The sequence below is a fragment of the Marivita sp. genome, assembly GCF_051859345.1.
Lineage (GTDB): Bacteria > Pseudomonadota > Alphaproteobacteria > Rhodobacterales > Rhodobacteraceae > Marivita.
On the sequence record NZ_JBHYFV010000018.1, the window covers coordinates 1 to 57,034 of the forward strand.

52 protein-coding genes (1 of these 52 cut by a window edge) are annotated in these 57,034 nt (G+C 60.8%); 31 read left to right on the forward strand and 21 right to left on the reverse strand.

Translation table 11 applies throughout. The features are described 5' to 3' along the window. Positions 1-1,768 (forward strand): GcvT family protein (locus ACTIEN_RS12720; protein WP_439523517.1); only part of this gene is annotated, 1,768 nt, incomplete at its 5' end. 99 nt (positions 1,769-1,867) lie between these two features. On the opposite strand, the gene ACTIEN_RS12725 is transcribed toward ACTIEN_RS12720, so the two are convergent. From ACTIEN_RS12725 to ACTIEN_RS12740, 4 genes are all read right to left on the reverse strand, one after another. Then, positions 1,868-3,184: an HlyC/CorC family transporter gene (locus ACTIEN_RS12725; RefSeq protein ID WP_439523518.1), complete on the reverse strand. Its 1,317-nt coding sequence runs from the start codon at positions 3,182-3,184 to the stop codon at positions 1,868-1,870. Between the two features lie 68 nt (positions 3,185-3,252). After that, on the reverse strand, positions 3,253-4,179 hold the full coding sequence (locus ACTIEN_RS12730; protein ID WP_439523519.1) for a site-specific tyrosine recombinase XerD: 927 nt from the start codon (positions 4,177-4,179) through the stop codon (positions 3,253-3,255). After that, positions 4,176-5,729: a hypothetical protein gene (locus ACTIEN_RS12735; protein WP_439523520.1), complete on the reverse strand. Its 1,554-nt coding sequence runs from the start codon at positions 5,727-5,729 to the stop codon at positions 4,176-4,178. Before ACTIEN_RS12735 ends, ACTIEN_RS12730 begins: the two co-directional genes overlap by 4 nt. Next, on the reverse strand, positions 5,719-5,868 hold the full coding sequence (locus ACTIEN_RS12740) for a hypothetical protein (RefSeq protein ID WP_439523521.1): 150 nt from the start codon (positions 5,866-5,868) through the stop codon (positions 5,719-5,721). The genes ACTIEN_RS12735 and ACTIEN_RS12740 overlap by 11 nt, the downstream gene beginning before the upstream one ends. A gap of 131 nt (positions 5,869-5,999) precedes the next feature. Here ACTIEN_RS12740 and ACTIEN_RS12745 point away from each other — a divergent pair, with 131 nt between their 5' ends. Further along, positions 6,000-6,548, forward strand: coding sequence for a shikimate kinase (locus tag ACTIEN_RS12745; RefSeq protein ID WP_439523522.1), 549 nt, complete (start codon positions 6,000-6,002; stop codon positions 6,546-6,548). Continuing rightward, positions 6,545-7,657 carry a 3-dehydroquinate synthase gene (aroB, locus tag ACTIEN_RS12750; RefSeq protein WP_439523523.1) on the forward strand — a complete coding sequence of 371 codons (1,113 nt, stop codon included), beginning with the start codon at positions 6,545-6,547 and terminating at the stop codon, positions 7,655-7,657. The genes ACTIEN_RS12745 and aroB overlap by 4 nt, the downstream gene beginning before the upstream one ends. Positions 7,658-7,695: 38 nt before the next feature. Here the strand turns inward: aroB and ssb are convergent, their stop codons facing one another. After that, complete coding sequence (ssb, locus tag ACTIEN_RS12755) at positions 7,696-8,202, reverse strand: single-stranded DNA-binding protein (protein WP_439523524.1); 507 nt, start codon at positions 8,200-8,202, stop codon at positions 7,696-7,698. 261 nt (positions 8,203-8,463) lie between these two features. On the opposite strand from ssb, the gene ACTIEN_RS12760 reads away from it, so the two are divergent. After that, positions 8,464-9,030 (forward strand): lytic transglycosylase domain-containing protein, encoded by a 567-nt coding sequence (locus tag ACTIEN_RS12760; protein WP_439523584.1) that lies wholly within the window; start codon positions 8,464-8,466, stop codon positions 9,028-9,030. Between the two features lie 204 nt (positions 9,031-9,234). Beyond that, the gene (locus ACTIEN_RS12765) at positions 9,235-9,477 is read left to right on the forward strand and encodes a hypothetical protein (protein WP_439523525.1); all 243 of its coding nucleotides are present in this window, start codon (positions 9,235-9,237) and stop codon (positions 9,475-9,477) included. Positions 9,478-9,618: 141 nt separating this feature from the next. Here the strand turns inward: ACTIEN_RS12765 and ACTIEN_RS12770 are convergent, their stop codons facing one another. The 5 genes from ACTIEN_RS12770 to miaA form a co-directional block, all read right to left on the reverse strand. Then, on the reverse strand, positions 9,619-11,703 hold the full coding sequence (locus ACTIEN_RS12770; RefSeq protein WP_439523526.1) for a dipeptide ABC transporter ATP-binding protein: 2,085 nt from the start codon (positions 11,701-11,703) through the stop codon (positions 9,619-9,621). A gap of 100 nt (positions 11,704-11,803) precedes the next feature. Next, entirely contained in the window at positions 11,804-12,997 is a 1,194-nt protein-coding gene (locus tag ACTIEN_RS12775) for an ABC transporter permease (RefSeq protein ID WP_439523527.1), read from the reverse strand. A 17-nt stretch (positions 12,998-13,014) separates the two neighbouring features. After that, a complete protein-coding gene (locus tag ACTIEN_RS12780; protein ID WP_439523528.1) occupies positions 13,015-14,070 on the reverse strand; it encodes an ABC transporter permease in 1,056 nt (351 codons plus the stop codon). A 107-nt stretch (positions 14,071-14,177) separates the two neighbouring features. Beyond that, a complete protein-coding gene (locus tag ACTIEN_RS12785; protein WP_439523529.1) occupies positions 14,178-15,845 on the reverse strand; it encodes an ABC transporter substrate-binding protein in 1,668 nt (555 codons plus the stop codon). A 214-nt stretch (positions 15,846-16,059) separates the two neighbouring features. Continuing rightward, positions 16,060-16,956: a tRNA (adenosine(37)-N6)-dimethylallyltransferase MiaA gene (gene miaA / locus ACTIEN_RS12790; protein WP_439523530.1), complete on the reverse strand. Its 897-nt coding sequence runs from the start codon at positions 16,954-16,956 to the stop codon at positions 16,060-16,062. A 130-nt stretch (positions 16,957-17,086) separates the two neighbouring features. Between miaA and pyrH the strand changes: the two genes are divergently transcribed. The 13 genes from pyrH to lpxB all read left to right on the forward strand — a co-directional run bounded on the left by pyrH (position 17,087) and on the right by lpxB (position 29,248). Beyond that, positions 17,087-17,854, forward strand: a complete 768-nt coding sequence (gene pyrH, locus ACTIEN_RS12795) for a UMP kinase (protein WP_439523531.1) — start codon at positions 17,087-17,089, stop codon at positions 17,852-17,854. 114 nt (positions 17,855-17,968) lie between these two features. Continuing rightward, positions 17,969-18,532, forward strand: coding sequence for a ribosome recycling factor (frr, locus tag ACTIEN_RS12800; RefSeq protein WP_439523532.1), 564 nt, complete (start codon positions 17,969-17,971; stop codon positions 18,530-18,532). Between the two features lie 27 nt (positions 18,533-18,559). Next, positions 18,560-19,291, forward strand: a complete 732-nt coding sequence (uppS, locus tag ACTIEN_RS12805) for a polyprenyl diphosphate synthase (protein WP_439523533.1) — start codon at positions 18,560-18,562, stop codon at positions 19,289-19,291. Beyond that, on the forward strand, positions 19,288-20,076 hold the full coding sequence (locus tag ACTIEN_RS12810) for a phosphatidate cytidylyltransferase (RefSeq protein WP_439523534.1): 789 nt from the start codon (positions 19,288-19,290) through the stop codon (positions 20,074-20,076). Before uppS ends, ACTIEN_RS12810 begins: the two co-directional genes overlap by 4 nt. Further along, a complete protein-coding gene (dxr, locus tag ACTIEN_RS12815; protein WP_439523535.1) occupies positions 20,073-21,245 on the forward strand; it encodes a 1-deoxy-D-xylulose-5-phosphate reductoisomerase in 1,173 nt (390 codons plus the stop codon). The genes ACTIEN_RS12810 and dxr overlap by 4 nt, the downstream gene beginning before the upstream one ends. Before the next feature lie 3 nt (positions 21,246-21,248). Continuing rightward, on the forward strand, positions 21,249-22,592 hold the full coding sequence (gene rseP, locus ACTIEN_RS12820) for an RIP metalloprotease RseP (protein WP_439523536.1): 1,344 nt from the start codon (positions 21,249-21,251) through the stop codon (positions 22,590-22,592). Positions 22,593-22,702: 110 nt separating this feature from the next. Beyond that, positions 22,703-22,861 (forward strand): hypothetical protein, encoded by a 159-nt coding sequence (locus ACTIEN_RS12825; protein WP_439523537.1) that lies wholly within the window; start codon positions 22,703-22,705, stop codon positions 22,859-22,861. Between the two features lie 84 nt (positions 22,862-22,945). Continuing rightward, positions 22,946-25,288: an outer membrane protein assembly factor BamA gene (gene bamA / locus ACTIEN_RS12830; RefSeq protein ID WP_439523538.1), complete on the forward strand. Its 2,343-nt coding sequence runs from the start codon at positions 22,946-22,948 to the stop codon at positions 25,286-25,288. Further along, positions 25,289-25,873 carry an OmpH family outer membrane protein gene (locus ACTIEN_RS12835; RefSeq protein ID WP_439523539.1) on the forward strand — a complete coding sequence of 195 codons (585 nt, stop codon included), beginning with the start codon at positions 25,289-25,291 and terminating at the stop codon, positions 25,871-25,873. Positions 25,874-25,935: 62 nt separating this feature from the next. Further along, positions 25,936-26,397, forward strand: a complete 462-nt coding sequence (gene fabZ / locus ACTIEN_RS12840) for a 3-hydroxyacyl-ACP dehydratase FabZ (RefSeq protein WP_439523540.1) — start codon at positions 25,936-25,938, stop codon at positions 26,395-26,397. Next, on the forward strand, positions 26,361-27,179 hold the full coding sequence (gene lpxA / locus ACTIEN_RS12845; protein WP_439523541.1) for an acyl-ACP--UDP-N-acetylglucosamine O-acyltransferase: 819 nt from the start codon (positions 26,361-26,363) through the stop codon (positions 27,177-27,179). Before fabZ ends, lpxA begins: the two co-directional genes overlap by 37 nt. Positions 27,180-27,182: 3 nt before the next feature. After that, positions 27,183-28,085, forward strand: coding sequence for an LpxI family protein (locus ACTIEN_RS12850; RefSeq protein WP_439523542.1), 903 nt, complete (start codon positions 27,183-27,185; stop codon positions 28,083-28,085). Continuing rightward, positions 28,085-29,248, forward strand: a complete 1,164-nt coding sequence (gene lpxB, locus ACTIEN_RS12855) for a lipid-A-disaccharide synthase (RefSeq protein WP_439523543.1) — start codon at positions 28,085-28,087, stop codon at positions 29,246-29,248. The genes ACTIEN_RS12850 and lpxB overlap by 1 nt, the downstream gene beginning before the upstream one ends. 35 nt (positions 29,249-29,283) lie before the next feature. On the opposite strand, the gene ACTIEN_RS12860 is transcribed toward lpxB, so the two are convergent. Beyond that, positions 29,284-29,916 (reverse strand): invasion associated locus B family protein, encoded by a 633-nt coding sequence (locus tag ACTIEN_RS12860; protein WP_439523544.1) that lies wholly within the window; start codon positions 29,914-29,916, stop codon positions 29,284-29,286. 462 nt (positions 29,917-30,378) lie between these two features. On the opposite strand from ACTIEN_RS12860, the gene ACTIEN_RS12865 reads away from it, so the two are divergent. Further along, positions 30,379-31,929, forward strand: coding sequence for a helicase HerA-like domain-containing protein (locus ACTIEN_RS12865; RefSeq protein WP_439523545.1), 1,551 nt, complete (start codon positions 30,379-30,381; stop codon positions 31,927-31,929). A 62-nt stretch (positions 31,930-31,991) separates the two neighbouring features. Continuing rightward, positions 31,992-33,806 (forward strand): ABCB family ABC transporter ATP-binding protein/permease, encoded by a 1,815-nt coding sequence (locus ACTIEN_RS12870; protein WP_439523546.1) that lies wholly within the window; start codon positions 31,992-31,994, stop codon positions 33,804-33,806. A gap of 78 nt (positions 33,807-33,884) precedes the next feature. Here the strand turns inward: ACTIEN_RS12870 and ACTIEN_RS12875 are convergent, their stop codons facing one another. Both ACTIEN_RS12875 and ACTIEN_RS12880 read right to left on the reverse strand, forming a co-directional pair. Then, entirely contained in the window at positions 33,885-37,718 is a 3,834-nt protein-coding gene (locus ACTIEN_RS12875; RefSeq protein ID WP_439523547.1) for an efflux RND transporter permease subunit, read from the reverse strand. After that, the gene (locus tag ACTIEN_RS12880; protein WP_439523548.1) at positions 37,715-39,019 is read right to left on the reverse strand and encodes an efflux RND transporter periplasmic adaptor subunit; all 1,305 of its coding nucleotides are present in this window, start codon (positions 39,017-39,019) and stop codon (positions 37,715-37,717) included. The genes ACTIEN_RS12875 and ACTIEN_RS12880 overlap by 4 nt, the downstream gene beginning before the upstream one ends. 346 nt (positions 39,020-39,365) lie before the next feature. On the opposite strand from ACTIEN_RS12880, the gene ACTIEN_RS12885 reads away from it, so the two are divergent. The 4 genes from ACTIEN_RS12885 to ACTIEN_RS12900 all read left to right on the forward strand — a co-directional run bounded on the left by ACTIEN_RS12885 (position 39,366) and on the right by ACTIEN_RS12900 (position 44,359). Next, positions 39,366-40,022: a hypothetical protein gene (locus ACTIEN_RS12885; RefSeq protein ID WP_439523549.1), complete on the forward strand. Its 657-nt coding sequence runs from the start codon at positions 39,366-39,368 to the stop codon at positions 40,020-40,022. Positions 40,023-40,089: 67 nt separating this feature from the next. Next, positions 40,090-41,400, forward strand: a complete 1,311-nt coding sequence (locus ACTIEN_RS12890) for an outer membrane protein assembly factor BamB family protein (protein WP_439523550.1) — start codon at positions 40,090-40,092, stop codon at positions 41,398-41,400. A 79-nt stretch (positions 41,401-41,479) separates the two neighbouring features. Then, complete coding sequence (der, locus tag ACTIEN_RS12895; protein ID WP_439523551.1) at positions 41,480-42,931, forward strand: ribosome biogenesis GTPase Der; 1,452 nt, start codon at positions 41,480-41,482, stop codon at positions 42,929-42,931. A 135-nt stretch (positions 42,932-43,066) separates the two neighbouring features. Beyond that, complete coding sequence (locus ACTIEN_RS12900; RefSeq protein ID WP_439523552.1) at positions 43,067-44,359, forward strand: MFS transporter; 1,293 nt, start codon at positions 43,067-43,069, stop codon at positions 44,357-44,359. 125 nt (positions 44,360-44,484) lie between these two features. Here the strand turns inward: ACTIEN_RS12900 and ACTIEN_RS12905 are convergent, their stop codons facing one another. Then, positions 44,485-46,254, reverse strand: coding sequence for a PQQ-dependent methanol/ethanol family dehydrogenase (locus tag ACTIEN_RS12905; RefSeq protein WP_439523553.1), 1,770 nt, complete (start codon positions 46,252-46,254; stop codon positions 44,485-44,487). Between the two features lie 374 nt (positions 46,255-46,628). On the opposite strand from ACTIEN_RS12905, the gene ACTIEN_RS12910 reads away from it, so the two are divergent. After that, on the forward strand, positions 46,629-46,883 hold the full coding sequence (locus tag ACTIEN_RS12910; RefSeq protein ID WP_439523554.1) for a hypothetical protein: 255 nt from the start codon (positions 46,629-46,631) through the stop codon (positions 46,881-46,883). 148 nt (positions 46,884-47,031) lie between these two features. Here ACTIEN_RS12910 and ACTIEN_RS12915 read toward each other — a convergent pair whose 3' ends face one another. Then, positions 47,032-47,442, reverse strand: a complete 411-nt coding sequence (locus ACTIEN_RS12915) for a c-type cytochrome (RefSeq protein WP_439523555.1) — start codon at positions 47,440-47,442, stop codon at positions 47,032-47,034. 155 nt (positions 47,443-47,597) lie between these two features. Here ACTIEN_RS12915 and ACTIEN_RS12920 point away from each other — a divergent pair, with 155 nt between their 5' ends. Together ACTIEN_RS12920 and ACTIEN_RS12925 are read left to right on the forward strand one after the other, a co-directional pair. Continuing rightward, positions 47,598-48,575, forward strand: coding sequence for an ABC transporter substrate-binding protein (locus tag ACTIEN_RS12920; protein ID WP_439523556.1), 978 nt, complete (start codon positions 47,598-47,600; stop codon positions 48,573-48,575). Positions 48,576-48,577: 2 nt separating this feature from the next. Continuing rightward, a complete protein-coding gene (locus ACTIEN_RS12925; protein WP_439523557.1) occupies positions 48,578-49,249 on the forward strand; it encodes an ABC transporter ATP-binding protein in 672 nt (223 codons plus the stop codon). On the opposite strand, the gene ACTIEN_RS12930 is transcribed toward ACTIEN_RS12925, so the two are convergent. From ACTIEN_RS12930 to ACTIEN_RS12955, 6 genes are all read right to left on the reverse strand, one after another. Then, the gene (locus ACTIEN_RS12930; RefSeq protein ID WP_439523558.1) at positions 49,246-49,800 is read right to left on the reverse strand and encodes a tetratricopeptide repeat protein; all 555 of its coding nucleotides are present in this window, start codon (positions 49,798-49,800) and stop codon (positions 49,246-49,248) included. The two genes, ACTIEN_RS12925 and ACTIEN_RS12930, sit on opposite strands and share 4 nt — an antisense overlap. 53 nt (positions 49,801-49,853) lie before the next feature. Next, complete coding sequence (locus tag ACTIEN_RS12935) at positions 49,854-50,645, reverse strand: ABC transporter permease (RefSeq protein WP_439523559.1); 792 nt, start codon at positions 50,643-50,645, stop codon at positions 49,854-49,856. Then, positions 50,642-51,358: an ABC transporter ATP-binding protein gene (locus ACTIEN_RS12940; protein WP_439523560.1), complete on the reverse strand. Its 717-nt coding sequence runs from the start codon at positions 51,356-51,358 to the stop codon at positions 50,642-50,644. The genes ACTIEN_RS12935 and ACTIEN_RS12940 overlap by 4 nt, the downstream gene beginning before the upstream one ends. Before the next feature lie 142 nt (positions 51,359-51,500). Continuing rightward, the gene (locus ACTIEN_RS12945; RefSeq protein WP_439523561.1) at positions 51,501-51,947 is read right to left on the reverse strand and encodes a hypothetical protein; all 447 of its coding nucleotides are present in this window, start codon (positions 51,945-51,947) and stop codon (positions 51,501-51,503) included. Positions 51,948-52,021: 74 nt separating this feature from the next. Beyond that, entirely contained in the window at positions 52,022-52,990 is a 969-nt protein-coding gene (locus ACTIEN_RS12950; RefSeq protein ID WP_439523562.1) for a YVTN family beta-propeller repeat protein, read from the reverse strand. A gap of 84 nt (positions 52,991-53,074) precedes the next feature. Next, on the reverse strand, positions 53,075-54,253 hold the full coding sequence (locus ACTIEN_RS12955) for an ABC transporter substrate-binding protein (protein ID WP_439523563.1): 1,179 nt from the start codon (positions 54,251-54,253) through the stop codon (positions 53,075-53,077). A gap of 175 nt (positions 54,254-54,428) precedes the next feature. On the opposite strand from ACTIEN_RS12955, the gene pedF reads away from it, so the two are divergent. The 4 genes from pedF to ACTIEN_RS12975 all read left to right on the forward strand — a co-directional run. Then, positions 54,429-55,127: a cytochrome c-550 PedF gene (pedF, locus tag ACTIEN_RS12960; protein ID WP_439523564.1), complete on the forward strand. Its 699-nt coding sequence runs from the start codon at positions 54,429-54,431 to the stop codon at positions 55,125-55,127. Positions 55,128-55,131: 4 nt separating this feature from the next. Beyond that, positions 55,132-56,028, forward strand: coding sequence for a transporter substrate-binding domain-containing protein (locus ACTIEN_RS12965; RefSeq protein ID WP_439523565.1), 897 nt, complete (start codon positions 55,132-55,134; stop codon positions 56,026-56,028). A gap of 84 nt (positions 56,029-56,112) precedes the next feature. Beyond that, a complete protein-coding gene (locus ACTIEN_RS12970; RefSeq protein WP_439523566.1) occupies positions 56,113-56,652 on the forward strand; it encodes a CoxG family protein in 540 nt (179 codons plus the stop codon). A 60-nt stretch (positions 56,653-56,712) separates the two neighbouring features. Next, positions 56,713-57,034, forward strand: partial view of a (2Fe-2S)-binding protein gene (locus ACTIEN_RS12975; RefSeq protein ID WP_439523567.1) — the 5' portion only. 164 nt of this gene lie beyond the right edge of the window; only the first 322 of its 486 coding nucleotides appear in the window; its start codon is at positions 56,713-56,715; its stop codon lies beyond the right edge, outside the window.

The following is a 57,034-nucleotide window of genomic DNA, read 5'->3' on the forward strand; positions in this document are numbered from 1 at the left end:
AAGGCTGCCGCTTCTGCCCACTGAACACCAGTATTTCGTGACCGAGACCATCGCCGAGATCGAGGCGATGGACCGGCGCCTGCCGTCGGTCGCCGACCGGGACGGCGAATATTACCTGCGCCAAGAGGGCAAGGGCCTGCTGGTCGGTGCCTATGAAAAAGACGTGCGCTTCTGGGCCGAGGACGGCACGCCGCAGGGCTTTGGTCACGAGTTGTTCGCGGATGATCTGGAACGGATCGAACCCAACATGATGCGCGCCATCGAACGGGTCCCAGCGGTGGGAACGGCGGGGATCAAACGCGTGATCAACGGCCCGATGATCTGGTCGCCGGACAGCAACGTGCTGCTTGGTCCGGTGCCCGAGAAACAGGGGTACTTCTGTTGCAACGGAATCATCCCCGGCTTCTCGCAGTCGGGCGGCATGGGCCTTATGGTGGCGCATTGGATCATCGACGGCGAGATGCAATACGACATGTTCGCCTGGGACGTGGCGCGGTTCGGCGATTGGGCGGATGCCACATTCACCAAGGCGCGGGTCGGCGACCAATACGCGCACCGCTTCAAAATCCACTTCCCCAATGAGGAACGCAATGCGGGCCGCCCGGTGCGCACGCGGCCTGCTTACGAGATGCAACAGGATACGGGCGCGGTGTTTGGCCTGAATTACGGCTGGGAACACCCGCTCTATTTCTCCAAGGACGTGCCCGACAGCGCAGGCTTCACCCGCCAACCGTGGTGGAACGTGGTGGGCCACGAGGCCCGCACGCTACGGGACAAAGCCGGGATCATCGACATCTCCAACTTCGCCAAGTACCGGGTCACCGGGCCAGGCGCCGAAAACTGGCTGAACGCGGTTTTCGCCAACCGCATGCCGCGCGCCGTGGGCCGGTCCCGCCTCACCCCGCTGATCGGCAAACGCGGCGGCATCGCGGGTGATGCAACGGTCACACGACTGGCCGAGGAAGAGTTCTGGATCATCAGTTCAGGCATGGCAGAACGCTACCAGAAACGGTTTTACGACGCCGTACCATTGCCCGAAGGAACCACCTTCGAGTCCCTGACCAACACCTGGTGCGGGTTCAACGTGGCCGGGCCTGAGTCCCGCGCGCTGCTGCAACGGCTGACCAACACGTCGCTTGCAACCGCCGACTGGCCCTTCATGCGGTCCGCCATGATCGAGATCGCAGGGGTGGAGGTGATGGCCCTGCGGGTGTCCTTCACCGGCGATCTGGGCTGGGAACTGCATTGCCGCGCTGCGGATCAGGCCACGCTCTACGCCGCGCTGCTGGAGGTCGGAAAAGAGGTGGGCGCGATCCCCGTGGGCAGCCGGGCGCTGATGAGCCTGCGCATGGAAAAGGGCTACGGATCGTGGGGTCGCGAATACAGCCCGGAATACTGGCCGCAGGAATGCGGGCTGGACCGGTTGTGCCGAACCGACAAACCCTACCTGAACCGCGACGCGGCGCTGGAAAACATGGCCAAACCCGCCCGCGAACACATGGTGCTTCTGGCGCTGAACGCAGAAGACACTGATGCGTCGCACGCCGACGCCACCGGAGGTGAGCCGATCTTCAAGGACGGCGTCGGCATTGGCCGGGTCAGTTCCGGCGCCTATGGCTACCATGTCGGCCTGTCGCTCGCCCTCGGCTTTGTCAAAAACGCGACACCCGGAGACGCGGTCGAAGTGATGGTGCTGGGACGCCCGCACCGGGCGGTGATCCTCGAGCAGCCACCCTTTGATCCCGATGGAACAAGACTCCGCGCCTGAGCTTCTTTGGGCTGAAAATACCTCGGGGTCCGGGGCAGCGCCCCGGCGTTTCCGTCAACGGAAACGACAAAATGCGTCGACGCATTTTGCCGCTTGTGGCTATTCCGGGGCCAGAGGCCGTATCTTGAGCGCCGTGATCCGGTTGTTGTCCCGCGCCACCACCTCGAACCGGAAACCGTGAAAGCTGAAGCATTGGCCGATGGTGGGGATCATCTGGGCCTCATGTATCACCAGCCCGGCCACCGTGTTGGCCTCGATATCCGGCAACGTCCAGTCCAGCTCTCGGTTCACGTCGCGGATCGTCATGGCACCGTCGATCCAGTAATTGCCATCCTCGTCCGCCTTGACCGGGTGGTCGCCATCCGGGTCGAATTCGTCGGTGATCTCGCCGACGATTTCCTCAAGGATGTCCTCAAGCGTGATCAACCCCTGCAAGGCACCGTATTCATCCACCACCAGTGCGAAATGGGTGCGGCGGCGCAGGAACTGGCGCATCTGATCGTCCAGCGACGTGCTGTCGGGGATGAAATAGGGCTTCATCGCCACGTCCGCGAATTTGAAGCTGCTCATCGCTTCGGCCGGTTTGTCGCTTTCCTGCATGAACTGGTACATCGCGCGGAAAAGATCCTTGGCGTGGACAACGCCGATGATGTTTTCCGGATCTCCGCGAAACACCGGCAGGCGGGTGTGGTTGGATTCAAGGCACTGGCGCAGGATGTCCTGCGGATCATTGTCGGCGTCGATCATCTCGATCCCCGACCGGTGGAGCATGATTTCCTCGACCGTGCGTTCGCTCAGGTCCAGAGCACCCAGGATGCGGTCGCGATCTTCCTTCTCGACCACACCTTCGCTGTGACCAAGCTGCAATGCCCCTGCGATTTCCTCGCGGACGGCAAGGATGTGGCTGTCTGGGTCGGTCTTGACGCCAAAAACCCGCAGCACGCCGCGCACCAGCATCCGCACCGCCCCCACAACCGGCGAGAACACGGTGATGACCAGTTGGATCACCGGCGATACCCGGCTGGCGGCGGTCTCGGGGTTGGTGATGGCGTATGTCTTGGGCAGCACTTCGGCAAAGACGAGAACCAGTATCGTCATCACCAGCGTGGCCAGCGCCACACCGGATTCACCGAACAAACGGGTGAACAGGGCCGTTGCCAGCGATGTGGCCAGAATGTTCACGAGGTTGTTGCCAAGCAGGACCGACCCGATCAGACGTTCGTTGTCTTCGGTGATGATCAACGCGCGGTCCGCGCCTTTGGACCCCTTGTCCGACATCGAGCGCAGCTTGCCTCGTGACGCCGCAGTCAGGGCGGTTTCCGATCCGCTGAAAAAGGCGGACAATACCAGAAGCCCGATGATCGAAGCAGAAGTGATCCAGAATGCGGCGTCTGCCGCGGTTGATGCGGAATCCATTGTGTCCAACGTTTTGAGAACTTTAGTGGGTTATGGGGTCACGGGACCACGCGTTCAAGAGGGTTGGGTCAGTCGCGCGCCATTGGGTGGTGATCCAGCACCAGCTCTTTCAGGCGTTCTTCAAGGACATGTGTGTAAATCTCGGTTGTTGAGACATCCGCGTGGCCCAGAAAGGTCTGGATCGCCCGCAGATCCGCCCCGTTGGCCAGCAGATGTGTTGCAAAGGCGTGGCGCAGGGTGTGCGGTGTTACCTTGGCAGGCGACACGCCGCCTTCGACGGCAAGCTCCTTGATCAGGACATAGAAGGCGTGTCGCGTCAGATGTCCGGATTTGCCGCGGGACGGGAACAGGAAGGCAGAGGCCGTCTTTCCCCCGGCGCGGGCGGCGTCTTCCATCGCTTCGCGGGTCTTCAACCAGTCGCGCAACGCGGCGCGGGCAGGCGGCGACAGTGGCACCATGCGTTCCTTGCCGCCTTTGCCCCGGATCAGAAGCATGCGGGGATCACCCTTGGCCGAGGACAGGGGCAGCGACACCAACTCGGTCACCCGCATGCCCGTGGCATAAAGCAGTTGCATCAGGCAGGTGTTGCGTTGCCTGTCGGCAGCGGTGCGACCATGTGCAAGCGCTGCATCAAGCAGGCGGTCCACCTCTTCGGTGGACAGGGTCTTGGGCAAGCGCTTGTCGCGGCCCGGTCCGTTGATCTGGACCGCCGGATTGTCCATGCGAAAGCCTTCCTCAAAGCAGAACCGGTAAAGCTGCTTGATGGCTGACAAACGACGGGCGCGGGTGGATTTGGCCAAACCCTGTGCGTCGCAATGAATAAGATAGTCTTCGACATCGGCCTTTTGCGCGTCCGTCAGGGACGATCCGCGCCCCGCAAGCCAATGGGTGAAGTCGGAAAGGTCGCGGGCATAGGCCAGTTGCGTGTTGGCGGCTGCCCCACGTTCTGCGGCCTGAGCATCAAGAAATGCAGCGATCCAGTGTCGGTCTGTCATCGCCGCGCGCCTTGCATGTCAAGGATCGCCAGTTGCAGCGCGGATCGACGCGCGATGTCTTCCAGCCCGAAGGCACGCAGGGCCACCAGCGCTTCGGTGACGTCCCCATCATTGCCGCTTGCGCCGGTCTCGAACCGGGTGATGGCGATCAGAAGGGCCTCGCCCAGCCGGTCTTGAGTCGGCAGTGGCGCCAGGTCATCAGGCGCCTGTGCAGGCACTGACCAAACCTGCGCAAGGGCGTCTGCATGCGGCACGTCGGACGGTCTGGTCTTCGGCGGCTGTCCCATCGCGATGGCGGACAGGAACGCCAGTTCGGGATCAGGCTTGTCAACAAGAACGCGTGCAACGTCTTCGTACCCGTCCGACAGCAACCCGGCGAGCCCTGCGAGCGTCTTGGGGCGTGCGCCAAGCGGCAAACCTTGAAGGCGCGCGGCAAAAAGGTTGGAGAAAGGCACCAGCAGACCGGCGCTGCGCATCTGCGGCCAGACAGTTTCAAGTGCGGACGAGATCGCATCCGGATCGCCTGTGTTCAGCGCGGTTTCGAATCGTTGCAGGGCTTCAACCCGGTCCCAGATGCCACCAGAGGCAGCGCGTGTCTGTTCGGTATAGATACCCAAGAGCTGATTGCCATCGATCGCCCCCGCACGCGCCAGCCGTTCCGCCGCCTGCAATTGCGCGCGCCAGCCGGAATCACCGGTGAGTTCGACCACGGCAAAGGGCAGGGGCAAAGGCGCGGTTGGCAGCGCTTCGCCAATCGCCTCGAACAGGCGGAATTGCAGCGGCGTCGGCCGCACGGGTGGGCGCAGCGGAGACGTGCTTTCGGTGTATTCCGGATCAAGAAAGCGCAACAGAAGTTCGGCGTCGAGATCGGACAGTTGACCCAGCGCCACGGCTGTCTGGTAGATGGTCATCGCGCGCGGGAAATCCCCGCTGCGGGTTGCGCACCAGATGCGGGTTGCAAGGTCGTTGCTCAGGCTTGGCGTGTCGTTCAGCACCTGGCACAGCGCCGCGTCCGAGCCGGTGAGCAGCGCAAGATCAAAAGCCTGTGTGAACAGGCCCGGTGTCAGAGTGCTGACCCGTTCCACCAATGCCTCGGCCGGGGCAACCAGGCCGTGATCCAGCAGAACGTCAAGACGGGCGCTCAGGAACGCCTCGCCCTTGCTGGCATTGGGCATGTTCGCTTCGGCCAGCAGCAGCGTATGCAGCAGCGAATCCAGCGCCGGGACCGATGGTCTGCCGCGTTCCAGCGCGTCGATGGTCGCGAGCAGGGTTGACTCGGTGCTGCCTTGCCAAAGGGAGGGCGGCAAGCCGGTGACCGAACTGGGCAACAGGCCGACACCACCCACCGAGGGGGAATCGAGCGGCTGAACATCCACATCGGGTACGGTTGCACTTTGGGCGACCGGAGTGTCCGGAACATTGGGCAGCACCGTCACAACCGGCGCGTTGCGTTGGACTGCCAGCCAGTCGATGGCCGAGAGCGGTTGCTCTTGCGCGGCTAGCGGCAGCGCGGTCAGAGCGGAAAGCAGAAGGGAGGTCTTAATTCGCATCCAAAGTCACAGGTTGTCTGACTTCCGTTTGTGGCGGTGAAAAATCAGCGCCGAAAAATGGCCCGACATACGCATACGCCACCAGCGCCAAAGCGCCGATGATCAACAGATAGATCAGCAATTTCAGTATGCGCCCCATGATGCCCTTGCCCTGCCTCGATGATTTTTTCCAAGTTATAACTGGCCTTTTGCACAAGATCACGTCATTCAGCGACCGATATCAAAAAAGTGGCGGCACTTGGCCGAGATACAAGGGCTTGATCAAGGGCAATGCAGGCAAGACTGAAAAAAACGGTGGTGCTGGTCGGGATGATGGGGGCCGGCAAAACCGCTGTTGGAAAGGCTCTTGCAGCCCGGTTGCATGCTCCGTTTATCGATTCGGATGCCGAGATCGAAAAAGCCGCAAACAGAACAATCCCCGAAATTTTCGAACGCGACGGAGAGCCGTTCTTTCGCCTGAAGGAACGTCAGGTCATCTCGCGCCTGCTTGAACACGAGCGTGGCGTGTTGTCGACCGGGGGCGGTGCCTACATGGCGGTCGAAAACCGCGAGATCATTTCGCAAAAGGGCGTTGCCGTGTGGCTCAACGCGGATCTTGACCTGTTGTGGAGCCGCGTCAAACACAAGGATTCGCGCCCGTTGCTGCGGGTGCCTGATCCGCTTACGGCACTGACACGGCTTTATGAAAACCGGGTGCCGGTCTACGCCAAGGCTGATCTGACGGTTCGCTCAGAGCCGGGATTGTCGATTGAAGACATGACCACGCGTGTGGTGGAGGCGTTGCGTACGCGACCCGATGTTTTGGAGGTTTTGGGATGATCGAGAGTGTTCACGTTCCGCTTGAGGGGCGCGCCTATGATGTGCGCATCGGTCCTGATCTTTTGTCGCGCGCGGGAGAAGAGATCGCGCCGTTTCTGGCCCGACCACGCGTGGCCATCGTCACGGATGCCCATGTCGAAAAGCTGCACTTGCGGGCATTGGAGTCGGCATTGTCGGCCCAAGGGATCGCATCCGTCAGCCTGACCTTGCCCGCCGGTGAATCCACCAAAGGCTGGCCGCAGTTCGAACGCACGGTCGAATGGCTGCTTGCGCAAAAGATCGAACGTCGCGACATCGTGGTGGCCCTTGGCGGTGGTGTGATCGGTGATCTGGTTGGATTTGCCGCCGCTGTCCTGCGTCGTGGCGTGCGGTTCGTGCAGATTCCGACCTCTTTGCTGGCGCAGGTCGACTCGTCCGTCGGCGGCAAGACCGGGATCAACGCACCGCAGGGCAAGAACCTTATCGGTGCGTTTCACCAGCCGGTGCTGGTTCTGGCGGATATTTCCGTGCTCACCTCGCTGCCGGAGCGTGATTTCCTTGCCGGGTACGGCGAGGTTGTCAAATACGGTCTGCTGGGCGATGCGGCGTTCTTTGACTGGCAAGAGACCAACGCGGCGCGCATTGCCGCACGCGATCCGGATGCGCTTGCCCATGCGGTCAAACGGTCGGTCGAAATGAAAGCCGAGATCGTTGTGCGCGACGAAACAGAGCAGGGCGATCGCGCCCTTCTGAACCTCGGCCACACGTTCTGTCACGCGCTGGAGGCGGCCACGGGGTATTCCGACCGGCTGTTGCATGGGGAGGGCGTAGCCATCGGCTGTGCGCTGGCCTTTGAACTTTCGTCCCGTCTGGGCCTCTGCGCGCAGGAAGACCCCAGCCGGGTGCGGCAGTTGTTGCACAACATGGGCATGAAAGTGACGCTGGCCGATATCACCGGCGATTTGCCGGATGCGAAGACCCTGCTTGACCTGATGGGTCAGGACAAAAAGGTGATCGACGGCCAGTTGCGCTTTATTCTGGCGCGGGCCATTGGAGAGTCCTTTGTCACGTCGGACGTTCCGTCCGATACGGTGCTGGCGCTGTTGCAGGACGCGCTGTCAGAGCGATAGGAAAAGGCGCCACATCGGGCGCCTTGACTGTTGATCCCCTAGAACGGGATTTCGTCATCAATGTCGCGCGCTGGGGCACGCGCCGGGCCACCGCCACCGCCGCTGGACCCACCGTAATCGCCGCCGCCGCCGCCATAATCCCGACTGTACTCGTTGCCGTCGCCTCCGCCGCCATAGCCCCCACCGCCATCACTGCGGCTGTCCAGCAGGGTCAGTTCCCCACGGTACGGGCGCAGCACAACTTCGGTCGAATAGCGGTCCTGACCGGACTGGTCCTGCCATTTGCGGGTTTCAAGCTGCCCCTCGATATAAACCTTTGAGCCTTTCTTCAGATACTGTTCTGCAATCCGTGCGAGCGGTTCGGAAAAGATGGCCACGCTGTGCCACTCGGTCCGTTCCTTGCGTTCACCTGTGTTGCGGTCTTTCCAGTTTTCCGACGTGGCAATCCGCAGGTTGCAGACCTTTCCGCCGTTCTGAAATGTCCGCACTTCCGGATCGCGACCAAGATTGCCGACGATGATGACCTTGTTGACTGAACCGGCCATAGTTCCCCCATTCAAATTCGAATCTCTGGCGCATTGCACCGTTCATGGAACCCTACACCAGCGTGTCCCTCATATGCCATCAGGTTGTGGCGCGATGGTCCGGGCAATATCACCAGCTTGTGGTTAACAATTCATGACCAACCAAGGCTGGTATGAATGCCAAATCCGGACTATACATCCGCAACATCTCAACGTGGGGCGTGAGCATTGATGCGAACAACAAGGCAGAGATTGATTGCGGTGTTGAGTGTTGCCGCAATGATGAGTGCAGGTGCCGTCAGTGCCGAGGTCTTGTCCTCGAAAAGCAGGGTGGCGTTGTTTTCCAGCAAAACCAAGGTCTTGGACTCGCGCGCGGCGCAACAATACAATAGCTCTGTCCGATTGCAGCCGCCCAAGGTTGTGACTCCCACCAAATGGGGTGAGGTCGGTGCCGACGGATCGGTGCCGCGCTATCGTGGTCGGTATGTCGGGGAATATGCCGGAATGGCGCGCGACGCCGCGCGGCGACATGGCGTTCCCGAAGACCTGTTCTTGCGCCTTGTGCAGCAGGAATCGAATTTCAATCCGAATGCCCGCTCCAACAAGGGGGCCATCGGACTGGCCCAGCTGATGCCCGGAACGGCTCAGTATCTTCGGGTCAACCCGAATGATCCGGCGCAAAATCTGGATGGCGGCGCACGCTATTTGAAAGAACAGTACAGCAAATTCGGCCAGTGGCCGCTTGCGCTTGCGGCTTATAATGCGGGTCCGGGGGCGGTGGAAAAACACAAGGGTATTCCGCCCTTTCGCGAGACCCGCACTTATGTGAAGAAAATCTGGGGACGCTAACCGATCACGTCTTCGCAGCGCGCGACACAGGGCCTTTTCGGGAACAATCCTTCGAATTCACCGGCACTGGTTCGCGATTTCCCCTTGGACACATTGGTTTTTTTTCAAGCGCTTCAAAACCGCTCCAATGCGGTCAAAGTGCTGCCCCATTCCGACATCATCATGATCGAAATGAAATAGTGTATCCCAGACGAGAGCGTTCCAATGATGTTCCCGAAATTTCCCACTGAGACCCGTACCCGGCCTTTGGGCCATCGCCTGTTCAAAGCCCTGAATACCATCCGGTTGGATGAAAAAGGCGCTGTCACCGTTGACTGGGTTGTTCTGACCGCAGCCATTGTTGGCCTGGCCTTCCTGTCATATATTCAAATCGAAGAGGCCAATGACACGGTGCTCACCGCAAGTGGTGAAACGGTTCTCACGGCGCGCGACTATCTGACGCCCTGATTTCAAACCTCGAACAAGCGCGAATCTGCATTCCGACTGTGCATTGTCGCCTATACGTTTCACCAACGTGTCGGGACGTGACGCGTGGGCTTGCCCGCGTTGCGCCCCACCGACCCTTGCGCACAATCGGCGACCGGTCGATCATTCCGCCGCGATCTGGATAACCGGCTCCATCTCTGCCAGTTTCGCATCCGACAGGTGGCATTTCACCTGGTGCCCATCCCCAAGCTGGCGGACCGGGGGGACCTCTATTTCGCACAATCCGTCAGGAACCTGTGATTTCCAACGACACCGCGTCTGGAACGGGCACCCCGATGGCGGGTTCATGGCAGACGGAATATCCCCCTCAAGCACGATGTGTTTCTTGTGAACCCGCGTGTCCGCGATGGGAACGGCCGACAAAAGCGCCTCGGTGTAAGGGTGATAGGGCGGCGAGAACACCTGATCCGTGGTTCCGAGTTCGACCACATGGCCCAGGTACATAACCATAACCCGATCAGCAAGATAGCGCACGATGCTCAGGTCGTGGCTGATAAACAGAAGTGTGGTCTTCTGCTCGCGCTGGATCTCCATCAGCAGATCCGTGACCGCCGCCTGAACAGAAACATCCAGCGCCGAGACCGGTTCATCCGCCACCACGATGCGCGCATTGCCGGCAAAGGCCCGCGCAATCCCGACCCGCTGTTTCTGCCCCCCGGATAGCTGACGCGGCATCCGGTCACCGAATTCGCGCGGCAGTTTCACCAGGTCCAGCAATTGCAACATCCGGTCGCGCCGTTCACCATCGTTCTTGCCGATCCCGAACACCTCGAGCGCGCGAATGATCTGCCGACCCACGGTCATCGACGGGTTGAGCGTGTCGAACGGGTTCTGGAACACCATCTGCACATCCGCGATGGTCTGGGTGTCGCGCTTCTCGATCGGGGTTGCCTCGATATTGCGGTTGTCGAGCAGGATTTGCCCGTCGGTCGCGGTTTCCAGCCCCATCAGCACTTTGGCAAAGGTGGATTTGCCACACCCGGATTCGCCGACAATGGCCAGTGTTTCGGATTCCCGCGCCTCGAAACTCAGGGTCTCGTTGGCCTTCACCACCTTGGTGTCACCACGCTTGCCGAACAGGGCGTTGGCCGCCACCTCGTAATATTTCTTGAGATCGTCCATCTTGAGCACAACCCGACCGGGTTCGGATTTCTGCGTGGTCGCGGCAAGGTCCATCGGGGCCTGCCAATCAATCTCCTGAAACTTCAGACAGCGCGTCGCATGACGGTCATTGCCGGGCACATCGACCATCTTGATGTCCTGCGCATCACAGCGTCCGGCCTCGAAATAGTCGCAGCGGGGCCCGAAATTGCAGCCCGACGGGCGTTCATGGGGCAGGGGAAAATTGCCCGGAATGGCCCGCAGCGGCCGGGCATTCTTGTCGGCACCGGGAAGCGGAATCGATCGGAACAGCGCCTGCGTATAAGGGTGCTGCATCTCGTCGAACACATCGGCAATCGACCCACGCTCGACCGCTTCGCCAGAATACATCACACAGATGCGATCACAGGTCTCCAGCACCAGCCCAAGGTTGTGGCTGATGAACAGCATCGAGGTACCGTATTTCTTGCCCAGCTCCTTGACCAGCTCGACCACCGCCGCCTCGACCGTGACATCCAGTGCCGTGGTCGGCTCATCCAGAATGAGCAGCGAAGGTTCTGCCATCAAGGCCATGGCGATCACGATGCGCTGCTGCTGCCCGCCAGACAACTGGTGCGGATAGGCGTCCAGAATGCGCTTGGGGTCGGGAAGTTTCACATCCGTGACCACCTGAAGCGCGCGCTCATACGCCTCTTTCTCAGACGATCCGCGATGGATCATTGGCACTTCCATCAACTGCCGTCCGATCTTCATCGCGGGGTTCAAGGACGCCATCGGCTCCTGGTAGATCATCGCGATCTCGGACCCGCGAATCTTGCGCAGCTCCTCTTGACTCATTGCCCCCAGATCGCGGCCCTTGAACTTGATCGACCCGCCAACGATGCGCCCGTTCTTGCCCAGATCCTGCATCACCCCAAGGGCCACCGTGGATTTGCCGCAGCCGGATTCGCCCACCAGCCCCACGGCCTCGCCCGGCATCACCTTGACCGAGAAATCCATCACCGCCGGGATTTCCCTCAACCGCGTGAAAAAGGATATCGAAAGCGTGTCGATCTCGAGGATCGGACCGTCGTATCTGTCTTTCATGTCGTATCTCCCTGTCGGAGGAGCCCATGCACCGGTCCCGGTTTCTTTGGGCCAAAAATACCTCGGGGGTTTGGGGGCAGAGCCCCCAATCCAAATGTCGTCAATCGCGCAAGGATTCTTCCCGCAGACCATCGGCCAGCAAGTTCAACCCCAGAACCATGCTCAAAAGCGCAAAGGCAGGCACCATCGCGGGGTGCAGGTAGATTTGCAGCAACCGCCGCCCGTCATTGATGGTGGTGCCCCAATCCGGGCTTTCCGGCGGCAGGCCAAGCCCGAAGAAGCCCAAGGTGCCCAGCAATATGGTTGTATAGCCAATCCGCAAGCAGAAATCGACGATCAGCGGTCCGCGTGCATTGGGCAGGATTTCCCACAGCATGATGTACCACGGACGTTCGCCGCGGGTCTGGGCTGCGGCGACGTAGTCGCGGGTCTTGATGTCCATGGCAAGACCGCGCACGATCCGGAACACGGTGGGCGAATTGACGAAGACGACCGACACAAACACCACGAGGATACCGCCTTGCAGGTTGAAGAGATCAACTGCATCGGGCAGCACCTTCAGCGCCGTTCCGGGTTGCGAGATCAGCGACAGATACAGCCAGCCCATGAACCCCAGCACCACGATCAGCATCGGCGTGCGCACCTTGGGCTGCGTGCGGTATCGGGAATTGAGCAGCACGCCGACAAAGATGATCGGGAAGATGAACAGCACCATCGCCATGTAATTTGGAATACCGGTGTCCACGATTTCCGGTGTGACCAGCAGGTAGAACAGCAGGATCACCGGGAAGGCGAGGATGAGGTTGGCAAGGAAGCTGAGGAACGTGTCCAGCCGTCCGCCATAATAGCCCGCAGGCAGGCCCAGAGTGATGCCCACCATGAAGGCAAACAGCGTCGCCAGCGGCGCGATCTGCACCACGACCCACGCGCCCTTGACCATGCGGCTGAACACGTCGCGTGCAAGGTTGTCGCCGACAAAGAGGTAATAGGGGTACTGGCCTTCCTCGGCACCAAGGATCGCCGTGCCGGGGGCCTTGTTCTTCATGCTGGCCACCTGCGAAAGTGGATCATGCGTCACGATCAAATCGAACGCTCCGAAGATGCCGGTGAAGACCCAGAACATGACCAATGCAAAGCCGATCATGCCAATGGTGCTGTCGAACAGCTTGCCATAAAGGCCCAGTCGCCGCTTGTAGACAATGGACAGGGTGAACAGGACAATCATCGAGACCCAGACCGGCATGAACTGGATCAGGACTCGGGTGATGATTTCAATCCAGGTGAGCGGTTCCATGTTGCTTTTCCTTCCGCTCAGGACACGCTGATGCGCGGGTTTAGGTAAACGTAACCGATGTCAGAGATCAGTTGTGTGACCAGCACGACGAAGACCGATACGACCGACACACCCAGCAGCAGTTCGATGTCATTGTTCCCCGCCGCCTGCACCAGCGTCCAGCCGAAGCCCTTGTAGTTGAACAGGGTCTCGACAATGACGACACCGTTCAAGAGCCACGGGAATTGCAGCATGATCACCGTGAACGGTGCAATCAGCGCATTGCGGAGCGCGTGTTTCAGGACGATGTTGGGAAAACTGACGCCCTTCAGCCGGGCGGTGCGGATATATTGCGCGGTCATCACCTCGGCCATCGAGGCGCGGGTCATGCGGGCGATATATCCCATGCCGTAAAGCGCGATGGTCATCACCGGCAGGGTGAAGTTCTCGAAAGTGGCGTCTTCCATCGCGCTGGTGGCCGATCCGTTGAACCATCGCAGGCCGAATGCGGTCGAGGCAAAGACGGCGATGAACACCACGCCCGACACATATTCGGGTGTCGCGGTGGTGATGATCGACACCGTGGACAGCGACCGGTCGGTGCGGCTGCCCTCGCGCATCCCGGCCAGAACGCCGATGATCAACGCGCCGGGCACCATCACCATCATCACCCAGAACATCAGCTTGCCGGTCAGGCCAAGCCGCGTGGCGATGATTGATCCGACCCCGTCCTGAAACACGGTGGAGTGTCCCCAGTCACCCTGGAGGATGCCGCAGAAGCTGCGGGCGTTGTCGGGCCGCACACCGTTTTCAAGCACACCATTGCAGCGCGTCCGTGTTGTCCCGTCGCGGCCTTGGATCACCCATCCGGGGGCGACGCCAAGCCATTGTGCATATTTCAGGGGCAGGGCCTGGGAATACCCACGGTCGCGCAGAAAACTGTCAACCTGTTCGTCCGTCATGCGGACATTGCCCTGATTCTTGGCAAGCTTTTCCAGGTTCGGGGACAGGTTGGTGAGCCAGAAAACGATAAACGTCAAACAAAGCGCTGTCAGAAGCATCGTGCCGATGCGTCTTAGAAGAAACAAAGCCATGTCGGGTGGGTCTCCCTCATCATGTCCGCGCAGAGGTGCGCAGAGCGTGGGGTCTCAGCAGCGACCCGCCCCCCTGGTGTGCAGGAGGGCGGAGCCAGAGTCTGGGATCAGGCTGCGAACCCGAACTTGTAGAGGTGGAACTCGTGCGACGGGTGCTTCTCTGCGTTCACCACGGTGCCGTTGTGGTGGTTGTAGAGAGACCGCCAGAACGGCTGGATCATCACGCCATCGTCGCGCAGCGTCTGTTCGACCTTGGCCATCACCTCGCGCCGGGTATCGCCATCTGCGATGGACAGGGCGTCTGCCATCAGAGCGTCGAACTCGGGGTTGGCATAGCCGCTTTCGTTCCAGGCTTCGCCGGTCCGATAGGCCAGCGACAGAACCTGCACTTCAAGCGGACGGTGGTTCCAGGTGGTCGCGCTGAACGGGAACTTGGTCCAGTCGTTCCAGAAGGTCGAACCGGGCAGGACCGTGTGCTTGATGTTCACACCCGCATCCGCGATCTGGGCGCGGACGGACGCGCCGGTGTTGCGCTCCCAATCGTCGTCCAGCGTGATCAACTCGTGTTCGTAATCGGCGAAATCGGTCCCGTCGAGCATCGCCTTGCCCGCTGCGGGGTCGAACGGTGCCGGACCGATATCCGCATAGGCAGGGTGGATCGGGCAGACATGGTGGTTCTCGGCAACCTGGCCGCGCCCGTTGTAGCCCAGCTCGAGGCAGACCGCGTTGTCGACCATCATCGCCAATGCCACCCGCACGTTGCGGTCGGCGTAAGGCACGACGCCATCGACTTCGGTCTGCTGGTTGAAGCGGTGCACCAAGGTGGCGGCAGTAACGGTTTCCGTCTTGGCCCAGCCAATGGCATCCAGAATGTCGATGAAATCGCCGACCGATTCATAAAGAAGATCGACTTCACCCGATTCAGCCGCCGCCAGCCACGACGCGGGGTCGGTGCCGTAGTCGATGAATTCGATCTGGTCGAGGTAAGGTCCGCCAAGAACCTCGGTACCCCACCAGGTGTGGTCGGGCGCGCGTTCGATCACCGCTTTTACACCCACTTCGATGGAAACCGGGCGGAACGGGCCGGTGCCGATACCGTGCTCGTAGACATCGCCGCCATCGTAGCTGGCATGGACAATTGCTGACGGGTAGTCCGACATGTTGGCGATGATCGCGATGTCCGGGGCCGACAGGTTCAGACGAACGGTCAGATCATCGACCACTTCGATGGCACCGTCGCGCGCCTGACTTGTGTCGGCGTCGATCAGGCCCCCCATGCGGGCGGACATGGAGTTGCCTTCCATCGCTGCATCGCACCAGCCGGCGATGTTGCGCGCCACGTCTTCTGCGGTAAAGGCGTCGCCATTGTTCCAGGTGACACCGGGACGCACGTTGAGCGTATAGGTCTTGGCGTCGTCGCTGACCTCCCAGCTTTCAAGCAGCATTCCACGGAACGTCCCGTCACGCTGATACTCCACGAGGTATTCCAGGAACCCGCGCGACTGGTTGCCGATTTCGGACCAGTCATAGGCACGGGGGTCTTTCATCGCCTTGACCAACGTCTGGATGCGGAGTGTTCCCCCATCCTGAATGTTGGCCGTCTGCGCCAATGCGGGCTGGGCCATGCCGATCATGCCGTAGGCTGCGGCTGCGGTCACACCCAATCCGGTGGCGCGCGTCAGGAATTCACGGCGGTCCATAAGACCTTCCTGGTATTCCTTGGCATAAAGCGCGGCCGCTGGATGCACTTCTTGGGTCTGAGTGGTGTGCGTCATCTGTTTCTCCCTGTGACACGATTGTTTTTGTCAACGTGTCTATTGTGGCCCCTCTTCGGGGTCCGACACGAGCATTGTAATGTCTTTGGCATTGCGCCTGATCGGGGACCAATCGTCAACGTTCAGTTTAGACCTTTTGAGGTCTGAATGCGACACATTCCTTGCCTCAAAGCGACATAGACCAACAATCGCACCAGGGTGGTCACCTCCGTCGCTAGAATTCCTGCGCGTTGAAGCTCTGCCAGGTCGACATTCGCGACCGGAACCAGGTGCGCTGTCGCTTGGCAAATTGCCGTGTGAGGACAGTGGAGCGGCCCCGCGCGTCTTCAAGTGTCAGGGTGCCGTCGATCACGGCCATCAACTCGGCCGCTCCGATGGCTTTTGACGATGGCAAGTTCGGCGACCACGTCGGACGGTTGGCCTTCGCTTCCTCGAATGCGCCGGTCTCGAGCATCCTGTCAAAGCGGGCTTCAATCCGCGGCGTCAACCAGTCCTTTTCCGCCTCAATCACAAGGGCGTTTGCCATTGGCACTGGCAGTCGGGGCGGGGCGGTGTCGTCCTGCCAACTGGCAAGGCCCCGGCCTGTGGTCGTCAAGACCTCCCAGGCGCGCTGAACCCGCATGGGGTTGGCAAGGTCAATCCGCGACCGGGTCTCTTCGTCCAGTTCGCCGATCATCCCCTCGTGCCCGTCTTCTGCGATCCGATACATGGCGTGCTTTCGGATGTCGTCCGGCGTGGCCGGGATTTGCGCCAGTCCTTCTGTCAGGGCGCTGAAGTAAAGACCCGTCCCGCCGACGATAATCGGGCGTGGCCCCGTCGCCAGATACGGCTCGAGATCCCGCAACCAGTCTCCGACGGAATACGGCACGTCGCCCGGTACATGACCATAAAGCGCATGCCGCGCGCGCGCTTCATCTTCGGGTGACGGGCGCGCAGTCAGCACACGCCAGTTGGAATAGACCTGAATGGCGTCGGCATTGACCACGATCCCGCCCTGTGACTCCGCGATCCGCAGCGCCAGTTCGGATTTGCCACTTGCCGTCGGGCCCGCGATCAGAACGGGTCTGGCGGGATCAAGCGCCGCAATCAGCTGTGAAATGCCCTGTGCCACGCCAAATGTTCCCCTGAACCTTGCTCTTATATCGATCTGTTTACGAAACAGGGGGACTTCGCCTTGCCCCGGTGCCGGTTTTCCGACACTTTGCGCGCAAGTTTAGACTCTCGATCAAACGGAGCGCAATATGGCGGTCAGCACCACCCCAAATCCGAAATACCAACGCGTCATGCTCAAGATATCGGGGGAAGCGCTTATGGGAGACCAGGGGTTCGGGCTGCATCCGCCGACCGTGCAACGCATCGCGCAGGAAGTCCGCTCGGTTCACGATCTGGGCGTCGAGATTTGCATGGTGATCGGGGGCGGCAACGTGTTCCGTGGTCTTCAGGGCAGCGCGCAAGGCATGGAGCGCACGACCGCCGACTACATGGGAATGTTGGCCACAGTGCTGAACGCGCTGGCCATGCAATCGGCTTTGGAAGAGCAGGGGGTCTTCACCCGCGTGATTTCCGCCATTCGCATGGACGAGGTTGCCGAGCCCTATATCCGACGCCGGGCTGTGCGCCACCTTGAGAAAAAGCGCGTCTGCGTCTTTGCAGGCGGCACTGGAAACCCGTATTTCACCACCGATACCGCCGCCGCCCTGCGCGCCAACGAGATGAACTGCGAGGCGATCCTGATGGGCAAGAACGGGGTCGATGGCATCTATGACAAGGATCCGAAAACCCATTCGGATGCAAAGCGTTACGACTCTGTGACCTATGACGAAGTCCTGCAAAAGAACCTGAAAGTCATGGATGCTTCGGCCATCGCGCTGGCGCGTGACAACAACCTGCCGATCATCGTGTTCCCCCTTGATGAACCGGGTGGCTTCCGTGGTATCCTTGCCGGTGAAGGCACCTATACCAAGGTGCATGGCGGACCCTACAAGCCCAATGCCGACTCCGCAGCCTGACCAATCCGTCACAGATCAATCACAGCAGGCAGTCAAGCGGCGCAAGGTGCTATACTTTTGACCACTCGTCGCATAGAACGCCAGTAAAGCACAAAAACCGCTCTTGAGGGCTCTATGGCAGACGACTTTCTACTCGACACTGATGATCTCACGCGCCGCATGGATGGCGCGATGGCCAACCTGCGGACGGAATTTGCATCGTTGCGCACGGGCCGTGCCAGCGCGTCCATGCTGGAACCGATTATGGTGGACGCTTATGGCAGCATGACTCCGATCAACCAGGTCGGCACCGTGAACGTGCCTGAATCGCGCATGGTGACCATCAACGTCTGGGACAAGGGTCTTGTCGGCAAGGTCGAGAAAGCCATCCGCGAAAGCGGTCTGGGCATCAATCCGCAGTTGAATGGCACGATCATCATGCTGCCGATCCCGGAACTCAACGAAGAACGCCGCCGCGAGCTGGGCAAGGTTGCCGGGCAATATGCCGAGCATGCCCGCGTGTCCATTCGCAACATCCGCCGCGATGGCATGGACCAGATCAAGAAAGCCAAGTCAGACGGCCTGTCCGAGGATGACCAGAAATTCTGGGAAACCGAAGTCCAGGATCTGACCGATGGTTATATCAAGAAAATCGACGCCGCTTTGGAGACAAAGCAGGAAGAGATCATGCAGGTCTGAGGCCTGAACAGGAAGGACCTCGGCACGATGGCGCAGCCACAGCCCAAAGCGATAGACGATGGACCACGTCATGTGGCCATTATCATGGACGGAAATGGCCGTTGGGCCACCCAGCGGGGACGGCCACGTCTTTTCGGGCATCAGGCAGGCGCGCGCCGCGTGCGTGAAATCGTCGAAGCGTGCCCGGACCTTGGGGTCGACTACCTTACTGTGTTCGCCTTCTCCACCGAGAACTGGAAGCGCACACAGTCCGAAGTCGCCGGTCTCATGAGCCTGTTCCGCCGCTACATCACGCGCGAAGCCAAGGCGCTCAAGGCCAACGACGTCTGTGTCCGGTTCATCGGGGACCGGGTCCGCCTGGACAGGAAACTGGTCGGGATGATGGACGAACTTGAAGCTCTGACCGCCAATTGCACATCCGTGAACCTGACCATTGCCATCAACTATGGTGGTCGCGACGAAGTGGCCCGCGCCACAAAACGTCTTGCATGGGATGTGGCGGCAGGCAAACTTGATCCTGCGGCAGTGGATGAAGAAACGCTGCCAAAGTACTTGGATACTTACTTTTTGCCAGATCCTGATCTTGTAATCCGCACAAGCGGAGAAGCGCGGATTTCAAACTTCCTTCTCTGGCAATCGGCCTATGCCGAATACGAATTCATCGACACGCTCTGGCCCGACTTTACGGCTGCAGAGTTCCGGTCGGTTGTGGATGGCTTTGGAACCCGCGACCGCAGGTTCGGAGCCGTTGTGGCATGACGCCCAGCAAGTGGGACGACCTTGCCCCGCGGCTGATCTCGGCCGTGGCTATGGTTGGCATTGGCGCGCTTGGCGTCTGGCTTGGCGGGTTGTGGTTCCACGGTCTGATCGCCATCGTGGTTGGTCTGATGGTATGGGAACTCGTGACCATGCTCGACACCGCGCGCAGCAAATCGCCGCTGATCCTTGGCGTTGTGGCCGCTTTGGTGTCGATGATCGCAGTTGAAATTCCGGCATCTTTTGCCCTGCCGTTGCTGTTGGCGCCGTCCATGCTTGGTCTTGGACGGATGGAGCGGGGCGGCGTGACATATGCCGTGTTCACCGCGTTCATTCTGTTGGCAGGCTACGGGTTGATGTCCCTGCGCGACGATTTCGGCCTGACCTGGATGGTCTGGCTCTTGCTGGTGGTTGTTGTCACCGACATCGCAGGCTATTTTGCCGGCCGTCTTATCGGCGGCCCCAAGCTTTGGCCGCGTGTCAGCCCCAAGAAAACATGGTCAGGCGCTGTGGCGGGGTGGGTCGGATCGGCCATTGTCGCGGTCCTGTTTGCCAGCACGACGCCCGCCGGAATTGGTCTGATCGGGGTCAGCATCGCGGTCAGCATGGCCAGCCAGATCGGCGATATCGCAGAAAGCGCCATCAAACGCCGAGTCGGCGTCAAGGACAGCTCGCGGCTCATTCCGGGGCATGGCGGGTTGCTGGATCGTTTTGACGGAATGCTGGGGGCGGCCCTGTTCATCGTCATTGCCGGTCAGATCATCGGATTCCCGCCGGGGGCGCAATGAGGCGCATCACGATATTCGGGGCCACAGGTTCAATCGGACAGAACACGCTTGATCTGATTGGTCGGGATCGGGACGCCTACAAGGTTGTTGCCTTGAGCGGCGACCAGAATATCAGACAACTTGCCGCGGATGCCATCCGCTTTGACGCCGAAATCGCGATCACCGCGGATCTGGATCGGTTGGACGATCTGCGCACCGCATTGTCCGGCACGGGAATCGAGGCCGCTGCCGGTCCTGCCGCGCTCGTCGAGGCGGCCAGCCGTCCGGCCGATTGGGTCATGTCTTCCATCGTTGGCTCTGCCGGTCTTGCGCCGGGGCTTCGCGCGCTTGAGCAGGGGGCAAGCCTTGCCTTGGCCAACAAGGAAAGCATGGTCTGTGCCGGGCCGCTGATGCTGTCCACTGCCAAACGGTTCGGTGCACGGATCCTGCCAGTGGACAGCGAACATTCCGCCGTGTTCCAAGCCCTGATCGGAGAAGATCTGAGCGCGGTGGAGCGGGTGATCATCACCGCGTCCGGCGGCGCCTTCCGCGATTGGCCGCTGGAAGACTTGGCCGGGGCGACACCCGAACAGGCTGCCCAGCATCCGAATTGGGACATGGGTCAACGCATCACCATCGACAGCGCAACGATGTTTAACAAGGCGCTGGAGCTTATTGAGACCAAAGAGTTTTTCCAGATTGATCCAACGCGTATCGAAGCCGTGGTGCATCCCGAATCCATGATTCACGCCCTGGTCGGGTTCAACGACGGCGCGCTGATGGCCCATGTCGGACCAGCGGATATGCGCCACGCCATCGGCTTTGCGCTACACTACCCGGATCGCAAGGCGCTGCCGGTGGAACGGCTTGACCTTGTGGCACTTGGACAGCTGACCTTCCGTCCCGCTGACGAAACCCGCTGGCCCGCGCTCAGACTGGCCCGAGAGGTGATGGCGGCAGGGGGATTGTCCGGCGCCGTCTTCAACGCCGCAAAGGAACGCGCGCTTGACGGGTTCATCGCGAAACGGATCGGATTTCAGCAGATCGCCGTAGTTGTGGAAGAGGTTTTGTCCAGAGTTTCGGCTCAACCTAGTCACATTGATGCCGACATTACCCTTGATAACGTGGTCGATGCAGACCATCTCGCTCGGGTAAGGGCAGACGAAATTATAAATGAACTAGAGGGTTGAACCTTGGATATAGCAGCGCTGCTGCCGCAGTTTGGTAGTGTGATTTGGACCCTCCTGGCATTTGTGATCGCGTTGTCGATCATTGTCGCAATTCATGAATATGGCCATTACATCGTCGGCCGCTGGTCCGGGATTGATGCCGATGTCTTTTCGCTTGGCTTTGGTCCGGTTCTCTACTCAAGGGTGGATAAACGCGGGACAAAATGGCAATTCGCCCTGTTGCCACTTGGCGGTTATGTAAAATTCAAGGGTGACGGTAATGCCTCCGGCGGCAAGGATGATGCGGCCATGACTGGGCTGTCCGAAACCGAACGCAGGCGCACGATGAACGGCGCGCCGCTTTGGGCCCGCGCTGCAACGGTTGCCGCAGGCCCGATCTTCAATTTTGCACTTTCCATCCTGATCTTTACCGGCGTCTTCATGCTGCGCGGCGAAGTGACGGAACCGGTTCAGGTGGGCGAGTTGCGCGCAGTTCCGGCCCAGAACGAATTGCAGGTCGGTGACCAACTGGTTTCCATCGAAGGTGTCGATCTTCCCCCATTCGGCGAATCCGGGGCGTTCCAGACATTCCTCGAAGACCTGCCCGAGCAGGAGCATCTGGATTACACCGTGCTGCGCAACGGCGAAGAACGGGTGGTGCAGGGGCCGTATGTCTATCCACCCGTCGCAACCCAGATCATTCCACTTTCCGCCGCCGACGATGCGGGATTTCGCGCGGGCGACATCATCATCTCGGTTGATGGAACGATGATCTATGCGTTCGACCAGCTGCGCATGGCTGTCGAAGGGTCGGAGGGGGCGACGCTTGATCTTGAGGTGTGGCGCGACGGCGAAAGCCGCATACTCGAACTCACCCCCCGGCGCACGGACGAACCGCAGCCGGATGGCACGTTCAAAGCTGCCTATCGCATTGGAATCGTGGGTGGGATGTTCTTTGAACCCGCAACGGCCTATACTGGGCCGATCAGCGCTTTCGTGTCTGGTGTTGAACAGACGGGCAGCATCATCAGAGGGTCCCTGTCGGGTCTGTGGTACATGATCACCGGGGCCATCAGCACCTGTAACCTGTCAGGCCCCATTGGAATCGCCGAAACCTCCGGGTCCATGGCGTCGCAGGGAACAGCCAGTTTTATCTGGTTCATCGCCGTACTTAGCACGGCAGTGGGATTGCTGAACCTGTTTCCCATTCCGGTGCTGGATGGCGGACATCTGGTGTTTCACGCCTACGAGGCCGTGACAGGCCGCCCTCCCAGCGACAAGGCGCTGCGCGTGTTGATGGCGATTGGCCTGACGATGCTGCTGTCCTTGATGCTGTTCGCACTGTCCAACGACTTGTTTTGCCCCTGATTTTTTAATCTCTGGAGGGGCGATTTCACAGAATCGTCCCATTTTCTGCCTGATTGCTGACATAATTCGCCTGCAGTTTCGAACTTGGAACAACGTATCTGAGGTGTCCCATGCAAACGATTCAACACGGCTACCGGTCGTTCAGCCTTCTGATCTCAATCAATTGGGATCGGATGATCTATGTGTTTGCAATCGTGGCATCGTTGTTTCTCGGGGCGTTTCTGGGCTCCCTGATGATTGAGGCAATGACACACCCTGTGTGGTATTGAACAAAACCGCCTCTGCGCTTTTGACAAGTAACGGCAATCTCGGTACTCACGTTCTCAAAAGAATGTCTGAGTAGGTTGCCAACAATGACACATAAAACAGGCGGGCAGGTGACGCGACAAGCAGCGCGGAAATCCTCATTTCGTCCACTCCTTATTGCTGCTTCCGTTGCCCTGAGCGTCGGATTCATCGTTTCGCCGGATATGGCGCAGGCGCAGGATTTCCGATTCAACGCGATCACGGTTGAAGGCAACCAGCGGATCGAGGCGGGAACGATTGCCAGTTACCTCGGGGTCGCGCGCGGCGAATCCGTCTCTGCCGCCGAATTGAATGACGGCTATCAGCGGGTTCTTGCCTCTGGCCTTTTCGAAACTGTCGAAATCGAACCCCGCGGCAACACGCTTGTCGTGCGTGTGGTCGAATATCCGACGGTCAACCGCATCACCTTCGAAGGCAATGCCCGCATCGATGATGAAACGCTGTCCAGCATCGTCCAGTCTGAGTCGCGCCGCGTGTTCAGCCCTTCGACCGCCGAAGCAGACGCCGCCCGCCTTACCGAAGCCTATTCCCAACAAGGCCGGATCGCCGCCCGTGTGCAACCAAAGGTCATTCGCCGCTCCGACAACCGCGTCGATCTGGTGTTCGAGGTTTTCGAAGGCGGCGTGTCCGAGATCGAACGCATCGGCTTTGCCGGCAACCAGGTGTTCAGCGATGGCCGCCTGCGCCGCGTTCTGGAAACCAAGCAGGCGGGCATTTTCCGCGCGCTGGTTCAAAGCGACACATTCATCGACGACCGCATCGAATTCGACCGCCAGGTGTTGCGCGACTTCTACCAGTCGCGCGGATATGTCGATTTCCGCACAACTGGCGTCAATGCCGAACTGAGCGAAGAACGCGACGCGTATTTCATCACCTTCAACGTCGAGGAAGGCCAGCAATTCAAATTCGGCGACGTGACGGTCTCGTCTGATCTGGCCGAGGTCGATCCGGATGTGTTTCAGGATGCACTGCGACTGCGGGCAGGTCGGGTCTATTCGCCGACATCCGTGGAAACCGAAATTGCCCGGCTTGAACGTCTGGCGATCCGCGAAGGGCTGAATTTTGTGCGGGTCGAACCCCGCGTGACTCGAAATGACCGCGATCTGACGCTGGATGTGGAATTCCTGCTGACGCGCGGCGAACGGGTGTTTGTGGAGCGCATCGACATCGAAGGCAACACAACCACTCTGGACCGCGTTGTGCGCCGCCAGTTCCGTGTCGTCGAAGGGGATCCGTTCAACCCGCGCGAAATCCGCGAAAGCGCCGAACGTGTCCGGGCACTTGGCTTCTTTGGCGATGCGCAGGTCGAAGCGCGCGAAGGCTCAACACCGCAGCAGGTCATCATTGACGTCGACGTGGACGAACAACCCACAGGATCGCTGAGCTTTGGTGGGTCCTATTCGATCAGCAGTGGTTTCGGCGCGGCCATCACATTCCGTGAACGCAACTTCCTTGGCCGGGGCCAGCAATTGTCACTTGGTGTGACTACAGGTGTGGATTCGTCGAATTACAGCTTCAGCTTTACCGAACCGGCCTTTCTGGGCCGCGATGTCGCGTTCAGTTTCAGCCTGAATTACCTCGAAACCGACAACGCATCGGCTGAATATGACACCGTCATCGGCAACTTCTCGACCGGGTTTACCTTCCCGGTCTCCGAAAACGGACGTCTGGGCGTGCGCTACGGTGCCAAGTACTCCGAGATCACGAACCTGGCTCCTGAAGTCGGGTCCATCATTTCCGCCGAAGCCGCCCGTGGCGAGGTTTGGGACAGCTTTGTCGGCTATCGCTACAGCTATGACACCCGTCGCACCGGCCTCAACCCGAACGCAGGTGTTCTGCTTGAATTCGGTCAGGACTTCGCGGGATTGGGCGGCGACAGCACCTATGTCGAATCCACGCTGCGTGCCGTGGCACAGACCCGCGTTTACAATGACGAAGTCACCTTGCGGGCGACGTTTCAGGCAGGTGCGCTCAGCTATTCGGACGGGTCGTCGCGTGTGACCGACCGTTTCTCCCTTGGCACAAACCTGATGCGCGGCTTTGAAGGCGGCGGTATCGGCCCACGCGAAGTTGGACCGGGCGACGTGAACGATCCGCTGGGCGGCAATTACTTTGCCGTGGCGCGGTTCGAAGCGGAATTCCCGCTGCCTCTGCCCGAAGAATACGGCATCTCGGGTGGCGTGTTCTACGACGTGGGCAGCCTTTGGGGCCTCGAAGAGACCAACGCGAACGTGCTCTACGAAGATTTCACGGCGCGCCATGTGATCGGTGTGTCGGTGTTCTGGACCACACCGCTTGGTCCGTTGCGGTTCAACTTCAGTGAAGCGTTGAGCAAGGAAAAGTTCGACAATGATCAAAGCTTCGATCTGACGATTTCCACGCAGTTCTAAATGTCCCGCAGTTTGCGCACATGGACAGGGGCGCTTTTCGGAGCGCTTCTGTGGCTTTCGCCCGCGGCCAATGCCCAACAGGATGGCGGGCTGTCGAATCTGGGTGTCGTCCAAAGTCTGATCCTCACCGTTGCCCCGGAAGCACTTTATGCCCAAAGCGATTTCGGTCAGCGCATCGCGCGTGAAATTGAAGCTGAGAGCGTTGAAATCGCTGCGGAAAATCGACGGATCGAGGCCGAACTGACGGCTGAAGAAAGAGATCTGACCGAACTGCGCAGTACGCTGGATCAGGCGGATTTCCGGGCGCGGGCCGAGGCCTTCGACGAAAAGGTTCAGCGTCTGCGCCGCGAACAGGACGAAAAGGCGCGCGCCGTCGGTCAGCGCAACGAAGAAGCCAGACGTGCCCTGTTGACAGCCGCACAGCCCGTTCTGTTCCAATTGATGGTGGAAAGCGGCGCAGTGGCGGTTCTGGACCGCCGTGTGGTCCTTCTCAGCGTGGATTCTGTGGACATCACCGAACAGGCAATCCAGCGGGTCAATTCCGAATTTGGCGAAGGGGCAGAGATCCTGCCGCTGCGTCCCTGAAACCTTGCCCCGGTGCATCGGGGTTGATACTCACAGCGCACGAAATTCAAAGGGACGCCTCCATGAGCGACACGCTTCTTCGCGCCGACATCCAGTTGATCCAACGTATCCTGCCGCATCGCTATCCCTTCCTTCTGGTGGACCGCGTCGAAGAGATTGACGGCACGCAATCCGCTCTTGGCATCAAGAACGTGACGATGAACGAGCCGCATTTCCAGGGGCATTTTCCCGGCACACCGATCATGCCCGGCGTCACCATCATCGAAGCGATGGCGCAGACCGCCGCCGTGATGGTGGGCACCGCGCTTGATCTGGCTGACAAGGAAATGCTGATCTATTTCATGGCCATCGACAAATGCAAATTCCGCCGCAAGGTGATCCCCGGCGACCAGCTTCAGATGCGCCTGACAACGCTGCGCGGCAAGCCGGGTGGCAAGGTCTGGAAATTCGGCGGGGTGGCAACGGTGGATGGTGACATGGCGGCGGAATGCGAATTCTCGGCCATGATGGACCTGCCGGCGTGACATCCGACATTCATCCCAGCGCAGTGATCGAAAACGGCGCGCAGATCGGGGATGGCTGCGTCATCGGCCCGTTCTGCCATATCGGCCCCGAGGTCACCTTGGGCGACAACGTCATTGTGAAAAGCCATGTGGTGATCACCGGCCAGACCATGATCGGCGATGCGACAGAAATCTATTCCTTCGCGGTGATCGGAGAAATCCCGCAAGACCTCAAGTTCGACGGCGAAAAGACCAGCCTCATCGTGGGCGCGCGCAATCGTATCCGTGAACATGTAACCATGAACACCGGGACAAAGGGTGGAGGCGGCATCACGCGGGTGGGCGACGACAACCTGTTCATGGCGGGATGCCATGTGGCGCATGATGTGCAGATCGCCAATCGGGTGATCGTGGTCAACAGCGCCGCTCTGGCCGGGCATTGCATCATTGAGGACGACGTGATCATCGGCGGCCTGTCCGGCGTTCACCAGTTCGTCCGCATCGGACGCGGTGCCATCATCGGCGCAGTGACCATGGTCACAAATGACGTGATTCCCTATGGCCTCGTGCAGGCAGATCGCGGGCGTCTGGATGGGCTGAACCTTGTCGGTTTGAAGCGCAAGGGCGTAAGCCGCTCTGACATCACCGCGCTGCGGGCCGCGTTTCAGATGCTGGCACAGGGTGACGGCGCGTTTCAGGAACGAGCCCGGCGACTGGGTGAGGAAACCGACAGCGACTATGTGCAGCACATCGTTGATTTCATCCTGGGCGACACGGGACGGTCGTTCCTGACGCCGGGCTAGACCATGACGCTTGCGTTGATCTGCGGTCAGGGGTGGCTGCCGCGCAGCGTTGCACATGCGCAGGACCAGCGCCCGCTGATCTGCGTTCTGAACGGTTTTGAACCCGATGGGATTGAAGCCGATCTGACCTTCCACCTCGAGACCCTGGGAACTCTGCTTGAGACGCTGAAGTCGCGCGGAGTGACTCAGGTCTGCCTGTGTGGCTCCATTCGTCGTCCGATGATTGATCCGGCGCGGCTTGATGCGCTGACGGTGCCACTGGTGCCCCGTCTTCAGACCGCGCTCACCTCTGGCGACGATGGCGCGTTGCGCATCGTGATGGACCTGTTTCAAGAGGCGGGTCTGCGGATTGCTGCCGTGGACGAACTGATGCCAGACCTGCTGCCCGCCGAAGGCGTGCTGACGCTCGCATCCTACGCGCCTCAGAACAGCATTGAGGCACGGCTGGGTGAACGTACCGTCGCGGCGATGGGCGCACGGGATGCGGGGCAGGCCTGTGCGGTGCGCGGTGACACGGTTCTGGCGCGCGAAGACTCGGCGGGCACGGACGCCATGCTCCGACGGCTGGCACGGGATCGGGTCGCCGGAAGTGGCGATTTCCTGACCAGTCCCATCAACGCCGCAAGCGACATGTTCGGCGGGTTGCTTGGTGACGCGACCGATTGGTTGACCGGCGGCGTATCTTCGACCGAGGGTGGTATCCTTTTCAAGGCACCGAAACCCGGTCAGGACCGGCGGGCTGACTTGCCGGTGATCGGCCCCACCACACCGGATGCCGTTGCAGCCGCAGGATTAGCCGGCATCGTGATCGAGGCTGGTGGCGTGATGATCCTTGACCGCGCCAGGACAGTGGCCCGCTGCGACACGCTGGGCCTGTTCCTCTGGGTTCGGGAAAAGGGCGGCTGATGCGGGTTTTCGTCGTCGCCGGAGAAGCCTCGGGAGACAAGCTGGGCGCGGCCCTGATGGCGGGGCTGCGCAAACACACGCCAGATGTGACATTCGAAGGCATCGGCGGTGACCGCATGATTGCCGAGGGTTTGCAAAGCCTGTTCCCCATGGACGAAATCTCGATCATGGGCATCACGGAAATCCTGTCGCAATACCGTCACCTCAAGGCCCGCATCCGGCAAACCGCCGATGCGGTGCTGGCGGCAAGACCGGATGTTCTCATCACCATCGACCTGCCCGAATTCGGTCTGCGCGTGGCAAAGCTGGTCAAGGCTGAAAGCGATATTCGCACCGTACATTATGTGGCGCCCACGGTTTGGGCGTGGCGGCCCGGTCGGGCGCGGAAAATGGCCCGCCACATTGATCAGGTTCTGGCACTATTGCCGTTTGAACCGCCCTACATGGAAGAAGCCGGAATGCGCTGCGATTTTGTCGGCCATCCGGTTGTCACCGATCCTGTTGCCACGCCGGACGAGGTCGCGAGGTTCCGCGAAGGGCACGGCGTCCAAGAGGCACCGCTTGTCCTGATCCTGCCGGGCTCGCGGCGCAGCGAGGTGTCGCGCCTTCTGCCGGTCTTTTCGCAGGTGGTCGCAGACCTTCACATGCAACGCCCGGATCTGGCATTTGTCCTTCCCGCCGCGCCGAACGTGGCAAATCTGATCGACGAGGCCGTCGCCTCATGGCCGGTCAAACCGACCATCATCAACCCGCCACAAGACGGGGTGAAAGCCAAACAGGCGGCCTTTGCCGCTGCGGATGTCGCCGTTGCGGCCTCTGGGACGGTGTCGCTTGAACTTGCCGCTGCAGGCACGCCGATGGTGATCGCCTATGACATGAACTGGCTCTCGCGCCAGATCATTGGCCGGATGCTGCGCGTGGATTCGGTCACGCTGGTCAATCTGGTGTCCGAAACGCGCGTTGTGCCGGAATTTATTGGCGCCAACTGCCAGCCCAAACCGATTGCAGCCGCAGTTCTGGCCAGTCTGGATGCGCCCGATGATCAGATGCAGGCCATGGCTTTCACAATGGACCGGCTGGGTCGGGGCGGCCTGCCACCGGGCGAACGGGCGGCGCAGGCGGTTCTGGACGGGCTGACGGAAAACGGAGGCCGGATCGCCTGATCCAACCCCCGCTGAAACCGGTCTTGAAGGCCGTGTTACTGGCGCTGTTCTTCCAGCGCTGAAATCTCGTCATAGGCAGCGGTAAAGCCGGACAGAGACATCGTGACGTTCACACGCTGGTCGGGGGCAAGGGCCGGCACAATCACCACGTTCGCCACGCTGCCGCGCCGGAACGATGCCACGTCCTCTGCGGTAAAACCGACGCGTGCATAGCAGCCGACAGTTGTGCAGAACGAAAAGTCATACCGCTTGGCCTGACCGGAATCGACGCGCACGTTCAGCTTTTCGGTCAGCAAGGTTTCCAGCGGGACAACAAAGGTTCCGCCAGCAGCAACCTGACCGCCATTGTTCAGGCGAAAGATGCTGACCTCGGCCACGTTGCCACCGTTCTGGTCCTTGAGCAGCTGGTACATCTGGCACGGCTCTTCACCTTCCTGAACGCGCAGGCACTGCACAGCCCAGTCGCCATGGGTCGACTTGACATAGGTGTCATCGTCCTGCGCTGCGTCGTTCACGGCCTCACCGGTGTCCAGAACCGACAGGTCTGCATTTGGTGCCGGAGCCTCGGGTGCAGGGGCCGCTTCGGGGGCAGCGCTGTCCTGTGCCATTGCGACGTTTGCAAGGGCCAGGCTGGCAATCGTGGTCAGAAGAAACAGGGGTCTGGTCATAAAGTCCTCTCCGAAAGATCGGGTCACATTTGATGCTGCGTTATCATGGGCAATGCGGAGTGTCAGGCCAAAACGCAAAAAGTTGACCGCGAATGCAGCGGATTCTTGCGTTGTCTCTTACGGAATATGTCAGCATTTTGGCTTCAAGTGATGTCTCCAGAGGGCCGGTGAAGTCTTTGAAATAAAAAGGGAAGATGCGTTTCCACATCTTCCCTCTATTGCTCCCTGTCGGACCGGCCGACTATTATTGCCGTGACGCTACGAAATGAAATCCACACCGTCAACAGGCAAAATTCAAACCGGTAACCACAAAAAAAGGCCGCGCTGCAAAGCGCGGCCAGTCCAACAGGGAGGATTGCCCGGACGACATGAGGAACAAATCGGTCCGGACAAAAAACACACTGGCGGCAAAAGGTTAAGTTTGTATGTTCGGAACCTGGATGCATAGACGAGGGGATGCGCATGGAAAACGGTGTCTTTGTTGGCGGCGGTGGTGAAGGGCATGGCGTCAAGCAATGGTTGCGACTGGATTACGCCAACCGGCATGGGCTGATTGCAGGGGCCACGGGCACCGGGAAGACCGTCACACTCCAGATCCTGGCCGAAGGGTTCTCGGCGCAGGGCGTTCCGATCTTCATGTCGGATGTAAAAGGCGATCTGTCAGGACTGGCAAAACCGGGCAGCGCGGACTTCAAACTGCATCAACCGTTCAGCGACCGCGCCCGCACCATCGGCTTTGACGACTATGCCTACACGGCGTTTCCGGTCACCTTCTGGGATCTCTTCGGCACCCAAGGCCATCCGATCCGCACCACGGTTGCGGAAATGGGGCCGCTGCTGATCTCGCGGCTGCTTGAACTGTCCGAAGCGCAAGAGGGGATCCTCAACATTGCGTTCCGCGTGGCCGATGAAGAAGGCCTGCCGTTGCTTGATCTCAAGGACCTGCAATCCATGCTGGTCTGGCTGGGGGAAAACCGGGAAAGCGTGTCCCTGCGCTATGGGAACATCGCGGTCCAATCGGTCGGGGCCATCCAGAGACGGTTGCTGGTCCTTGAAAACCAGGGTGGCGCGAAATTCTTTGGCGAACCCGCGCTGGACCTGCGCGACCTGATGCGCACCGATGCCAACGGTCAGGGACAGATCAACATCCTGGCCGCCGACAAGCTGATGGGAGCACCGCGCCTTTACGCAACGTTTCTGCTCTGGCTTCTGTCCGAACTCTTCGAAGACCTGCCCGAAGTGGGCGACCCCGAAAAACCCAAACTGGTCTTCTTCTTTGACGAGGCCCACCTGCTGTTTGACGACGCCCCCAAGGCGCTGGTCGACAAGGTCGAACAGGTCGCACGCCTGATCCGATCAAAAGGGGTGGGGGTCTATTTCATCACCCAGAATCCCGACGACATTCCCGAAGACATCCTTGGACAGTTGGGCAACCGCGTCCAGCACGCATTGCGCGCCTTCACCGCGCGCGACCGCAAGGCGCTGCGCATGGCGGCGGAAACCTACCGCGAAAACCCGACCTTCGACACCGAGGTCGCGATCCGCGAGGTTGGGGTTGGCGAAGCGGTGACCTCTATGCTGGAACGCAAGGGCATCCCCGGCATGGTCGAACGCACGCTGATCCGCCCGCCATCCTCGCAGCTTGGTCCGATTTCCCCGGCAGAGCGCGGCGGCATCGTGGGCGCCAGCGATCTGGGCGACAAATACACCAGGACCCTGGACCGCCAATCGGCCTTTGAAATTCTGGCGCAGCGCACGAAAGAGGCGGCTGAAGCTGCCGAAAATGCCGAGCTGAATGAAGCCGATCTGGATGCGGCGATGCGCGAATACACGGCCGGGCGGCGCTATTCGGGCACCCGCGTCGGTCGCTCTACCGCGCAACCGACACGCAAGACCCGGAAGGAAGACAGCTTTGGCGAAGCGATGGCCAAGGTTGTGGTCAAGGAATTGAAAGGCACAACCGGGCGGCGCATCGTGCGCGGCCTCCTCGGAGGCCTGTTCAAGGCACGCTGAGCACTGGCCCTTCCGGCGGTTGCGGGCTAAGTCAGGCGTCGAACAGGACGAAAGCCAACCGCATGCCCGCCGATACCACAACAGACGCCGAAATCGCCGCCGCAGAGCGCCGCTCTGGCCTGCGCACCATCCGCAAGGTGGGGCCGTATCTCTGGCCCGATGACAAGCCGTGGGTCAAACGCCGCGTGGTGATCGCGCTGGCCTGCCTGGTTCTTGCCAAGATCGTCAACATGCTGGGCCCGCTCCTCTTCGGACGTGCGGTGGATGCGCTGTCGGGGCAGGTGTCGGACCTTCTTCTGGGGGGTGTCGGACTGACGCTGGCCTACGGGTTTGCCCGTTTGATGAACGTCGGCTTTCAGCAATTGCGCGACGGGGTGTTCGCCCGTGTCGGGCAACGTGCGCTGCGCATGCTGGCGATTGAAACCTTCACCCACATCCACCGCCTGTCGATGCGCTATCACATCACCCGCAAGACCGGCGGGTTGAGCCGCATCATCGAACGCGGGGTCAAGGGGGTCGATTTCCTCTTGCGGTTCATGCTGTTCAGCGTTGGGCCGCTGATCCTTGAGCTGCTGCTGGTGTCGGTGGTGCTGCTGTGGCTGTTGGATGTGCGCTACATGGTGGTCGTCCTCATCACGATTGCGATCTACGTCGCCTTCACCTTCAAGGTGACGGAATGGCGGGTGCGCCTGCGCCGCGAGATGAACGAGCAGGACACCGACGCCAACCAAAAGGCCATCGACAGCCTGCTGAACTTTGAAACGGTTAAATATTTTGGTGCCGAAGCCCGTGAGGCCGCGCGATATGACCAGTCGATGGAGGCATATGAAGGCGCGGCCATCAAGACGGCAACATCGCTGGCCATGCTGAACTTCGGTCAAAGCCTGATCATCACCGCGGGTCTTGTCATCGTCATGGTCATGGCGGCCCTGGGTGTTCAGGGCGGCACGATCACGGTGGGCGATTTTGTCATGGTCAATGCCTACATGATCCAGATCACCATGCCGCTCAACTTCCTTGGCACTGTGTATCGCGAAATTCGCCAGTCGCTGGTCGATATGGGTGAAATGTTCGACCTTCTTGAACAGCCGCAAGAAGTGTCTGACAAACCCGATGCACCCGCCCTGAAGGTCTCCAAAGGCGCGGTGCGCTTTGAAGACGTGAAATTTGGCTACGACCCGGCGCGCCCGATCCTGAAAGGTGTGTCGCTTGACGTGCGCTCTGGCGAAAACGTGGCGCTTGTCGGCCCGTCCGGGTCCGGCAAATCCACCATCGGGCGTTTGCTGTTCCGGTTCTATGACGTGGTTGACGGCGCGGTGAAGATCGACGGGCAGGACGTGCGCGATGTCACGCAGGTCAGCCTGCACGACGCCATCGGCGTGGTGCCGCAGGACACGGTGCTGTTCAACGACTCGATCCGCTACAACATCGCCTATGGCCGCGCGCATGCCAGCGAGGCCGACATCATCGCGGCCGCCCGTTCGGCCCAGATCCACGATTTTATCCTGTCCCTTCCCGAAGGCTATGACACGATGGTCGGCGAACGCGGATTGAAGCTGTCTGGAGGTGAGAAACAGCGTGTGGGAATCGCGCGCACATTGCTCAAGAACCCGCCGATCCTCATTCTGGACGAGGCGACATCGGCGCTCGATTCCGAGACCGAAGCGTCGATCCAGGGCGCGCTGAGACTGGCGGGTGAAGGCCGGACGGTGATCACCATCGCACACCGCCTGTCAACGATTTCGGACGCAGATCGGATCGTGGTGCTGGAAAACGGTCTGGTGGCAGAGGAAGGCACCCATGACAGCCTGCTGGCGCGCAACGGGCGGTATGCGGCGCTCTGGAACCGCCAGATGCAGGAAGAGGAAGCGGCCTGATCAGCGCGGGGAATGCTTTTGGGCAGGTATTGGCAAAGCGCGTTCAAACGCGCTTGCCCCAAACTGCTTCGAGGCAGCTTACTCCGCCGCCTGAACCGGTGGCTCGCTGTCATTGGCGCGGCTGCGGCGCAGCACCTTCTTGAGGTCTTCAAGCCGTGGCGCACCGGTTTGCCCATCTTCGTAATCTGTGCCCGGCAGGTCGTCATCGTCCCACAGGATCGTCGGCGATTTGAGCTGACGCGCCGCCCGTTGCAACGCCCAGTCGCGGCCCGCCCGGCTGGTGCGCCCACCGCCCAGCCGGGCGATCAGGCGGAAGAACCACAGCGCGTATGTTGTGAACCAGACCCGCAGCGCCAGCATCGACGGCGTGAAGACCAGCGTCAGAACAGTTGCGATGCCAAGACCGAACACCACCGCCGTGGCCAGCTGTTTCCACCAAAGTGCGGTCGGGCTGTCGATGGAATACCCACCGCCGAAGAAATCGAGGCTCAGCCCGAACATCATCGGCGCAAGCCCTGCCATCGTGGTGATCGTGGTCAGCAGAACCGGGCGGATGCGGTCCTCGGCAGTGCGCACAATCGCCTCGATCCGCGGCATGTAGCGCGCATATTCCTGGTAGGTGTCGATCAGGACAATGTTGTTGTTCACCACGATCCCCGCCAACGCCACGATCCCGGTGCCGGTCATGATGATGCTGAAGGTCTGGTCCATGACCAGCATGCCGATCAGCACACCCGTGGTGGACAGGACCACCGCCAAAAGCACCAGAACCGCGTTGTAGAAGCTGTTGAACTGCGCCAGCAGGATGATGAACATCAGCCCGAGTGCTGCCCCGAAAGCCTTGCCAAGAAACGCCTGGCTTTCGGCCTGTTCTTCCTGATCGCCGGTCCACTCCCACTCCACGCCGGGCAGGGGATTGGCCTCAAGCCAAGTGGTCAGTTCTGCGATGCGTTCGTTGGGATTGATCGGAATGATCCGCGCACCATCGTCGAGCGCCCCCTGAACTGCGCCGACCGATGCAGCCTGTCCGTCGAACAGGACATAGCGTGTTCCGCCGGTCCCCGCGATGGCCCCGTCCTCGCGCTCTTGCACAACAGCGAATGTGGAGACACCCTCCGGTCCGTCCGCCACCACTTTCGATAGACCCGGCAGCACATCCGCCTTCACATCGAAATAGCGTTTCTGGTCCACACGGTTGATTTCGGCCAGTTTGGCCACCGGTTTGCGGGTGATAAAGTTCGACAGTGGCACCAGCCCGTCAGCCGTGCGCACACGCAGCGTGTCCAGCGTTGACAGGAACCGGTCTTCCTTGGGCAGGCGCACGCGGATCTCGATCTCTTCGTCAGAACTTTCGACCCGCATCGTATCAAGCAGGATGCCGCGCGTGACCAGTTGCACCATCGCGCCGACGACAGCCACGTTGGCCCCGTATCGACCCGCCTTTTCGACATCCACGTCGATCTGCCAGTCGATGCCGGGCAGGGGCAGGGTGTCTTCGACCAGCGTCAGGCCGGGGGTTGCCTCGAAATGGGCGCGGGTGCCGCGCGTGGCGGCAACAAGATCGTCCCAGTTGTCGCCCTTGAGACGCAGATGCACCGCCTTGCCCGAGGCCGGCCCCTGCGCAAGTCCCTTGACCTCGGTCTGGATGCCCGGAAGCGTCGCCAGCTGGGCGGACAATTCGTCGATCACAACGTCGCCGTCCAGTTCCTCTACCGTGACATCACCCCGCTGTGCCGCAACTTCGGCCCGGTCTTCCCAGGGGATCGTCTCGAACTGGACCTGACCGATGGTGTCCTTGGGAATCGCCGCACCGCTGGCGTCGGAATTCAACCCGCCATCCCCGGCAAAAGCAAAGGCGGTGACGACACCGCGATGGGCCAGGACGATCTCTTCCGCGCGGCGCACAAGGGCGTCCTTTTCCTCGATGCTGAGGTTGCCGCGTGCCCGGACGTAGACAATCGCCTGTTCAGGCTCGGATTCGACAAAGAACTCGACGCCGTTGTTGTTCTGGCTGAACACACCGAACACCGAAACGACGAAAAAGATCACCGCGCCGATGGTCACAACCGGCATCACCGGGTTGCCCGCGATGGCCTTGATGACCCAGCCAAAGGCGGTGCGGCGGCGCTGCCCCTCGATCCGGGTCTTGCGCCAACGGATTTCGGCGGCCCCCAGAACAACAGAGGACGCAACCGCAAAGATCAGGAACGGCGCGCTGCGTACGATCCAGGCCAGCGCCGTGGCAAGGCCACCGCCGCCCATGGACCCCTCAATCGCCGTGACCAATGCGCCCCAGACGCCGATATAGTCCTTCTGCAGGACCAGCATGGCCCCGACAAACAGACCGAGCAGGACCACGGGCACCAGCGCGGCGCGCACGATCCACGGAAAGCCCGAGCGAAGCCCCTCGGTGACACCGGTCAACAGCCGGCTGAACCGTCCGGTCACACCCCCCATGACCGGCAGATAGACCAGCGCCACAACCAGCGAGGCCGACAGGACAAAGATCAGGGTCACGGGCAGCATGCCCATGAATTCACCCGGCACGCCGGGCCAGAAAAGCATCGGCAGAAACGCACACAGCGTTGTCGCGGTTGAACTGACCACAGGCCAGAACATCCGTTTCGCCGCCTCGACATAGGCATGCATCGGGCCGACGCCCTCTTTGATGCGCTTGTCTGCGTATTCCACCACGACGATAGCCCCATCGACCAACATCCCGACGGCAAGGATCAGGCCGAACATCACGATATTCGAGATGCTGATGCCCATGATTGCCAGAAACGCAAAACACAGCAGGAACGATGTCGGAATGGCAAATCCGACAAGCAGGGCAGGGCGCGTGCCCAGCGCGGCCAACACCACGATCATCACCAGCGCAATCGCCGTCAGAACCGATCCCTCAAGCTGGCGCACCATCGAATCCACCTGCTGGGACTGGTCATTCGACGTGCCGACCTTCACCGCCGCGCGCAGTTCGGCGGGCCAGTTGGCCTGCGCGTCCGCGATGGTCTGATGGACCTGTTCCACCGTGTCGATCAGGTTGAACCCCTTGCGCTTGACCACCTGCAACGCCAGCGTCTTTTCCCCGTTGAACCGCGCGGTGCCCTCGCGATCCTCGAATGTCAGGTTGATGGTGGCCAGATCGCCCAAGGTGACAACCCGATCACCATTCACCTTGACGGGCAGGTCGTAGACATCGCGCTGATCATCAAAGCTCGACGGGATCTTGACGGCGAAACTGCCCTGATCGCTGCGCAGCTCACCTGCCGCGATCAACTGGTTGTTGTTCTGCACCACACTGATCAATTCGCTGGCGGTGACGTTGTAGCTTTCAAGCTTCAGGGGGTCGATCACCACCTCGAGCATCTCGTCCCGTTGCCCGGCAATCCCCGCTTCGAGAATCGCATCCAGCGATTCAAGCCGATCCTGCAAATCCTTCGCCACCCGCGCCATTGTCCGTTCCGGCACCGGGCCCGTCAGGTTGACGATGACGATGGGGAATTCGGAAAAGTTGATCTCGGTGATCGAATATTGCTCGGCACCAGTGGGAAACTTGGACTGCGCCTTGTTCATTGCGTCGCGCACATCGGCCATGACCTGCGTCTTGTCCCAGCCGAATTCGAATTCAAGCGCCAGACCGGCATACCCCTCGGCCGCCGTGGCGGACATCGTCTTGAGCCCGTCCAGATCGGCCAGTTCGGTCTCCATCGGTTTGACAAGAAGCGTTTCACTGTCTGCCGCCGAGATACCGGGAAAGACGGTCGACACGAACAGGGCCGGGATTTCGATGTCCGGCTCGCCTTCCTTGGGCAGGCCGACATAGGCCACGGTGCCTATCGCAAGCGACAGCGCGATGAACGCCAGCACCATGCGGGCGCGTTCAGAGGCCCAGTCGACAATTCCGGTCATTGGATGACCTCTTCAAAGCTCGGAGCGATCGGCACGCCGTCGGTGACGAATTCCTGCCCCACGGTGATCACGTCCACCTGATCGGGCAGGCCGGTGACATAAACACCCTCTGGCGCGTCGCGCAAAACGGTCACCGGCATGAAGCGGGCCAACGCGTTTTCGTCGATTGTGCGAACACCAAGCGTGCCCTCATCGTTCAACGTGAGCGACGATGCCGCAAGCACATGCGCCTGCACGCCTTGCGACTGGATCAGGATTTCCGCCGTCTGGCCGTCCCGGATCGAAAGGTCGGGGTTCGGAACCGTCAGTTCGACACGAAAGGTCCGCGTTGTCGGATCGGCAGAACGCGACAGAAACGTCACGCGGGCCTGAACATCCGGCCCCTGATTGAACCGGGCGCCCGCCAGCGCGCCAACCTCGACGCGGTTCACGTCGTTTTCGGGGACGAAGCCAACCACCTTGATCGGATCAAGCTGGATCACCGTCGCACACAAGGCACCCGGTTGCAGCAGGCTTCCCAGCTCTGCCGTATCGGTTTCCAACACGCCTGGAAAAGGCGCGCTGATATCCAGACGGTCGATTTCCGTCTGCGCCCGCGCCACCGCTGCGTCGGCGCTCTCGATATTGGCCTGCAGGCTGTCCAACCCGGCTTCGGCTGCTTTGACCCCGGCCTCTGCGGTGGAAATCGCGGCCTGCGCGCTTTGAACCAATGCTTCGGTATTGGCGACACGGGTTTGGCTCGCAAACCCGTCCTGGCTAAGACGTTGGGCCGCCGTGGCATTGATCCGGGCTTCTGTCAGACGCGACTGGGCTTCGGCAAGACGCGCCTGTGCCTCTGGAATACGGGCCTCGGCCTCGGGACGGCGCGCCACGGATTCGGCCAGACGCGCCTCGGCTTCGGCAAGGTTGGACCGGCTGGTGCCCGCATCGACCGAGCACAAGAGCTGACCTTCCTGCACAAAAGACCCCTTGCGAATGGGGGGCGATACGATCTTGCCGCTGACTTCGGCCACCACGGACACCTGTCGCGCAGCCTCGGTCTCACCGCGCAGGCGCACCTGCGTGCCGATTTCGCGGGCAACAGACCGTTTTGCCATCACCCGTATGACGCCATCTTCAGCCTCTTCGGAGGCCGCTTCAGCGTCCGGTGCAGGCTCTTGCGACGCGGTTTCGACATTCTGCGTGGTGCCACCGCCGGGGCGCAGGTCGTTCACCAAGGCAAACAGGCGGTCGCGTTCGATGACAACACCATAAAGAACAAACGCAACCAGAATCGCGGTGATAAGGGGAACAATACGCATCAGACGAACCTTGTGCCTGCTCTTCTATGATCGGTCGGTTGCCGTCGACCCGGATATATGGTGCCGTAATTCATCTTGTCGGCAGACAAAACTGATACGGTGAACTAATCGGTTTAGATTAGTGAAGCAGCCAGTTTTTTTCAAGGTGAGCCGGGCAGTTCAATACGTCCAGTCATGTTTTTGGGACTCAGTCTGCACAGGATTATAGCGCAATCCGACCAATCGGCGCGCAACACTCCACAGAGCAAAGCGCAAAAGCCCCGCTTGGCACCTGACCCGCGTCGCGTTATGAGGGGCGAAATTCACGCGCGTTCGGCAAGAAACGCACGTCAGAGGGAGCATCACGGTGAGCGACACAGACAGCTTTATCGACGAGGTGACTGAAGAGGTCCGTCGCGACAAGCTTTTCGGCTACATGCGACGCTATGGCTGGATTGCCGTCCTGGCGGTCCTTCTTCTGGTCGGCGGAACCGCCTACCGCGAATATTCCCGCGCAACCGAAGCCGCCAGGGCGCAGGCCTTTGGCGACGCGATCCTGGCCGCGCTGGAAAACGACGAAGCCGCTGACCGCGTTTCAGCCCTTGAGCAGATCACCGCGCCGACCGAAGAAGGTGCTGCCGTTCTCGACATGCTGACCGCAGCAGAACAAGGCATTGATGGCAACGGCGCAGCAGCGTCAGAGCGGTTGAATGCGACCGCCACCAATGGCGAGCTGCCGGAAATCTACCGCCAGATTGCCAGCTTCAAGGCGCTGACCCGCCCCGAAACGACACTGGCCGCAGAAGAACGCCGCGTCGCGTTCGAGGCCATGGCATCCCCCGGCGGGCCGCTGCGGCTGCTGGCCGAAGAACAACTGGCGCTTCTCGATATCGAAGCGGGCAACACGGATGCCGCACTGACCCGTCTCAACGCACTTCTTGCGGACTCCGAATTGACAGCAGGCTTGCGCCGACGCGCTTCTCAGTTGATTGTGGCGCTGGGGGGCGAGATCGGGGCGTCCTGATCGAGAAGGCCAAAGGGCTTCGACACGACAAAAAGACGAGGGCAGGGCAGTGCAAGCAAAATTTCTGGTGGCCGGCGTACTAGCGACAAGCATGCTTGCGGCGTGTACGGAACGCGAGATCATCCTGCCGGGCGAACGCCTTGGCGTCCGTGAAATCCTTCAGGAACCCCAGGGCGGCGAGGCCGATGCGCTTGCCAATGTGACGGTCTCGGCCAACGTTCCCGCCGCGGTGAACAACCCGGCGTGGGCACAAAGCCATGTCAGCCCGTCGGCCCGCACCACAAACGCCACGCTTTCGGCCAATCTCAGCCCGCTCTGGTCCACGTCGATCGGGCAGGGTGACAAACGCCGCGCGCGGATCATCACCGACCCGGTGGTTGCGGATGGTCGCATCTTCACCATCGACAGCGCGGGCCGCGTGTCCGCCACCTCCACAGGCGGCGAAGCGCTTTGGTCCTACAGCCTTGTGCCGCTGCGCGATGACAGCGGACAGGCGCTTGCTGGCGGCCTTGCCTATGACAATGGGCGGCTTTATGTGACGTCCGGCTTTGGCACACTCTCGGCTGTCGACGCTGCCTCCGGTCAGGAAATCTGGACCCAGAAACTGCAAGCCACGGCCACTGGTGCCCCAACCGTCTATGGCGGTCTTGTCTATGTGGTCGCAGGCGACAGCACCGCCTGGGCGATCGAGGCGGATGACGGTCGGGTGCGCTGGCAATCCGACGGCCTTGGCGATATCGGCAACGTGGCCGGGGCTGCCCCGCCTGCGGTCAACGACACCCACGTCGTGTTCTCGTTCGGCAGCGGTGCGGTTCAGGGCGCGTTCCGTCAGGGCGGTCTGCGCCTCTGGAGCGCGGATATCGTCGGTGCGCGCAAAGGCTTTGCCATCGCGCTGGTCGATGACATCACCGGCTATCCGGTGATTGACGGCAACACCGTCTATGCGGGCAACCATTCGGGCCGTGTTGTGGCACTGAACGTCAATTCCGGCGAACGTCTGTGGACCGCGCAGCACGGCGCGATGGATCCGGTCTGGCCTGCGGGCAATTCGGTCTATTTCGTTTCGGACCTCAATGAACTGATCCGCCTCGATGCGACCGATGGAACCGAGATCTGGTCCGTCGATCTTCCCGGATACGAACCCGTCCGCCGCCCGCAACGGCGCCGCGATTCGGCCTTTACCAACCAGGGACCGATCATGGCGGGAGGCCGTCTGATCGTGGCGTCCTCGGATGGCCTGATCCGGTCCTTCGATCCCACCTCGGGCGACCTCATCGGCCAAACCGAGATTCGTGGCGGCGCGACCACCCGGCCCGTGGTGGCAAATGGCACGCTTTATGTCGTCTCGACCAACGGTGTTCTGCACGCCTATCGCTGACCCCTTTCGCGGGCGCGGGAAATAGGCTAGGCGGGCGGCTTGACGAAAACCGGAGCCCCTTGCGGAGTCGAGCGCGCACATGTCTTTCACCCTTGCCATCGTCGGACGCCCCAATGTGGGCAAGTCGACATTGTTCAACCGTCTGGTTGGCAAACGTCTTGCCTTGGTCGATGACCAGCCGGGCGTCACGCGCGATCTGCGCGAAGGTGCGGCGCGGCTTGGCGATTTGCGCTTTACCGTGATCGACACCGCCGGTCTGGAAGAGGCAACCGACGAAAGCCTGCCCGGTCGGATGCGCAAACTGACCGAACGTGCGGTCGACATGGCCGACATCTGCCTGTTCCTGATCGACGCGCGGATGGGGGTCACACCCGCCGACGAGGTGTTGGCCGAGATCCTGCGCAAGCGCGCGGCCCATGTCATCCTTGGAGCCAACAAGGCCGAGGGCAATGCCGCAGAAGCCGGCGTTCTTGAGGCTTACGCGCTGGGTCTGGGTGAACCGTTGCGCATCTCCGCCGAACATGGCGAAGGCATGCCCGACCTCTATACCATGCTGCAACCGCTGGCCGATCAATTCGAAGAGCGCGCCAAGGTCGATGCGCCAGAGACCGAAGTCGATGTGGGAGAAGACGATCCCGACGCCCCGCGCGCCATCACCAAGGCCAAGCCCTTGCAAATCGCCGTCGTGGGCCGCCCCAATGCGGGCAAATCCACGCTGATCAACAAGATCCTCGGCGAAGACCGGCTGTTGACCGGACCGGAGGCGGGAATCACCCGCGATGCGATTTCGGTCCAGACCGAATGGGACGGCACCCATATGCGCATCTTCGACACGGCGGGCATGCGCAAAAAGGCCAAGGTGCAGGAAAAGCTGGAAAAGCTGTCCGTCTCCGATGGCCTGCGCGCGGTGAAATTCGCCGAAGTTGTGGTGGTCCTTCTGGACGCCGCGATTCCGTTTGAGTCTCAGGATCTGCGCATCGCCGATCTGGCCGAACGCGAAGGCCGCGCGGTTGTGATCGCGGTGAACAAATGGGACACTGAAGACGACAAGCAGGACAAGCTGCGGATGCTGAAAGAGGAATTCGAACGCCTCTTACCGCAGCTGCGCGGTGCGCCCCTTGTCACTGTATCCGCCAAAACCGGACGCGGACTGGACCGCTTGCAGGCCGCCATCGTCAAGGCACATGACGTCTGGAACCGGCGTGTCACCACGGCCCAGCTGAATCGCTGGCTGGGTGGTATGGTCGAACAACACCCGCCCCCCGCACCGCAGGGCAAGCGGATCAAGCTGCGCTACATGACACAGGCAAAAACCCGTCCACCGGGCTTTGTGGTGATGTGCTCACATCCCGACAAACTGCCGGAAAGCTACAAGCGCTATCTTGTCAACGCGCTGCGCACGGATTTCGACATGCCGGGCACACCGATCCGCCTGACCTTGCGGGATCAGGGCGACAAGAACCCCTACAAGGGCCGTCGCGAAAAGAACGCCGGTGCGTTGAAGAAGCATTTGGGCAAGGGGCGCGGGTAAGGCCGCGAGAGTCTGCTTGGCGAACTTATTTGCCGTGCGCTGCGCTTGTTCGAACGGCCGCTTTGATTTGCCTGGGATAAGTCCCGGCTCGGACAAGCTATTGTGCATGGTGGCAACTACGTCGATGTTGCATGCATGGCAACCGAGATAGAGTTTTCCTTCGCAGCGCTAACCGGTCCGGCGCGACGGCACATTCGGGTGTTTCAGACACACCAATTCCTTGACCGTTTTGCGATGGGTCTGACGGTCGCCGTTGTTGTTTTGGCGTTGACGGACCGAGGCATGGACCTCTTTCAGATTTCACTTCTCTTTGGGGTCTACTCGCTCACGACGATGGCGATGGAACTGCCGTTTGGTGGTCTGGCCGACAGCATTGGCCGCAAGCCTGTCTTTTTGACAGCGGTCGTCGCCAGCTTGATTTCGCTTGCGCTCTTTCTGTCAACAAGCGATTTCTACGTTCTGGCGCTATCATTTGCATTCATCGGTTTTGGACGGGCGCTTCGATCGGGAACGCTCGATGCATGGTTTGTTGAGACGTTCAAGACCGCTGCGCCAGATGTCGATGTCCAACCAGCACTCGCCAAAGCGCAATGGGCCAATGCCGTGGGGTTGGCCATTGGGGCCGTCCTGGGAGGTCTGCTGCCCGATGTCTTGGGCACGGTTGCGAAAGGACTCGGGTTCAGCATCTATGATGTGTCCTACGCGGCAAGCTTTGGTGTGATGCTGGGCGTTCTTGTTTTCACGATGTTGGCCATCGTCGAAAAACCGCGTCTGAAGAACGCCAATGCACTCAAACACGGGTTCGCAAACGTTCCATTGGTGATCAAAGACGCAGGCCTTCTTGCCCTGAAGCATCCTGCATTGTCGATACTTCTGGCATCGCTGGCGTTCTTCCTGATGGCGACCAACCCGGTCGAGGTGATCTGGCCGACCCATGCAAAACCCATGTTGGACGAGGGCTATGCAAACACTGTCATTGGTGTCGTTACAGCGACCTATTTCTTCTCCATCGCTTTCGGCGCATTGCTGTCCCCGCGCATCAGTCGGATCTTCAAGCGGCGGCACGCAATAACGCTTGCGGCGACTTTTGCCTGCTTGGCGTGTGTTCAGATCGCGTTGGCGCTACAGGGCGGAATCATCGGCTTTGTGATGGTATTCGTGCTGTATTCCGTGATCCTTGGTGTCAGCGAAACGCCGGCCAGCAGTATTCTGCATCGCTGCGTAGAAGACCGTCAGCGGTCGACCATGCTGTCGCTGAGGTCGTTGATACAACAGTTGGGGGCGGCATTGGGTTTGGTTTTGGCCGGGGCCGTCGCCGAAATTTACTCTACGCCTATCGCATGGATTTTCGGTGCGATGTTTCTTTTCATTGCAGGGATACTAACCTTGGTGTTGGTCAAACGATTGGCCGCAGAAGCCGATGGCTGACGTTCATGCATCATGCAGCATTGGTCAAAGTGGGCTCATGCCAACCCTTCACCGCACCACCCGCCCCTGATACGAAAAACGGCGCACCCGAAGGCGCGCCGTTCTATCTCACCGTCCCTCGGGGATCAGTTGGCCGAAGCCAGCTCTTTCGGCAGGCGGAAGGTCCAGAGCAATCCCCCCTGGTTCAGGTAGTTGACCTTCTTGGCCACCTCACCCCCCCAAAGTGGAACCGCGCCACCCCAGCCCGAGATGATCGAGACATACTGCTCGCCATCCTGGTCCCAGGTGATCGGCTGTCCGACGATGCCCGAGCCGGTCTGGAACGACCAGAGCTCTTCCCCGGTTTCATCATCCAGCGCCAGGAACTTGCCCTCGGGTGTGCCGAAGAACACCAGGCCACCGGCGGTGGTCATGACACCGGACCAGAGCGGGGCGTCGTTCTTGTATTCCCACTTCCATTCTCCGGTATCCGGGTCGATTGCCTTCAAAGACCCGATATGGTCCTCGTAATTCGGCTTGATGGTGAACCCGGACCCCAGATAGGCTGCACCCTTCTTGTAGGTGATCGGCTCGTTCCAGATGTCCATGCCCCATTCGTTGGACGGCACATAGAAGTTGCCGGTCCTCTGCGAAAAGGCCATCGGCATCCAGTTCTTGCCACCCAGGAAGCCGGGGGAGGAGAACACGACATCGCCTTTCTTGCCATCCGCCGAGGCGGTTGGATCGCCGGGTCGGTTGTCCTCGACGAAGACCGGGCGGCCATCGTCGCCGATGTCAGACGCCCACGAGATGTCCTTGACGAACGGATAGGCATCGACAAACGCGCCATCCTCGCGGTTCAGAACATAGAAGAACCCGTTCCGGTCGGCGGTGGCATAGCGCATGTTGCCCGCGCGGTCAGTATAGGAAACGACCTCGTTCACCCCGTCATAGTCCCAACCTTCGCGCGGCGTGGTCTGGTAATGCCACTTGATGTCGCCGGTCGCCGGGTCGATGCCCAGACGGCTGGCGGCGTAAAGGTTGTCACCCGTGTTGCCCTCGGTAGGCCCGCCCGCATTGCGCAGGTGGCTGTTCCACGGCGCGGGGTTGCCGGTGCCGAAGACCAGCGTGTCGGTGTCGGCATCATACGACCCGCCCAGCCAGGTGGCGCCGCCGCCCGTCTTCCACATGTCGCCCGGCCATGTCGCGTTAAGCGTGCCGGTCATGGTGCTTTCTTCGCCATTGAGCATGCCCATATGGCCTTCGATCACCGGGCGTTCCCAGACCAGATCGCCATTTTCGACATTGCGGGCCTGAACCGATCCGACAATGCCGAATTCGCCACCCGAATTGCCGGTGATCACCAGATCACCCACGACCAGAGGCGCCGCCGTGTAGGAATATCCGGCCTTGTAATCATTGATCTGGTCGCGCCACACCACGTCGCCGGTCTTGGCATCCAGCGCCACGATCCGCGCATCCAGCGTGCCAAAGATCACCTTGTCGCCCGCCAGAGCCGCGCCGCGGTTGATCACGTCACAGCAGGGCAGGATGCCTTCGGGCAGACGTGCGTCGTACTGCCAAAGCTCTTCGCCGGTGTTCACATCCACCGCGTAAAGCCGCGAATACGACCCGGTGATGTACATGATGCCATCATAGACCAGCGGCTGCGTCTCCTGACCGCGCTGCTTTTCGCCACCAAGGCTGAACGCCCACGCCGGAACAAGGTTCTTCACGTTTTCCTTGTTCAGCGTCTCCAGCGGTGAATAACGCTGCAAATGCCGCCCCATCCCGTTGGTGACGACCTGGTTGGTCATCGTCTGGTCATTGGCAAGCATCTCTTCGGTCACACCCTGGGCAAACGCGCCTGACGCGGCGAGTATGCTGGCTGTGACGGCGGCAACAAATCTGTTCATCCGTATTCCTCCCGTGAACGTTCGGTTGCAAAAATCCGGTTGCACAGGGGCGCAATCGGATGATTGAAGGCAGTATAGGGATGCCGAAAATTTGTTGTACGAGACTTGGGTCGTAAGACCTTTGGGATGTTGACAGGGGGTCAACGCGTTTATCCAACGGCGCGAATCACCCTGTGCGGGCAGTGTAAAACCGGCGCAACTCTGGGGTGCACTTGGCGGGCCGACGCGCAAACGATGGGTGTGAAAAAACCGTGGAACCGGAAAAAACGAACCCACAGGCCACGCCGACACGATAAATTCACGGACCCAGAGATGCGCCTCACGCGTTGGTCTACAAAGGCTGCTTGGCGAACAGATCGAAAAGGAACACCTGCATGAACGCTCAAATGATCGCTGCCGTGATCCTGTTACCCTTCTTATTTGTCTTCATCTACGCGGGCATCCACGAATACCTTCGCTACAAATCCGAAGGAAGCGCGAGTTACGGACTTGTCTACGACGAAGAAACCGGAACCACCCACGTCACCGGAATCGCCGAGGGCGAAGAGGCCTATGACCCCGACGAATTCGATCCCGGAAAATTCAACGATCCGGAAAACCCGACCGAGGATGAGACCGACAAAACATAAGCGGCGGGGCAGTCCACGAATAGGCTGCGCGCGTGCAGGCCCTATCAGACCGAATTAAGAAGGGAGGGAGACATCACCCACCCGACGTCACTGAATCAAACCTTGTCGACAAAGCGGCGCGACCAAGTAACCGCGCCGCCCAACGCTCTCACTTCGAAATCGCCGAATTGTCCTGCGTCGTAATCGACACGAGATAGGCGAGGATGAAATCCTGCACCGTCCGGTCCTCGATTCCGACATGGCGCATCTTGGTGCCGGGCATGAAACCGTCATTGTCTTCCATCCACGCCCGCAGCGCCGCGGGTGTCCACACGATGCCCGAGGCTTCCAAAGCGATCGAATAATCGTAATCCTCATACGTTCCCGCACCGCGCCCCACGACATTCTCCAAAGGTGGTCCGTAAGACGCATCCGTCGGCTCCACCGCGTGGCAGCGTCGGCACTCAGTCTCGAACAGAGTCTGACCTGCGTCGATCTTCACCTGCTCAAAGGTGGTGTCGCTGGCAAAGGCGGGCAGGGCGCAAAAACTGGCGGCGGCAATCAGGGCAAAACGGGTCATCGGAGGCTCTCCTTCTAAAAGATGCCCCAACGTAAGAATGCCTCCGGCGCGCCAATATGATCCACATCAACACATTCGACCATGGGCCACATCCTTTGGTCGTATTTATGCAAGAAAAGCCGCTGCTACTGTACAGGCAATCATTCTGGGAGGACATGATGAGCTTTTTCTCCACCATCCGTGCGACCTCTGTGGCGCTGCTGGTCTGCGCCGGTGCTGCCAGTGCCGAAACTCCAGTGCTGCGGGCTGCCGTGCTTCAGGCCGGGACCGTGAACTGGGAACTCGACACGCTCAAACACAACGGTTTCGACACCGCCAACGGGTTCGAACTCTCCGTGCAGGGTGTCGCCGGAGGCTCTGCCGCGCAGGTCGCGTTTCAGGGCGAAGAGGTCGATGTCATTGTCTCCGACTGGCTCTGGGTTGCACGCCAACGGGCTGAAGGCAGGGATTACATCTTTGTTCCCTATTCCAAGGCCGTGGGCGCGCTTCTGGTCCCCGAGGGCAGCGCCGCCACGTCGCTCTCCGACCTCAAGGGTGGCAAGATCGGCATTGCCGGAGGCCCGCTCGACAAAAGCTGGCTGATCCTGCGCGCCTACGCACAAAAGAAATACGGCATGGACCTTGTGACCGAGACCGAACAGGTCTTTGGCGCACCGCCCCTGATCTACAAGACCGGTCTTCAGGGCGAACTGGATGGTGCGATCAATTTCTGGCACTTCCTTGCCAAGATGGAAGCGGGCGGCATGACGCCCCTGATCACCGTCGATGACGCCGCGCGCGAACTGGGGCTGGACCCGGAAACGCCGCTTCTTGGCTATGTGCTGCGCGGCGAAATGTTGCGCGATCATCCCGAACTGGTCAAGGGATTGGCCGCCGCCAGCCGCGCCACCAAGGATCTGCTGGCCAGTTCCGACGCCGAATGGGACCGCTTGCGCCCCCTCATGAACGCCAAATCCGACGCCGAATTCGCCGCGCTCAAGGCCGGGTTCATCGCAGGCATTCCCGTCGATCAACCCGTCGACGTGGACGCAGCGGCGCGGATGCTGGCCCTGATGGCCGATCTGGGCGGCGAAAAGCTGGTCGGCGCGGTCACAACCTTGCCCGAAGGCGTTTTTGTCCAGCCGGGAAGCTGACCTTGGCATCGGCCGGGACACTCACGCTGGTGAGCAACCGCGACACCCCGCACCGGGCCGATACCGCTCCGCCGGTTCTCTCTGTCACGCTTGATGGCATGGTGTTCGACGGCAAACCCGTGCTCGGGTCCATTGACCTGACCCTCGCGCCGCGCGAAACCGTGGCGATCACCGGCCCGTCCGGCGTGGGCAAGACCACCCTGATGCGCATCATCGCCGGGCTGGAACACCGCCATGACGGCCATGTCTGCCGCCCCGCGAAACTGGCGATGGTGTTCCAGGAACCGACCTTGCTGCGCTGGCGCACAATCGCCGACAATCTGCGCATCACGTTGGGCCTGACCCCACAGCAGATCGCCTTGGCTCTCGAACAGGTCGGCCTTGCGGGCCGGGGCAATTCGTTCCCCGATCAACTCTCGCTTGGTCAGCAACGCCGCCTGTCACTGGCCCGCGCCTTCGCCGGAAAACCCGATGTGCTCTTGATGGACGAACCTTTCGTCAGTCTCGATGCGGACCTGTCTGACGAGATGATGACCCTCTTCGAGCGCCTCCGCGACAGCCACCCGGTCGCCACGCTGCTCGTCACCCACGCCATCCCCGAGGCGGAACGCCTTGCCACGCGTATTATGGAACTGTCAGGTCAACCGGCCCAGTTGAAACCGCGCCAGCACTAGAAAGCAGGCGCGTATTTCCAGTTATCCGCATCCGGCGTAACCTCATCCAGATCATACTCCGCGCCCTGCAACCGCTTGGCCACTGGCAAGCCCTCTGCCGCAGCCTCATCGATATATTGCCGCCCCAGCGCCTCGTCCTTGGCGATGCCGTGCCCGCGCATCAGGTTGAGCCCGTGGTTGAACTTGCCCACTCGGTCGCCCAGTTCCGCCGCCTGCTGGTCCCAGGCGGCACTGGCATCGGGGTCATACTCCCCGCCCAGCCCGTTGTTATCGAGCTGGCTCATCCAGGTCATCGCCCCAGTATAGCCCGCATTGGCACAATTCTCGAACAGCGCCCGCGCCGTCGCGTGATCCCCGGACTTGGTCATCATGTACCCGGTCGAACAGAGCACCATGCCGGTCTCACCTTTCTCGGCACGGTCCAGCATGGATTGCCAGGTCATCTCGTCGGGGTTCAGCACACCCCCCGGATCATCGTCCTCGGGTTCGGCCCAAAGGGCGGGGGCACTCAGCGCAAGCGCGCAGCTCAACGGGATCAGGAGATGTCTCATGAGGCAATCCTAGCGCAATCCACGCTTTCAATCACCCTTGCTATGGTCGTAGATCACCCCTTGCGCGTCATCATTCCGCGCGCCGGGTCATATCCCCATACTGCAAGGGCCATGAAGGCTAGAGTCGCCAGCAGCGTCCACAAAAGCGCCATCGGGTTCACCTCGACATATAGCGCAAAGCGGATCAGCTCGACCGCGTGGGTGAACGGATTGGCCGCGCAGATGTCGTGCAACAGCTCCGAACTCTCCGCCATCTTCCACAGCGGATAAAGCGCAGAGGAGAGGAAAAACATCGGGAAGATGACGAAGTTCATAACCCCAGCGAAATTCTCCAGCTGCTTGATGAAACTCGACAATGCCAGCCCCAACGCCCCCAGCATCAACCCGGCCAGCAGCAACGCGGGCAGGGCAGACACATAGCCCCAGCCGGGCAACGTGATGTCAAACAGCCACGCCACCAAGAGGAACGCATAGACCTGCAGGATCGAAATGATCGTGCTTCCCAAGAGCTTGCTGAACAACAGCCACGCCCGCGACACCGGCGCCGTCAGTAAGAGCCGCATCGACCCCATTTCTCGGTCATAGACAAGGCTCAGCGACGATTGCATCCCGTTGAACAACAGGATCATCCCGCAGAGCCCCGGCACGATATAGGTCTCGTAGGTGATGTAGGTCTGGTAAGGTGGGCTGATCGACAGCCCCAACGCCGCCCGGAACCCGGCGGCAAATACCAGCAACCACACCAAGGGCCGCACCAACGCCGCCACGAACCGCTCGCGCTGATGTACGAAACGCAGCGCCTCCCGTAGCACGATGGCCCGCATCGCGATAAGCGCGTGCCTCATGCCTCGGCCCCCGTCATCTGCACAAAATACTCCGGCAGGGGGGCCTCGCCCCGCAAATCACCACAACGCCCATCCGCCAAAATCCGCCCGCGATGCAGCAAGATCACCTGGTCGCCGTCCGACACCTCGTCCGTCAGATGTGTCGCCCACAGCACCGTCACCCCGGTCTCGGCGCACAACTCATGGATATGCCGCGTCAGCCCTGCGCGCGTGGTGGCATCCAGCCCGACCGTCGGTTCATCCAGCAAAAGCACCTTTGGTTCATGCAATAGCGCCCGCGCGATTTCGGTCCGTCGCCGATGACCGCCATTCAGGCCGCGCGCCTTTTCTCCGGCGCGTTCCGCCATACCGAGCCGGTCCAGCGCCCTTTCTATCCGGCGATCCGCGTCCCGTCCCGAGATCCCGTGCAGCGCTGCGAAATAGCGCAGGTTCTGGCGCACCGTCAGGTCGAGATCGAGCGTCGTCTGCTGAAACACCACACCCAGATCGGCCATCGCCGCCAATGGAGCAACCCTCAGATCATGCCCGGCAATGGAAATCGACCCGCCCTGTGTCCCGAAGAGCCGCGTCATCAGGGAAAACAACGTCGATTTGCCCGCGCCATTCGGCCCCAGCAAAGCTGCAAACCGACCGGGGGCGACGCCGAACGACACATCGTCCAGCGCCGTCTTCGTGCCATAGGAAAACGACAGCCCGGAAACCTGCAAACTCATCTGCGCCGACCGTCCTGTCTTCTCTGGTTCAAAATTGCCTCGGGGGAGCGCTAAAGGTGCGGGGGCAGAGCCCCCACATTTTCCGTTAACGGAAAATCTAGGATGCGTCGACGCATCGTTCGCGCCATAACCTTACGTCCGCCTATTCTATGGTGATTCCCAACCGCTGCGTTTCCCCGGTCGAGCCGGGAATGCGCAGGAAATATTCACCGGGCTTGATCGCCACGAAACCGATTTCCATGGAGCCGGCATCGTCGAACTCGATGGAATTCACGCCGATGGGCCGGATTTCCAGATCGTTCACCACGATTTCGTCGATCCAGATCGCGCGAAAGAACTCCGATCCCTCCAGCGCCAGCTCCGCCGATCCGTCGCCCTCGATCTCGAACTCGTAATAGGTGCCCGAAGTCAACACCCAAGGCGCCTCTGCCAAAGGCATGCCGGAACTGAGCGTGATCGGCGGCAGTTCGGCCTTGTTGGCCGAAGACAGGATACCGGCGCGGCCCCAGTCTTCGCGGGGGGCGCCATCGGCAAGGACAAGCGCGGGGGTGAGTAGGGCGAGGCCAAGGGCGGCAAGGGTCTGTTTCATTAAAAACTCCGTCATGTGTGAAACTTGATTACTGTGGGGTGACAAGCTGAAAGGGGATGGTTCGGTGCGACCGCTCACTCGGTTGGCCGGAACGCAGCCCCCCAGGGAAAACGGCCCACCTTGATGCTCTTGATCGCCTTGCGGCTGGCCACATCGACCACGGTGACGTCGCCGGACACGCCGTTGGTGGTGAAAAGCTGCGTCCGGTCGGCGTTGAAATCCATGTGCCAGACACGGCGACCGACAAGGATGTAGTCCTCGACCTCGTATGTGTCCGAATTCACGACGGCGACATGGTTCGACGGCCCGAGCGCAACAAAGGCATGTGTGTCCCCGGTGGTGAACTCGAACCCCACCGGCTGCACCCGGTCGGGGTGGATGTTGGCGACCTCGAAGTTGATCTTGGCCTTCTCGGTCTGGGTCGCCACGTCGAACACGGTGATCGTGCCGCCGATTTCGGAACTCACCCAAAGCTCGGTGCCGTCCTTGACGAATTCGGCATGGCGGGGGCGCGAATCCACCAGAGTGTTGGCGAACAATTGCTGGGTTTCGGTGTCGATCCAATGCGCCATGTTGGTGGTTTCCGAGGTGGTGATGGCGATCTTGCCATCGGGGCTGACCGCCATGCCCTCGGGTTCGATGCCGACGTCGATCTGCGCCACGACGGTGCGCGTGACGGTATCGACCACGGTGGTGATCGCATCGTCTTCGTTGGCGATGTAAAGATGCCGGTCATCCGGGGCCAGCACGAACTGTTCCGGGTCTTCGCCTGACGGCAGGTCATGCAGGATCTCGCCCGTGTCCGGGTCCATCACCTGCACCGAATCGCTGTCGGAGGCGCAGATATAGACAACCGAGAAATTCTTGGAGAAGGTGATCCCGCGCGGGCGTTCGCCGGTTTCGATGGTGCGCACGACTTCAAGCGTCTCGATGTCGATCACGCTGATCGTGTCGTCTTTTTCATTGGTCACCCAGATCTCGTCCGCCAGGGCTGTGGTTGATAGCAGGGCAGCGGTCAGGGTGGTGAGGATCGGCAGTTTCATGAGCGTCGGTCCTTTTGGTTGGTGATGGACTGGGGGCGCTGCCCCCAAACCCCCGGAGTTTATCTGGCAAGATGAAGGGGCAGGTCAGTTCTGAAAGGCGGTGCAGCCGCTTTCGGGTTGATCGAGGCCCAGCGTGTCCAGTTCGGTGCGCTGGTGCAGGAAGCCGTCGAGTGGCGCCTGCGCCACCAGCGCGCGTTCATGCACCAGGGGGATCGGTTGGCGCAGCTGGCCGTTCCAGCTGCGAAAGGTCAGCGGGCGGCCCTTGAAGCCGGCAAGTTCGAAGGCGTCGGACAGCATGTAGGTGCGCAGGGTTTCGGCATCTGATGCGCCTGTGCGGGTGACGGCCTCTCCGATGGCGCGCAGGGCGGCCCAGGTGGCATAGTCGCGATCCTGCATCGGGCGCTCGGCCAGGTCTTCGAACCGGGATTGAAGCTGTGCGGCGCCCCAGGCCTCGACCACGCGGTGCCATGTGACCGGGCGCAGCCCTTCGGAGCCGGCGACGGGGCGGGGACGCCAGGTGTTGAACGAGATGTAGCGCGCGAAATCATCGGCTGCGTCGGCCACCAGCAGCACGTCGTATTCGCCCAGATCCTGGGTGAAGAGCGGCACCTCCTGGGACGCGTTGCGGCGCATGTCGGCGTTGAAGGCCCAGGTCTTGCGCGCGCCGAAGGACAGCCCGAACTTGCGCGCCGCGGCCTCCAGCGTGTCAGCCCAGGCCTGGTCGTCTGGGCGGTCGCCCGCGATCAGCGCGATGTCGTCCCAGCGGCGCTGCACGAAGAACTGCATCAGCGCATCGGCTTTCATCGCGTAGGAGGGCAGGGTGTGCAGAAGGTTCGCCCGGCACAAATCATCGCGCAGCGCGACGTCCGCTGCCCCGGCGTTGAACAGCAGCGCTGCCGCTGCCTCGGGAAGATCGGCCACCGCGGTCACCTTGTCGGCTGGCGCATCCAGCACCAGAAGATCGCCCTCCGCCAGTGCCGCGCGGGCGGCCTCTGCGAAATCTCCGTCGGGGGCAACCTCGGTCACGGCGAGCGTGTAGGTCTGCCCCAGGAAACGCCCGGTTGTGATGTTGTCTTCAAGTCCAAGCTCGGCGCCCCGCAGGCCCAGGTCTTCGGGGATCGGGTCGAGGTTCGACAGGGTTGGCGGCGCTTCCACGACCTGCTTGAGATAGTGGATGTTCACCTCGACCTGGGCGTTGGCGGTCGAGCCGAGGCCAAGGCCCATGGCACAGGCAACGGCACACGCAAAACGTGATTTACGCATCAATCTGGTCCTCCCTGCACAACGGTAGGCTGAGGATGTGAAAAGAGGAAATACGACCATTGTCTTGGGCCAAATGGACCGGAATCGGCCGGTCGCGCCACGAAAGTCCAATACCCGCATCGAGAGGGTCTGGGTACATATCCGGCAAGACACTGTTGTGCCTGAGGAGGACCCCATGACCGCTTTCACTCTCAAATCCGCATGCGCCGCACTGGCGCTGAGTGCCGTTGCCACGCTTGTGCAGGCGCATGGCGATGTGGCCCCACAGGCGGTCGATACGGCTGGCTTGCCGGAAACCGGCGACGACTGGCTGACCGAGAACCCGTACCGCGCCGAAGCTGTCGGGGAAGAGGTCTGGGCCCGCGCGGTCGAGATCGGTGCGTCGGGCTACAACCAGAACTGCGCGCGCTGCCACGGGCTCGAAGCGATTTCGGGTGGACTGGCCCCCGATGTGCGCTTCCTCGAGGCCGAGGAATACGGCGATGAGTGGTATATCGAACGCTTCCGTTTTGGATACACGCAGAACGGCACCACCAAGATGCCGGAATTCGGTGAATTGCTGGGCCAGGATGCCGCCTGGGCGATCCGCACCTATATCGAAACCCGCCCCGACGACGTCTCGATGGAAGAGGTCGCGGATGAACTGAAGGCGCTGCGTGACCAGATCGTCGGATACGCGTCCGATGCCTCGACTGCCGATGCCGACGCGCTCAAGACACGCCTGTCCGAAATCGCGGCCAATATCGAGACCGTGTCCGGTGCGCCCGTTGCCGACAGCGCAGCCTATCGCGCCGCAAATCTGATCGACGGCACCCAGGAGGCCTATGCGCGCGCTGCCGAGGCCTTGACGATTGGTCTCTCTGCGGCACATTGATCCCATGATGCGACTGCGCGCGATCTTCACGGCAACCCTGCTGGTCCTGGCTGGTCCGGCACTGGCCAGCGATCCCTGTGCCGATTTCATCCCCCAACCCAAGCCGCAAAACGCCGGTCGCGACATTGTTGGTCAGGACATTGACCAGATCATGGATAGGGGCTTCATGACCTTTGCGGTCTACGAAGACTATCCGCCCTATAGCTGGGAAGAGATGGGCACCCCTCGGGGCATCGACATCGACATCGCCCGCATCATCGCCTCGGATATCGGTGTTGATGCACGCTTCAACTTCATCACTGCCGGTGAGAATCTTGATGCGGATCTGCGCAACCACATCTGGAAAGGCCCGGTGGTGGGCGGTGCGGTGTCCAATGTCATGCTGCGCGTGCCTTATGACAGCGCCTTCAATTGCCGCGTCGAACAAGTGGTGTTCACCGGCCAGTACATGACCGAAAGCATCGCCATCGCCTATTCCCAGGCGGACTATCCCGATGGTGGCCCGGTCCCGGCCTATTTCCGCATCGACACGGTGGCGGTCGAGAACGACTCCATCGCCGATTTCTACCTGACTGGCTTTGCCGGCGGGCAGCTTGCCCAGGGCGTGCGCCGCTATCCAACCATGCAGGATGCGATGCAGGCTTTGGCCGATGGCGAGGTGATGGCGGCTATGGGGCCGCTGGCACAGCTTGAATTCGGGGTGGTGGACGGGATATCCATTCATCAACCACCTCTTCCGGGGTTTGCAAAATCGAAATGGACCTTGGGAACCGGCAGTCATTTCGCGTATCGTGGCCTGAGTTACAGCGCCGATGACGCCATCCTCGCGGCCCTGTCCGACGGACGGATCGCCGCGATATTTGAAAGCTACGGGCTGACACATCAGCCGCCAGACCGATAAAGTTCACATCCGTGTTAAGCCATTGGTCTTATATGCCCCTTGGGTCCGACCCCCTAGGCTGACCATCAAAGAAGGATCAAACCGATGCACATGACCGATTCCCGCACAATTGCCGCCCCCCCGGAAGAGGTGTGGGCCGCGATCCTGGATCCCGAGGTGCTCAAGCAATGTGTGCCCGGATGCCAGGAAATGTCCGGATCGCCGGAAGACGGGTTCGAAGCCACCGTTGTCCAGAAGGTCGGCCCGGTGAAGGCCACCTTCAAAGGGTCCGTGACGCTGACCGACATGGTGCCCCATGAATCCCTGAAACTGTCCGGTGAAGGCAAGGGCGGCGCCGCCGGATTTGCCAAGGGCGGCGCGGATGTAAGACTGGTCCCGGTCGAAGGCGGCACCGAGCTGCACTACGAGGTAGAGGCCAAGGTCGGCGGCAAGCTGGCACAGCTGGGCAGCCGGATCATCGACGGGTTCGCCAAAAAGATGGCCGACCAGTTTTTCAGCAACTTTCAGAACGCCGTCGAAGGCGCCGGTCAGGAAGCGGGCGAAGACGCGGCCACCGCGGATGCCGAAACCGGTGACGCGGATGGCGAAAAGAAAAAGGGCTGGTTCAAGAAGCTGGTCACTTGATCGGCATAAGGTTCTGAAACACAATCGAAATAGAAATAGAATATCGACGGGAGGAGTTTAATGACCAAGGTAACGATGACGGTAAACGGAAAATCCGTTTCCGGCGAGGTCAAGGGCAACACGCTTTTGACCGAGTTCCTGCGCGAAGATCTGCGCCTGACAGGCACCCATGTGGGCTGTGATACGTCTCAGTGTGGCGCGTGTGTGGTTCATGTGAATGGCGAGGCTGTAAAGTCCTGCACCATGTTCGCCTCCGAGGCGGATGGTTCAGAGGTCAAGACCATCGAAGGCATGGCCAATGCCGACGGCTCGCTTGGTGTGATCCAGCAGGCCTTTCAGGAACACCACGGTCTGCAATGCGGCTTCTGCACGCCGGGCATGG

Bases quoted from the DNA above. Each gene is read 5' to 3' on its own strand.
- ACTIEN_RS12725 (WP_439523518.1), bottom strand. From the start codon at position 3,184: ATGGATTCCGCATCAACCGCGGCAGACGCCGCATTCTGGATCACTTCT.
- ACTIEN_RS12730 (WP_439523519.1), bottom strand. From the start codon at position 4,179: ATGACAGACCGACACTGGATCGCTGCATTTCTTGATGCTCAGGCCGCA.
- ACTIEN_RS12735 (WP_439523520.1), bottom strand. From the start codon at position 5,729: ATGCGAATTAAGACCTCCCTTCTGCTTTCCGCTCTGACCGCGCTGCCG.
- ACTIEN_RS12740 (WP_439523521.1), bottom strand. From the start codon at position 5,868: ATGGGGCGCATACTGAAATTGCTGATCTATCTGTTGATCATCGGCGCT.
- ACTIEN_RS12745 (WP_439523522.1), top strand. From the start codon at position 6,000: ATGCAGGCAAGACTGAAAAAAACGGTGGTGCTGGTCGGGATGATGGGG.
- aroB (WP_439523523.1), top strand. From the start codon at position 6,545: ATGATCGAGAGTGTTCACGTTCCGCTTGAGGGGCGCGCCTATGATGTG.
- ssb (WP_439523524.1), bottom strand. From the start codon at position 8,202: ATGGCCGGTTCAGTCAACAAGGTCATCATCGTCGGCAATCTTGGTCGC.
- ACTIEN_RS12760 (WP_439523584.1), top strand. From the start codon at position 8,464: ATGAGTGCAGGTGCCGTCAGTGCCGAGGTCTTGTCCTCGAAAAGCAGG.
- ACTIEN_RS12765 (WP_439523525.1), top strand. From the start codon at position 9,235: ATGATGTTCCCGAAATTTCCCACTGAGACCCGTACCCGGCCTTTGGGC.
- ACTIEN_RS12770 (WP_439523526.1), bottom strand. From the start codon at position 11,703: ATGAAAGACAGATACGACGGTCCGATCCTCGAGATCGACACGCTTTCG.
- ACTIEN_RS12775 (WP_439523527.1), bottom strand. From the start codon at position 12,997: ATGGAACCGCTCACCTGGATTGAAATCATCACCCGAGTCCTGATCCAG.
- ACTIEN_RS12780 (WP_439523528.1), bottom strand. From the start codon at position 14,070: ATGGCTTTGTTTCTTCTAAGACGCATCGGCACGATGCTTCTGACAGCG.
- ACTIEN_RS12785 (WP_439523529.1), bottom strand. From the start codon at position 15,845: ATGACGCACACCACTCAGACCCAAGAAGTGCATCCAGCGGCCGCGCTT.
- pyrH (WP_439523531.1), top strand. From the start codon at position 17,087: ATGGCGGTCAGCACCACCCCAAATCCGAAATACCAACGCGTCATGCTC.
- frr (WP_439523532.1), top strand. From the start codon at position 17,969: ATGGCAGACGACTTTCTACTCGACACTGATGATCTCACGCGCCGCATG.
- uppS (WP_439523533.1), top strand. From the start codon at position 18,560: ATGGCGCAGCCACAGCCCAAAGCGATAGACGATGGACCACGTCATGTG.
- ACTIEN_RS12810 (WP_439523534.1), top strand. From the start codon at position 19,288: ATGACGCCCAGCAAGTGGGACGACCTTGCCCCGCGGCTGATCTCGGCC.
- dxr (WP_439523535.1), top strand. From the start codon at position 20,073: ATGAGGCGCATCACGATATTCGGGGCCACAGGTTCAATCGGACAGAAC.
- ACTIEN_RS12825 (WP_439523537.1), top strand. From the start codon at position 22,703: ATGCAAACGATTCAACACGGCTACCGGTCGTTCAGCCTTCTGATCTCA.
- bamA (WP_439523538.1), top strand. From the start codon at position 22,946: ATGACACATAAAACAGGCGGGCAGGTGACGCGACAAGCAGCGCGGAAA.
- ACTIEN_RS12835 (WP_439523539.1), top strand. From the start codon at position 25,289: ATGTCCCGCAGTTTGCGCACATGGACAGGGGCGCTTTTCGGAGCGCTT.
- fabZ (WP_439523540.1), top strand. From the start codon at position 25,936: ATGAGCGACACGCTTCTTCGCGCCGACATCCAGTTGATCCAACGTATC.
- lpxA (WP_439523541.1), top strand. From the start codon at position 26,361: ATGCGAATTCTCGGCCATGATGGACCTGCCGGCGTGACATCCGACATT.
- ACTIEN_RS12850 (WP_439523542.1), top strand. From the start codon at position 27,183: ATGACGCTTGCGTTGATCTGCGGTCAGGGGTGGCTGCCGCGCAGCGTT.
- lpxB (WP_439523543.1), top strand. From the start codon at position 28,085: ATGCGGGTTTTCGTCGTCGCCGGAGAAGCCTCGGGAGACAAGCTGGGC.
- ACTIEN_RS12860 (WP_439523544.1), bottom strand. From the start codon at position 29,916: ATGACCAGACCCCTGTTTCTTCTGACCACGATTGCCAGCCTGGCCCTT.
- ACTIEN_RS12865 (WP_439523545.1), top strand. From the start codon at position 30,379: ATGGAAAACGGTGTCTTTGTTGGCGGCGGTGGTGAAGGGCATGGCGTC.
- ACTIEN_RS12870 (WP_439523546.1), top strand. From the start codon at position 31,992: ATGCCCGCCGATACCACAACAGACGCCGAAATCGCCGCCGCAGAGCGC.
- ACTIEN_RS12875 (WP_439523547.1), bottom strand. From the start codon at position 37,718: ATGACCGGAATTGTCGACTGGGCCTCTGAACGCGCCCGCATGGTGCTG.
- ACTIEN_RS12880 (WP_439523548.1), bottom strand. From the start codon at position 39,019: ATGCGTATTGTTCCCCTTATCACCGCGATTCTGGTTGCGTTTGTTCTT.
- der (WP_439523551.1), top strand. From the start codon at position 41,480: ATGTCTTTCACCCTTGCCATCGTCGGACGCCCCAATGTGGGCAAGTCG.
- ACTIEN_RS12900 (WP_439523552.1), top strand. From the start codon at position 43,067: ATGGCAACCGAGATAGAGTTTTCCTTCGCAGCGCTAACCGGTCCGGCG.
- ACTIEN_RS12905 (WP_439523553.1), bottom strand. From the start codon at position 46,254: ATGAACAGATTTGTTGCCGCCGTCACAGCCAGCATACTCGCCGCGTCA.
- ACTIEN_RS12910 (WP_439523554.1), top strand. From the start codon at position 46,629: ATGAACGCTCAAATGATCGCTGCCGTGATCCTGTTACCCTTCTTATTT.
- ACTIEN_RS12915 (WP_439523555.1), bottom strand. From the start codon at position 47,442: ATGACCCGTTTTGCCCTGATTGCCGCCGCCAGTTTTTGCGCCCTGCCC.
- ACTIEN_RS12920 (WP_439523556.1), top strand. From the start codon at position 47,598: ATGATGAGCTTTTTCTCCACCATCCGTGCGACCTCTGTGGCGCTGCTG.
- ACTIEN_RS12930 (WP_439523558.1), bottom strand. From the start codon at position 49,800: ATGAGACATCTCCTGATCCCGTTGAGCTGCGCGCTTGCGCTGAGTGCC.
- ACTIEN_RS12935 (WP_439523559.1), bottom strand. From the start codon at position 50,645: ATGAGGCACGCGCTTATCGCGATGCGGGCCATCGTGCTACGGGAGGCG.
- ACTIEN_RS12940 (WP_439523560.1), bottom strand. From the start codon at position 51,358: ATGAGTTTGCAGGTTTCCGGGCTGTCGTTTTCCTATGGCACGAAGACG.
- ACTIEN_RS12945 (WP_439523561.1), bottom strand. From the start codon at position 51,947: ATGAAACAGACCCTTGCCGCCCTTGGCCTCGCCCTACTCACCCCCGCG.
- ACTIEN_RS12950 (WP_439523562.1), bottom strand. From the start codon at position 52,990: ATGAAACTGCCGATCCTCACCACCCTGACCGCTGCCCTGCTATCAACC.
- ACTIEN_RS12955 (WP_439523563.1), bottom strand. From the start codon at position 54,253: ATGCGTAAATCACGTTTTGCGTGTGCCGTTGCCTGTGCCATGGGCCTT.
- pedF (WP_439523564.1), top strand. From the start codon at position 54,429: ATGACCGCTTTCACTCTCAAATCCGCATGCGCCGCACTGGCGCTGAGT.
- ACTIEN_RS12965 (WP_439523565.1), top strand. From the start codon at position 55,132: ATGATGCGACTGCGCGCGATCTTCACGGCAACCCTGCTGGTCCTGGCT.
- ACTIEN_RS12970 (WP_439523566.1), top strand. From the start codon at position 56,113: ATGCACATGACCGATTCCCGCACAATTGCCGCCCCCCCGGAAGAGGTG.